The sequence below is a fragment of the Geothrix alkalitolerans genome, assembly GCF_022808885.1.
In the GTDB taxonomy this organism is placed as follows: domain Bacteria; phylum Acidobacteriota; class Holophagae; order Holophagales; family Holophagaceae; genus Geothrix; species Geothrix alkalitolerans.
In genome coordinates, this window is the sequence record NZ_JAKZLE010000005.1 from 166499 (window position 1) to 223421 (window position 56923).

The 56923-nt window shown below is 68.4% G+C and carries 47 protein-coding genes and 1 pseudogene (2 of these 48 cut by a window edge); 24 read left to right on the forward strand and 24 right to left on the reverse strand.

Features of this window, described 5'->3' with window-relative positions:
- The 4 genes from MLJ35_RS11345 to MLJ35_RS11360 all read right to left on the reverse strand — a co-directional run.
- On the reverse strand, positions 1-1248 hold the start of the coding sequence (locus tag MLJ35_RS11345) for a hybrid sensor histidine kinase/response regulator (protein WP_243384436.1). Its footprint begins 1854 nt before the window's first position; the window shows 1248 of its 3102 coding nt (coding positions 1-1248); its start codon is at positions 1246-1248; the stop codon falls past the left edge of the window.
- A gap of 65 nt (positions 1249-1313) precedes the next feature.
- On the reverse strand, positions 1314-2174 hold the full coding sequence (locus tag MLJ35_RS11350) for a flavin reductase family protein (RefSeq protein ID WP_243384437.1): 861 nt from the start codon (positions 2172-2174) through the stop codon (positions 1314-1316).
- Positions 2171-3205 (reverse strand): proline iminopeptidase-family hydrolase, encoded by a 1035-nt coding sequence (locus MLJ35_RS11355; RefSeq protein ID WP_243384438.1) that lies wholly within the window; start codon positions 3203-3205, stop codon positions 2171-2173. The genes MLJ35_RS11350 and MLJ35_RS11355 overlap by 4 nt, the downstream gene beginning before the upstream one ends.
- Positions 3206-3231: 26 nt before the next feature.
- Positions 3232-4251 carry a fumarylacetoacetate hydrolase family protein gene (locus tag MLJ35_RS11360; RefSeq protein WP_243384439.1) on the reverse strand — a complete coding sequence of 340 codons (1020 nt, stop codon included), beginning with the start codon at positions 4249-4251 and terminating at the stop codon, positions 3232-3234.
- Between the two features lie 94 nt (positions 4252-4345).
- On the opposite strand from MLJ35_RS11360, the gene MLJ35_RS11365 reads away from it, so the two are divergent.
- The gene (locus tag MLJ35_RS11365) at positions 4346-5242 is read left to right on the forward strand and encodes an MBL fold metallo-hydrolase (protein WP_243384440.1); all 897 of its coding nucleotides are present in this window, start codon (positions 4346-4348) and stop codon (positions 5240-5242) included.
- 213 nt (positions 5243-5455) lie between these two features.
- On the opposite strand, the gene bioA is transcribed toward MLJ35_RS11365, so the two are convergent.
- The 4 genes from bioA to MLJ35_RS11385 form a co-directional block, all read right to left on the reverse strand.
- The gene (gene bioA / locus MLJ35_RS11370) at positions 5456-6814 is read right to left on the reverse strand and encodes an adenosylmethionine--8-amino-7-oxononanoate transaminase (protein WP_243384441.1); all 1359 of its coding nucleotides are present in this window, start codon (positions 6812-6814) and stop codon (positions 5456-5458) included.
- Between the two features lie 24 nt (positions 6815-6838).
- A complete protein-coding gene (locus MLJ35_RS11375) occupies positions 6839-8704 on the reverse strand; it encodes a cache domain-containing protein (protein WP_243384442.1) in 1866 nt (621 codons plus the stop codon).
- Positions 8705-8848: 144 nt separating this feature from the next.
- Positions 8849-9478, reverse strand: a complete 630-nt coding sequence (gene bioD / locus MLJ35_RS11380; protein WP_338028456.1) for a dethiobiotin synthase — start codon at positions 9476-9478, stop codon at positions 8849-8851.
- On the reverse strand, positions 9475-10107 hold the full coding sequence (locus MLJ35_RS11385; RefSeq protein WP_243384444.1) for a tetratricopeptide repeat protein: 633 nt from the start codon (positions 10105-10107) through the stop codon (positions 9475-9477). Before MLJ35_RS11385 ends, bioD begins: the two co-directional genes overlap by 4 nt.
- A 166-nt stretch (positions 10108-10273) precedes the next feature.
- Between MLJ35_RS11385 and MLJ35_RS11390 the strand changes: the two genes are divergently transcribed.
- Positions 10274-12874 carry a PAS domain S-box protein gene (locus MLJ35_RS11390; protein WP_243384445.1) on the forward strand — a complete coding sequence of 867 codons (2601 nt, stop codon included), beginning with the start codon at positions 10274-10276 and terminating at the stop codon, positions 12872-12874.
- Positions 12875-12897: 23 nt separating this feature from the next.
- On the opposite strand, the gene MLJ35_RS11395 is transcribed toward MLJ35_RS11390, so the two are convergent.
- The gene (locus MLJ35_RS11395; RefSeq protein ID WP_243384446.1) at positions 12898-14040 is read right to left on the reverse strand and encodes an aminotransferase class I/II-fold pyridoxal phosphate-dependent enzyme; all 1143 of its coding nucleotides are present in this window, start codon (positions 14038-14040) and stop codon (positions 12898-12900) included.
- Positions 14041-14129: 89 nt separating this feature from the next.
- Here MLJ35_RS11395 and MLJ35_RS11400 point away from each other — a divergent pair, with 89 nt between their 5' ends.
- The 6 genes from MLJ35_RS11400 to MLJ35_RS11425 all read left to right on the forward strand — a co-directional run bounded on the left by MLJ35_RS11400 (position 14130) and on the right by MLJ35_RS11425 (position 18953).
- Complete coding sequence (locus MLJ35_RS11400; protein ID WP_243384447.1) at positions 14130-14810, forward strand: Bax inhibitor-1/YccA family protein; 681 nt, start codon at positions 14130-14132, stop codon at positions 14808-14810.
- Between the two features lie 26 nt (positions 14811-14836).
- Complete coding sequence (locus tag MLJ35_RS11405) at positions 14837-15931, forward strand: peptidylprolyl isomerase (protein WP_243384448.1); 1095 nt, start codon at positions 14837-14839, stop codon at positions 15929-15931.
- On the forward strand, positions 15928-16911 hold the full coding sequence (locus tag MLJ35_RS11410) for a peptidylprolyl isomerase (RefSeq protein WP_243384449.1): 984 nt from the start codon (positions 15928-15930) through the stop codon (positions 16909-16911). Before MLJ35_RS11405 ends, MLJ35_RS11410 begins: the two co-directional genes overlap by 4 nt.
- 4 nt (positions 16912-16915) lie before the next feature.
- Entirely contained in the window at positions 16916-17239 is a 324-nt protein-coding gene (locus MLJ35_RS11415) for an RNA-binding S4 domain-containing protein (protein WP_243294742.1), read from the forward strand.
- Between the two features lie 51 nt (positions 17240-17290).
- Positions 17291-18277, forward strand: a complete 987-nt coding sequence (locus MLJ35_RS11420; RefSeq protein WP_243384450.1) for a 3'-5' exoribonuclease YhaM family protein — start codon at positions 17291-17293, stop codon at positions 18275-18277.
- 190 nt (positions 18278-18467) lie between these two features.
- Entirely contained in the window at positions 18468-18953 is a 486-nt protein-coding gene (locus tag MLJ35_RS11425) for a hypothetical protein (RefSeq protein WP_243323240.1), read from the forward strand.
- Positions 18954-19116: 163 nt separating this feature from the next.
- Here the strand turns inward: MLJ35_RS11425 and MLJ35_RS11430 are convergent, their stop codons facing one another.
- Both MLJ35_RS11430 and MLJ35_RS11435 read right to left on the reverse strand, forming a co-directional pair.
- Complete coding sequence (locus MLJ35_RS11430; protein ID WP_243323242.1) at positions 19117-20481, reverse strand: tetratricopeptide repeat protein; 1365 nt, start codon at positions 20479-20481, stop codon at positions 19117-19119.
- A gap of 64 nt (positions 20482-20545) precedes the next feature.
- The gene (locus MLJ35_RS11435) at positions 20546-21130 is read right to left on the reverse strand and encodes a uracil-DNA glycosylase (RefSeq protein ID WP_243384525.1); all 585 of its coding nucleotides are present in this window, start codon (positions 21128-21130) and stop codon (positions 20546-20548) included.
- Between the two features lie 326 nt (positions 21131-21456).
- On the opposite strand from MLJ35_RS11435, the gene MLJ35_RS11445 reads away from it, so the two are divergent.
- Both MLJ35_RS11445 and MLJ35_RS11450 read left to right on the forward strand, forming a co-directional pair.
- A complete protein-coding gene (locus MLJ35_RS11445) occupies positions 21457-21972 on the forward strand; it encodes an RNA polymerase sigma factor (RefSeq protein WP_243287041.1) in 516 nt (171 codons plus the stop codon).
- The gene (locus MLJ35_RS11450; RefSeq protein WP_243384451.1) at positions 21959-22474 is read left to right on the forward strand and encodes a hypothetical protein; all 516 of its coding nucleotides are present in this window, start codon (positions 21959-21961) and stop codon (positions 22472-22474) included. The genes MLJ35_RS11445 and MLJ35_RS11450 overlap by 14 nt, the downstream gene beginning before the upstream one ends.
- Before the next feature lie 111 nt (positions 22475-22585).
- Here the strand turns inward: MLJ35_RS11450 and MLJ35_RS11455 are convergent, their stop codons facing one another.
- The 4 genes from MLJ35_RS11455 to MLJ35_RS15995 all read right to left on the reverse strand — a co-directional run bounded on the left by MLJ35_RS11455 (position 22586) and on the right by MLJ35_RS15995 (position 31756).
- On the reverse strand, positions 22586-24496 hold the full coding sequence (locus MLJ35_RS11455) for a helicase-associated domain-containing protein (RefSeq protein ID WP_243384526.1): 1911 nt from the start codon (positions 24494-24496) through the stop codon (positions 22586-22588).
- Positions 24497-24604: 108 nt separating this feature from the next.
- A complete protein-coding gene (locus MLJ35_RS11460; protein ID WP_243384452.1) occupies positions 24605-27805 on the reverse strand; it encodes an IPT/TIG domain-containing protein in 3201 nt (1066 codons plus the stop codon).
- Positions 27806-27941: 136 nt separating this feature from the next.
- Positions 27942-28526 carry a hypothetical protein gene (locus MLJ35_RS15990; protein ID WP_275976507.1) on the reverse strand — a complete coding sequence of 195 codons (585 nt, stop codon included), beginning with the start codon at positions 28524-28526 and terminating at the stop codon, positions 27942-27944.
- A gap of 11 nt (positions 28527-28537) precedes the next feature.
- Positions 28538-31756, reverse strand: coding sequence for a hypothetical protein (locus MLJ35_RS15995; protein ID WP_275976508.1), 3219 nt, complete (start codon positions 31754-31756; stop codon positions 28538-28540).
- A 190-nt stretch (positions 31757-31946) separates the two neighbouring features.
- Between MLJ35_RS15995 and MLJ35_RS11475 the strand changes: the two genes are divergently transcribed.
- Entirely contained in the window at positions 31947-33692 is a 1746-nt protein-coding gene (locus MLJ35_RS11475) for a DNA repair helicase XPB (RefSeq protein WP_243384453.1), read from the forward strand.
- A 119-nt stretch (positions 33693-33811) separates the two neighbouring features.
- Here MLJ35_RS11475 and MLJ35_RS11480 read toward each other — a convergent pair whose 3' ends face one another.
- From MLJ35_RS11480 to rimO, 6 genes are all read right to left on the reverse strand, one after another.
- Positions 33812-34366 (reverse strand): phosphatidylglycerophosphatase A family protein, encoded by a 555-nt coding sequence (locus MLJ35_RS11480; RefSeq protein ID WP_243384454.1) that lies wholly within the window; start codon positions 34364-34366, stop codon positions 33812-33814.
- Positions 34367-34545: 179 nt separating this feature from the next.
- The gene (locus MLJ35_RS11485; RefSeq protein WP_243384455.1) at positions 34546-35790 is read right to left on the reverse strand and encodes an ABC transporter permease; all 1245 of its coding nucleotides are present in this window, start codon (positions 35788-35790) and stop codon (positions 34546-34548) included.
- The gene (locus tag MLJ35_RS11490; protein WP_243384456.1) at positions 35787-36461 is read right to left on the reverse strand and encodes an ABC transporter ATP-binding protein; all 675 of its coding nucleotides are present in this window, start codon (positions 36459-36461) and stop codon (positions 35787-35789) included. The genes MLJ35_RS11485 and MLJ35_RS11490 overlap by 4 nt, the downstream gene beginning before the upstream one ends.
- Positions 36462-36626: 165 nt before the next feature.
- On the reverse strand, positions 36627-38816 hold the full coding sequence (locus tag MLJ35_RS11495) for a DUF5916 domain-containing protein (protein WP_243384457.1): 2190 nt from the start codon (positions 38814-38816) through the stop codon (positions 36627-36629).
- A gap of 81 nt (positions 38817-38897) precedes the next feature.
- Positions 38898-39182: a hypothetical protein gene (locus MLJ35_RS11500; protein WP_243384458.1), complete on the reverse strand. Its 285-nt coding sequence runs from the start codon at positions 39180-39182 to the stop codon at positions 38898-38900.
- A gap of 67 nt (positions 39183-39249) precedes the next feature.
- Positions 39250-40629, reverse strand: coding sequence for a 30S ribosomal protein S12 methylthiotransferase RimO (rimO, locus tag MLJ35_RS11505; RefSeq protein ID WP_243384459.1), 1380 nt, complete (start codon positions 40627-40629; stop codon positions 39250-39252).
- A gap of 99 nt (positions 40630-40728) precedes the next feature.
- On the opposite strand from rimO, the gene MLJ35_RS11510 reads away from it, so the two are divergent.
- The 3 genes from MLJ35_RS11510 to MLJ35_RS11520 all read left to right on the forward strand — a co-directional run bounded on the left by MLJ35_RS11510 (position 40729) and on the right by MLJ35_RS11520 (position 43180).
- The gene (locus MLJ35_RS11510) at positions 40729-42342 is read left to right on the forward strand and encodes an adenylate/guanylate cyclase domain-containing protein (RefSeq protein WP_243384460.1); all 1614 of its coding nucleotides are present in this window, start codon (positions 40729-40731) and stop codon (positions 42340-42342) included.
- A 123-nt stretch (positions 42343-42465) separates the two neighbouring features.
- Positions 42466-42756: a DUF4190 domain-containing protein gene (locus MLJ35_RS11515; RefSeq protein ID WP_243384461.1), complete on the forward strand. Its 291-nt coding sequence runs from the start codon at positions 42466-42468 to the stop codon at positions 42754-42756.
- Positions 42757-42769: 13 nt separating this feature from the next.
- Positions 42770-43180: a DUF2752 domain-containing protein gene (locus MLJ35_RS11520; RefSeq protein WP_243384462.1), complete on the forward strand. Its 411-nt coding sequence runs from the start codon at positions 42770-42772 to the stop codon at positions 43178-43180.
- Here MLJ35_RS11520 and dcd read toward each other — a convergent pair whose 3' ends face one another.
- Together dcd and MLJ35_RS11530 are read right to left on the reverse strand one after the other, a co-directional pair.
- Positions 43181-43708, reverse strand: a complete 528-nt coding sequence (gene dcd / locus MLJ35_RS11525) for a dCTP deaminase (protein WP_243287026.1) — start codon at positions 43706-43708, stop codon at positions 43181-43183.
- Between the two features lie 2 nt (positions 43709-43710).
- Positions 43711-44691 carry an FHA domain-containing protein gene (locus MLJ35_RS11530; protein ID WP_243384463.1) on the reverse strand — a complete coding sequence of 327 codons (981 nt, stop codon included), beginning with the start codon at positions 44689-44691 and terminating at the stop codon, positions 43711-43713.
- 164 nt (positions 44692-44855) lie between these two features.
- Here MLJ35_RS11530 and MLJ35_RS16245 point away from each other — a divergent pair.
- The 4 genes and pseudogenes from MLJ35_RS16245 to proC all read left to right on the forward strand — a co-directional run.
- A pseudogene (locus tag MLJ35_RS16245) lies at positions 44856-45428 on the forward strand (GTP-binding protein); the annotation flags it as partial.
- A 412-nt stretch (positions 45429-45840) separates the two neighbouring features.
- Complete coding sequence (gene gltX, locus MLJ35_RS11540) at positions 45841-47313, forward strand: glutamate--tRNA ligase (RefSeq protein ID WP_243384464.1); 1473 nt, start codon at positions 45841-45843, stop codon at positions 47311-47313.
- Positions 47313-47657, forward strand: a complete 345-nt coding sequence (locus MLJ35_RS11545; protein WP_243384465.1) for a hypothetical protein — start codon at positions 47313-47315, stop codon at positions 47655-47657. Before gltX ends, MLJ35_RS11545 begins: the two co-directional genes overlap by 1 nt.
- A 185-nt stretch (positions 47658-47842) precedes the next feature.
- Entirely contained in the window at positions 47843-48658 is an 816-nt protein-coding gene (proC, locus tag MLJ35_RS11550) for a pyrroline-5-carboxylate reductase (protein ID WP_243384466.1), read from the forward strand.
- Between the two features lie 12 nt (positions 48659-48670).
- On the opposite strand, the gene MLJ35_RS11555 is transcribed toward proC, so the two are convergent.
- Positions 48671-50956 carry a fibronectin type III domain-containing protein gene (locus MLJ35_RS11555; RefSeq protein WP_243384467.1) on the reverse strand — a complete coding sequence of 762 codons (2286 nt, stop codon included), beginning with the start codon at positions 50954-50956 and terminating at the stop codon, positions 48671-48673.
- A 231-nt stretch (positions 50957-51187) separates the two neighbouring features.
- Between MLJ35_RS11555 and MLJ35_RS11560 the strand changes: the two genes are divergently transcribed.
- From MLJ35_RS11560 to nuoL, 6 genes are all read left to right on the forward strand, one after another.
- Positions 51188-52897 carry a glutamine--tRNA ligase/YqeY domain fusion protein gene (locus tag MLJ35_RS11560; RefSeq protein ID WP_243384468.1) on the forward strand — a complete coding sequence of 570 codons (1710 nt, stop codon included), beginning with the start codon at positions 51188-51190 and terminating at the stop codon, positions 52895-52897.
- A gap of 204 nt (positions 52898-53101) precedes the next feature.
- The gene (gene nuoH, locus MLJ35_RS11565) at positions 53102-54163 is read left to right on the forward strand and encodes an NADH-quinone oxidoreductase subunit NuoH (protein WP_243384469.1); all 1062 of its coding nucleotides are present in this window, start codon (positions 53102-53104) and stop codon (positions 54161-54163) included.
- Between the two features lie 10 nt (positions 54164-54173).
- On the forward strand, positions 54174-54737 hold the full coding sequence (locus MLJ35_RS11570) for a NuoI/complex I 23 kDa subunit family protein (protein ID WP_243384470.1): 564 nt from the start codon (positions 54174-54176) through the stop codon (positions 54735-54737).
- Positions 54738-54747: 10 nt separating this feature from the next.
- Complete coding sequence (locus MLJ35_RS11575) at positions 54748-55242, forward strand: NADH-quinone oxidoreductase subunit J (protein ID WP_243384471.1); 495 nt, start codon at positions 54748-54750, stop codon at positions 55240-55242.
- Positions 55243-55261: 19 nt separating this feature from the next.
- The gene (gene nuoK / locus MLJ35_RS11580; protein ID WP_420843041.1) at positions 55262-55591 is read left to right on the forward strand and encodes an NADH-quinone oxidoreductase subunit NuoK; all 330 of its coding nucleotides are present in this window, start codon (positions 55262-55264) and stop codon (positions 55589-55591) included.
- 7 nt (positions 55592-55598) lie between these two features.
- Positions 55599-56923, forward strand: the 5' portion of a protein-coding gene (nuoL, locus tag MLJ35_RS11585; protein WP_243384473.1) for an NADH-quinone oxidoreductase subunit L. The gene runs 580 nt beyond the window's last position; 1325 of the gene's 1905 nt are visible here — the first part of the coding sequence; it begins with the start codon at positions 55599-55601; its stop codon lies off the right edge, out of view.

Consider the following 56923-nt stretch of genomic DNA (forward strand, 5'->3'; position numbering starts at 1 on the left):
CTCGAGGTCATGGACGAAGAGGGCGTCGTTCACGGCGTCGAACAGGTTGCGCAGGGTCTGCTCGCCCTGGCGGAGGACCTCTTCGGTCCGCTTCCGGTCGGTCACGTCCCGCCGGATGCCGAAGTGGCCGAGGATTCGATGGCTGGCGTCGAAGAAGCAGATGCAGTCCCACTCGATCCAACGCGACTCCCCGCCGGGCCGGGTCTCCAGGAGCTCCCGGCGCAGGTGTCCCTGGGCCAGCAGCTCCCACGTGTCCGATTCCGCCTGGTCGGGAGCGCCCCGGTAGAGATCCCGGAAGGTCCAGGCCGCCAGGTTCCCCTCGGGCACACCCAGCTGCTCCGCCAGGGCCGGGTTGGTGCGGGTGAGGCGCTGCCGGTCGAGGAACGCGGCCACGGCGGCCTCGCGGTCTGTCCCCTCCTCCCAGGCCAGGGGCTCGTCCAGCATCGCGATGTAGTAGGCGTCCCGAGAGCGGGCGAAGAAGAGGTCCAGGCGGCGCTCGCTCTCCCGGAGGGCGACCTCGGCCCGGTCGCGCTCGGTCATGTCCTCGGTGAGGCCGATGCCGCCCACCACCCGCCCCGAGGCGTCCCGGATGGGATAGGTGAGCAGACGGGACACGACCCGCCGCTTCCCCGTGACGGACAGGTACTCGCCCACGGTCTGGCCGATGCGGCCTTCCAGGGCGTCCCGGATGGCCTGGAGCACGCCCGGATGGACGATCCGCTCCGCCATGGAGAAGGAGGAAAGCATGTTGCGGTTGGCCCCGAGGAGATCGAGGAAGGCCTGATTGCACTCCTGGAGGACCGTGCGGGTGTCGAAGTGGAAGATGCCGATGGGAGCTTCATTGAAGATGATCCGGTAGTGCTCCTCGCTGGCCCGGAGCGCGTCTTCGGCGGCCTGGCGGGCCTGCTCCCGGGCCAGGAGGGTGGCCTCCATGGCCTCGAAGGCCTGGGCGAGGCGCCCGATCTCGTGGTCGGGATGGGCCAGCCCAGTGGACTGACCGAGCTCCCCGCGCGCCACCCGGTCGAGGTGGTCGGCCAGGGACCGGAGCGGAGCCACGAGGAGGCGCTGGCCCATCCCCCAGCCCACCAGGACCGCCGCCCCCGCAGCCACGGCCAGGACGGCCAGGCTCTGCCCCAGGGTGAGCTGGGCCGGGCCGGTGACCAGGATGAGGACCAGCGCCGGCCCCACGGCCAGGGCCACCAGCAGGAGGAGGTGGAACCGGAGGGAGCGGGTGGCGGGGGTCGGCATGGAGGTGAATCCGGGGGCTGTATCGGCCCTTGGGGGGGAAGACCCAAATCCCGTGGGGCAGGTACCTAGCCGCTCCGGAGCCGGAGGGCGGCCAGGCGCCAGGCCTCGTCCAGGTCGTTCCGGACCAGGGCAGCCTGCAGGGCGCGTTCGAGGGCGTCCGGGGCCTCGGGGTCGCCGGGGTGCCGGGCCATGGCGGCGAGGTCCGGCAGGCCGGGGCTGTTGGCGAGCTGGCCCAGGTCGTTGGCCGTGAGGATGCGGCTCCGCTTGAGGGCTTCGGGCAGGGCGTCGTAGCCCAGGGGCCTGCCGGCGGGCTTGGGCACCTGGAAGACGGCCGCACCGCTGGCCCGGGTGTAGAAGGCGCCGCCGTTGCGGCCGATGAGGTCCAGCGCGTCCGGGTGGAGGAGGCCGTCCACGAAGCAGTCCTCCCGCACGTGGAAGGCCAGCACCTCGCCGAGGAGCATGAGGCCGGAACCGGGGCCCGTGCCGAGCTCCACCACCTGCTGCAGGCGGCACTCCATCTGGAAGGGACTCTCGGCGACCAGGGCGGGCTGTACGAGCCGCGCGGGCAAGGGTGTGAGGCCGCTCTTGGGGAACTCGTCCACGCCATCGGGCCACTCGGCGCTGGCCACGTTCATGGGGTGCAGCATGGCGTGGCTCACGGCGGCGATGACAAACTCCCTCGTGGCCACGGCGTTCAGGTAGGTGTGCTTCACCGTGCCGTCCCTCCCACGCCGGTTGGGCGCGAAGGCCACCGTGGGCGGGTTGGAGCCGAAGGCGTTGAAGAAGCTGAAGGGCGACAGGTTCCGCACGCCCTCCTTCGAGACCGTGCTGGCCAGGGCGATGGGCCGCGGCGCCACGCCCCCGCAGAGGAGGGCGTTGGTCTCGATGGGCGTGAGGTCGCCCGGCAGGATGGTGCGCAGGCTCATGATTTCCCGAACCGTACGGTCTTCCGGCCCGCGTCCGTCTCCTTGAGGAAGCGGATGAGGCCCTCGCAGTAGGTGCGCTGGTCGTCCCACATGGACATGTGGCTGCTGTGGGGGCAGAGGAGGAAGCTGCCGTGCTGGACCTGGGTGGAGACCCACTTCATGTGGGTGGGGTCCATGGTGTCGTAGGTGCCGCCGATGACCAGGGTGGGCATGGCCAGCCTGGGCAGGTCGGCCTTGCGGTCCCACCGCTCCAGGCGGCCCGAGGCGCCGAACTCGCTGGGGCCCTGCATGAGCACGTAGATGTCGTTGTTGGAGCGGGCATTGGCCCGCTTGACGGCATCGGGCCACTCGGGGAGTCGGCACAGGTGCTTGGCGTAGAAGTTCGGGATCAGCAGCTCCATGTAGCGGGGGTTCTCGTACTGCCCCTTGGCCTCGAGCTCCTTCACTTCCTTCACCACCGCCGGATCCATCTGCTTGGCCAGCACCTCGCTGGCGTAGCGGTTGTAGTCGGGGATGCTCATCATCATGTTCGAGATGATCAGCCCCTTGAGGTTCGCGCCGTACTTCAGCGCGTATTCCGCGGCCAGGATGCCGCCCCAGGAGTGGCCCAGCAGGTAGAAGTTGTCCTTGGTCAGGCCCAGGGCCTTGCGCACCTGCTCGACCTCCTCCACGAAGCGCTCGGTGGTCCAGAGGTCGCGGTCCTTGGGCTGGTCCGAGTAGGCCGAGCCCAGCTGGTCGTAGTAGATGAACTCGATGCCCTCGGCGGGGAGGTAGCCCTCCAGCGACTCGAAGTACTCGTGGGTGGAGCCGGGCCCCCCGTGGAGCAGCAGCAGCTTGATGCGCGGGTTGTTCCCGAACCGCTTGGTCCAGACCTTGAAGGTGCCCTTGGGCGTCTGGATGGGGATGAGCTTCACCCCGCCCTCCCGGACCTTGGCGCTGTCCGAGAAGTAGGCCTTCAGGGTGGGCTTCTGCGCGAGGACGGGGCTCGCGACGGCCAGCAGGCCGAGGAAGAAGGCGAGGGCGCGGCGCATGGTGGCTCCCGGGAGGATGAACCAGTCTAGTCCCCGGCCGGGCCGGAGGGCGTGCCGGCATAGAGGTCGGGTAGGGTGCCGCCCACCAGGTGGGGGGGCATGCCCACCAGCCGCTCGGGCACGTGGGTAATGGTGTTCACCAGCCGGCCCAGGCCCTCGATCTCCAGCACCACCTCGTCGCCGGCCTTGAGCCAGAGGTTGTCGGTGACCTTCGAGCCGTTCAGCTCCAGCAGGCAGCCCGTCCCCACGGTGCCGCTGCCGATGACCTCGCCGGGGTGCATCTGGATTCCGTAGCTGGTGCGCTGGAGGATCTGGGCGAAGGTCCAGTTCATGCTGTCCGCATTCCCATCGGACAGCCGGTGTCCATTCACCTCGCAGGTCATGCGGGCGTGGAGCAGCTCCCCGGCGGGCGTCTTCTCCAGATCCAGCTCGTCCTTGGTCACCAGCCAGGGGCCCAGGCTGGTGGCGAAGTCCTTGCCCTTGCAGGGGCCGAGGGACAGCTTCATCTCCTCCATCTGGAGCATGCGGGCGCTCCAGTCGTTCATCACCAGGTATCCGAAGATGGCGTCGTCAGCCTCCTCCAGCGTGGCGTTCTTCAGGGGCCGGCCCGTGACGATGGCCACCTCCAGCTCGAAGTCCAGGCGCGTCAGGTGGTGGTCCTGCACCTGCACCTCGCCGGGGCCCGTGACGGCCAGGTGGTTGGTGAAGTAGGTGACGGGGAACAGGTCGAACTGGGGAATCATGTCCAGGCCCCGGTTGCGCCGCGCGGTGGCCACGTGCTGGCGGAAGGCGTAGCCGTCGCGCATGGAGACGGGCCGGGGGATGGGCGCCAGCAGGCGCGCGGTGCCGGGATCCAACAGGGTCTGGGCCGGCGGCGCCGCGGTCAGGGCCCGGGCCAGGGGCATCAGCTCGTCCTGGCGGCGGATGAGGGTCAGCATGTCCACGGCCAGGCGGGGCTCGGCGGCGGCGAAGTCGAGGATGCGGCCGTCCGCCATGACGGCGCCGATCTTCTCCGCGTCGGCCTTCAGGAAAGTCACCAGCTTCATCGGTCGCTCCAGGGCAGGAAACCCAGTCTACAGCTGGAAAAACACGACTCAGGCATCGTCATTCGGGAGGCGCGGGACCCGGTACACTCAGGCCATGCGCGCCCTCATCCTCGCCACGACCCTCCTGCTGCCGGGAACCGCCATGACGCCCTCCGCCCCCGCGACCGCCTCCCGCCTCGAGCCGCTTCGCCTGGGCCGATTGCAGGTGTGGAAGCTGCAGGATGGTCGGCTCTCCCTCGCCGTGTCGCTGCTCAAGGGCCTCGACCCCGCCGAGGCGCGGCGGATGCTGGGCGGCAGGGACGCCGCGGACACGCCGGTGAATGCCTTCCTCGTACGGATGCCAGGCCACACCGTCCTGGTGGATACGGGCATGGGCAAGGATCCCGAGGAGGACTCGGGCCACCTGGAAGCGCAGCTCGCCGCGGCGGGCGTGGCGCCCGCCGACATCGACCTGGTCCTCATCACCCACGAGCACTTCGACCACATCGGCGGGCTGGTGAAGGCCGATGGTTCGAGGACCTTCCCCAGGGCGGTCCTGCGGGTGGCCCGCCGCGAGCACGCCTTCTGGACGGAGGACCCCTCGCGCCTGCCCGAGCGCCTGCGGGACCGGGCGCCAAAGCTGAAGGCTCTCTTCGAGACCTACGGGAAGGCCGGAGCTTTCCGACCCTTCGAGGACGGCGAGGAACTCGCCCCGGGCCTCCGCGCCCTCCCGGCCCACGGCCATACCGGTGGCCACACCGTCTACGCCTTCACCTCCGAGGGCCGAGAGCTCTGGTGCATCGGCGACCTCATCCACTTCGGCGCGGTGCAGTTCCAGCATCCGGAAGCGGGCGTGGCCTTCGACCTGGACGGGGACCGCGCCGTCAAGGTCCGCCAGGAGCTGTTCCGCGAAGCCGCCCACCGGCAGGTGGCCCTGGCCGGAGCCCACCTGCCGCAGATCGTGCGGATCGCGCCGAAGGGCACGGGCTACGAAGCCGTGCCAGTGCCCTGATGCTTCCCGACGTCAAGGCAGCAAGAAGAACGCGAAGGGCGCGAAAAACAAGCTCTGGTGTTACAGCATAGGACCTCCGGGCTGCGCATCGCGCGACCTGGGGCCGGAGGCCCGGATGTCCGATGCCGACGCGCCAGCGCGTACTTTCGCGCCCTTCGCTTCCTTTATTCGCGGTCTTCGCGTTCCTCTTTTCAGGCTATGGGTGATGCCGCCTCAGAGCAGCGCCAGCAGGGTCTCGGCGGCCTCGCGGATCCGTGCGGGGGGCGTGCTGAGGGGCGGCAGCAGGTAGAGGCAGTCGCCCATGGGCCGCACCAGCAGCCCGTGCTCCAGGGCGCGGCGGTGGAGCCGCCAGCCGAAGCGGTCGTCGGCGGGGTGCGCTTCCCCGGTGGCGGGATCCACCAGCCGGCAGGCGCCGATGGCACCCAGCACCCGGGCCTGGCGCACGGCGGGATGCGCGGCCAGGGCCGCAAAGGCGGCCGTCATCGCGTCGTTCAGGGCGGCGGCGTTGGCCAGCACGGGCTCCTCGTCGAAGAGGGCGAGGCTGGCGCAGGCCACGGCGCAGGCGGCGGGGTTGCCCGTGTAGCTGTGGCCGTGGAGGAAGGCCCGGCCCGAGGCGGGCGTGCCCCAGAAGTGGCGGTAGAGCTCCTCCGTGGCCCAGGTCATGGACAGGGGCAGGGTGCCGCCCGTGAGGCCCTTGGAGAGGCAGAGCAGGTCCGGCGCGATGCCAGCTTGTTCACAGGCGAGGAAGGTTCCGGTGCGGCCGAAGCCCGTGGCCACCTCGTCGAGGATGAGGTAGACGCCGTGGGCGTCGCACTGGGCGCGCAGCTCCCGGAGCAGTTCCGGCGGCCACATGCGCATGCCTCCGGCGCACTGGATCAGGGGCTCCGCGATGAAGGCGGCCAGGCGCTCGCCGTGTGCGACGAAGAAGGCGACCAAGGCCTGGCGGGCGGCTTCCAGGCGTTCAGGCCAGCCCGTGAGGTCACCTGCCAACTCCCGGCGCGGGTCCTCGGGCACCTCCAGGCGCTCGCAGGCCAGCAGCAGGGGGCGGAAGAGGCCCGTCATGAAGTTGTCCAGCTCGCCCACGCCCACGGCGCCCAGCGTGTCGCCGTGGTAGCCGCCGCGCAGGGCGCCGAAGCGGTCACGGCCCTTCTGGCCCCGCTGGAGCTGGGCCTGGAAGGCCATCTTGAGGGCCACCTCCACGGCCGTGCTGCCGTCGTCGGAGAAGAAGGCGCGGGTGAGGTTCGGCGGCAGCTTCGGCCGCAGCCGCACCACCAGCTCCAGGGCGGGCTCGTGAGTGAAGCCGGCGAACATCACATGGTCGAGCTTCGCGGCCTGGCGCTCCAGGGCGCTCACCAGCCTCGGGTGGCCGTGGCCGTGGAGGCAGGTCCACCAGCTGGAGACGCCGTCCAGCACCCGCTCTCCGTTGGCCAGAAGCAGGTCGCAGCCCTCCCCGCCGATGACGGGCACCGGCGGGTCGGCCTCGTGCACCTGCATCTGCGTGAAGGGATGCCACACGTGGGCGCGGTCCAGGGCTAGGCGATCGGTCCAATCGGGGGGCAGGGGCGTCGGCATGGCTCCAGTCTAGGCCAGCCCCGCTCAGGTCTTGGGATCGGCGCGCGGGACTTCGGGGTAGAGCCGCCGGGCGCACTCGGGACAGATGCCGTGGGTGAAGTCGGCCTCGGTGTGCTCGGAGATGTAGGTCTCCAGCTGGTTCCAGGACCCCTTGTCGTCGCGGATCTTCTTGCACGAGGCGCAGATGGGGATGATGCCGTGAAGCGTCTTGATGGTGTCCAGGGCGGTCTGCAGCTCCTGGGTGCGCGTGGCCACCCGCTGCTCGAGGGTGGCCTTCATGTCGCTCAGCTCGCGGAAGGAGACCCGGAGCGCGTCAGTCATCTGCCGGAAGCGGTCGTTGAGGTGCTGGGTCTCCCTGATGCGGCTGGGGGGCAGGGTCAGGTCGGTGCCCGGACCCTCCCCGAGGCGCTCCGGAAAGGCGCGGGTGGCTTCCTCCAGGCGGGCGATGGCCGCGGTGAATCCCCGGCTGAGCAGGTGGGCCAGGGCGATGGTCAGGAGGATGAGGAGCAGCAGCGTGCCGAGGCCCCGGATGGTGATCCGGCTCAGGCTCGAGATCACGGGGACCTGGGGGGATTCCACCACCAGCTTCCAGGGGAGCTGCGGGCTCAGGAGGCCTTCCTGGACGATGAAGGACTCGCTCCACCGCTGCATGGTGCTGCGCCCCGGCCGGGCCGGGGGGATGACGTGCCAGACGCCCTCGCCGAGTGGGCGGCGCTCGCCGGGCGGCGGCGCGAAGGATGACATCATGGCCAGGTCCTTCCGGGTGCTGGCGACCACCCGCCCGGACCGGTCGAGCAGGGTCAGCCGGGCGTCGGCGGAGCCGGCGATGATGGCGAGAACCTCATGGATCTGCGTGGCATCCACGATGCCGATGCAGTAGCCGTCATACCGTCCATCCCTGATCACGGGGACCACGAGAGAGATGACCGGCTCCGGCCTGCCGACGCGGCCCATGACGATGTCGGCCACCCAGGGCCTGAGGGACTGCCGCAGGGTTGGGATGTAGGGCCGATCGGAGAAGTTCCGGCCGAGGGTGGAGCGGCCCAGGTCATCGACCAGGGGGCTGAAGGCGATGACGTCCGCATGGACATCCAGCACGCCGGCCCGCTTGAAGGCCGGCATGGCCGTCCGGATGGCTTCCACGGTTCGCTGCAGGTCCTCCCGCCGCTGGTTCGGCAGGGAGGCCAGGCTCGCCAGCGTGGCGATGCTCTGGTGCCGGTCCTCGATCCAGGTCTGGAGCATCTGGCGGCCCACCAGGTCCAGTGCGGCGCTCTGGCGGAGCATGTCCTGCTGGCCCCTGCGGGCCTCCTGGCGGACGATGACCGTCAGGAAGAGAAGGGCCGGGAAGGTCACGAGGGACACGGCCGTGACGAAGACCACGGAACGGAAGGCCGGGCGGACCTCTCCGACCCCGCGGGATCGCGCCCGCCAGGCCAGGTGGAGGATGCAGGCCAACAGGGCGTTGAGAATGCCGTTGATGGCCTGCTTCAGGAAGATCAACCCCGTCGTCTGGGCCGGGACCCGAAGCACGAGGTGGTAGAACACCCAGATCAGGGGGATCCCCAGGGCGCCCCAGAAGAGGAGGTCCGCCAGGAGGAGATCCCACGAGCGACGCCGCACGAGCCAGCCCACGAAGAGGGCCTCGCCCGCGAAGATCACCATGGCCCAGGGGTGGTTCCAGAGGATCCAGGTGGCGCTGCCCGCGATGAGGGCCGCCACCACGCCGGGCCCCTCGCCGGCGTGGAGGATCACGAGCATCACGAGGACCGATCCGAAGATGAGGTCCACATTGAAGAAGATCTCGTAGCGCAACAGGTTGACCAGCAGCCCGGTGACTCCGAACAGAAGCGGGAGCACCAACCGGCGTCGCAGAGGCGTGGGGGCTGACATCGAATCCTTCCCGAGGGGAAAGGGAAAGGCTGAAGGGGTGCTGAACGGCTTTCCAGCCGGGCGCGAAGCATCCGCAAGCGATGGCATCAGAGGGTGCGAGCCGCCTGAAGATAGCGTAGGGATCGGCTCGATGGGCTCTGGATGTTATTTCAGGACATGTACGGGAATGGGAAGGAATCCCTGCAGAACGGTCGCATTCTCGTCTGCTGCTTCCTGGGTCGCGTCATCGGCGCCAGGGTTGAGCAGCACGGCCTCGATCCGCCAGCCGCGGAGCATGAGGGCCTCGGCGCTGAGCAGGGTGTGGTTCAAGGTGCCGAGGCCGCCCAGGGCCACCAGCACGCAGGGGATCTTCAGGTCTGTGGCCCAGGCCAGGAAGTGCCGGTTCGGCGCCAGGGGCACCATGAGGCCGCCCACGCCTTCCAGCAGGATGCGGCCATCGGCGGGCCGGCGGCACCATGCGGCGGTGGCCTCGAGGTCGAGGGCGAGCCCTTCCCGCAGGGCCGCGGCCAGGGGAGACAGGGGCGCCCGGAGGAGGACGCAGCCTTCGGCGGTGATGCCGGGGCCGACCACGGCGCTGGCATCAGCCTCGGGGTGATCGGGCCGGTCCACGCCCGTTTGGAAGGGCTTGCGGTAGCTCACGGGACCCGAAGCGGCCCAGGTCCTCGCGATGCGCGAGGACACAAAGGTCTTCCCCACGCCCGTCCCGGTGCCGAGGACCCAAAGCGGGCTGGGGAGGGCGTCCAGGTCGAGCCTGGGAGCGGCCGGAGGCCTCAGCGGGGCGCCGCCCCGGTCTTGAGCTGAGCCAGCAGCTGCCGGGCCTGGACGGCCTGGGGGCTGTTCGGGGCCATGACCAGCACCTTGTTGAAGGCCTTGGCCGCTTCATCGGGCTTGTTGAGATCGCCGGCGTACACGATGCCGAGGTTGAAGACGCTGGGCACGTGGGAGGGATTGATCTTGCCGGCCTTCTGGAAGTTGGCGATGGCCTTGTCGAACTGGTTGAGCTGGCGGTACATCACGCCCTGGTCCGTGAGGATGTCGGCGTCATCGGGCTTCAGGGCCAGGGCCTTGGCATAGGCCTCCACCGCCTTCTGCGGCTGGTGGCTGTCGAAGTAGTCATTGCCAAGGCCCACCCAGGCGTCGTGGTTCTTGGGCTCGGCCTTCACGAGGGCTTCCAGCTTGATGATGCGGGCCTGCATCTCCGCGTTGGGGAGGCCCATGCCCGGCGGGATCTGGCCGGGGGCCGGGGCTCCCGCGGCCATGCCGCCGCCCAGGGAGGGCGCCTGCATCACCACGCCCCCTGCGGGGATGGCGGGGGTGGGGGAGGCGGCATCCTTGGCGCCGCTGCCGCCGACGAGGTAGCCCGCGAGGAATCCCACGGCAAGGCCTCCGACCAAGGCGAACATGGTGTTCCGATTCAAAAGCCACCTCCTGAAGACCTTCCGGTCGCCTGGAATTCTCCCACAGGTTGCATCCAGGGGGTTGGGCCGATGGGACGCCAGTTGAGCCTCCCGGATCGGGTGGGTTCGTGCCAGGATAATTCCGATCCCAAGCTTCCAGTACGAGGTACCCGTGGCCGACCCCATGCCCAGTCCAGCCGCCCCGGGCCGAGTCCGCGCTGCGCTGGTGCTGGTGGTCGGGGTGATGCTCAGCCTGGTGGGGTATTTCGTGTCCCGGGATGCCTACCACCGCCAGGTGGAGGCGCAGTTCCGCGAGGCGGCCCGGGACCGCGCCGAGAGCGTGGCCCAGGGGCTCCGCCATGGGTTCGAGGACGTCCTCGTGCTGCGGAGCTATTTCGAGTCCAGCGACGACGTGAGCCGGGCCGACTTCGATGCCTTCACCGCACCCACCCTCGCCATGCACCCCTACATCCAGGCCTTCCAGTGGCTGCCGGAGGTGGGCCCGGAGAACCGTCGCGCCCTGGAGGCCGAGGGCAGGCGCTTCCAGCCGCAGTTCCGCTTCTTCGGGAAGGACGGGAGCGGCCGGAACGTCCCCTTGCGCCAGGACCACCGCTTCTTCGCCATCCAGTTCGTGGCGCCCTACCCGGGGAACGAAGTGACCCTGGGCTATGCGGCAGAGCATCTGGCCACCCGCCAGGAGGCATTGCTCCGCGCGCTACGCACCGGGGACGTCTCCGCCAGCGGCGGGATCCGCCTCATCCAGGAGAAGGGCGAGCAGACCGGGATCCTGGCCATGGCCGCAGTGAGGGATCGGCGCGGCCACCCGCTGGGCGTGGTCCAGTGCGTCTTGAGGGCGGGGGACCTGGTCCAGAAGTCCATCGCCATCCTGAAGCCCCGGGGGATGGAGTTGCTCCTGCTGGACGACAGCGCGCCGCCGTCGGAAGGCCTGCTGCATCGGGAACCCTCGCCCCTGCCAGCGTTAGGCCAGGGGAGCCCCTCCCGGCTTCGGTACGCCCTCGGGTTCGACCTCGCCGGACGGCGGTGGCAGGTGGTGGTGACGCCGGCCCCGGGCTACTACGACCTGGCCGCCGGATGGCGGGCCTGGGGCATCCTGGCCGGGGGACTCGTCTTCAGCCTGGTCCTCTCGGGTTATGTCCGCGCCCTGCTGGCGGGCCAGGTGAAGGTCCGGACCCAGGTGGAGGCCCGGACGCGCGAGCTGGCGCTGGAGACCGAGAGCCACCGGCGGGACGCCCAGGCGCTGAGGGAGAGCGAAGCGCGATTCCGCCACCTGGTGGAGGTGATGGGGGAGGGCATGTGGGTGCTGGATCCGGAGGGGAGGACCACCTTCGTCAACCGGCGCATGGCCCAGATCCTGGGCTACGCCCCAGAGGAGATGATCGGCCGACCCCTGTCCGACTTCATGTTCGAAGAGGACCGCGAAATCTCGGATCGCAACATGGCGCAGCGGAGGAACGGGATCAGCGCCCAGCACGACTTCCGGTTCCGGAGGAAGGATGGCGAGGAGGTCTGGACCATCGTCACCGGCAATCCCGTGATGGACGAGGACAAGCGCGTGGTGAGCGTGCTGGGCATCATCACGGACATCACGGAGCGCCGCCGGGCCGAGCAGGCGCAGCTCCAGAGCCAGAAGCTGGAGAGCCTCGGCGTGCTCGCGGGGGGCATCGCCCACGACTTCAACAACCTGCTCACGGCCATCCTGGGAAACATCAGCCTCGCCCAGATGTGCACGCCGCCCCTGTCCCCCGCGCGACCCTACCTGGAGAACCTGGAGAAGTCGGTCCACCGCGCCACCGGCCTCACGAGGCAGATGCTGGCCTACTCCGGCAGGGGCCGATTCCTGGTCGAACCCCTGGACCTGAACCAGGCCGTGGAGGAGATGTCCCACCTGCTGGGAGTCTCCATCTCCAAGAAGGTGGCACTTCGGTTCCAGCTCCAACCGGACCTCCCGGCCCTCATGGCCGAGACCTCCCAGATCCAGCAGGTGGTCATGAACCTCGTCACCAACGCCTCAGAGGCCATCGGCGACGGGGAGGGCATCGTCTCGATCCGCACGGGGACGCAGGTCTACTCGGAGGAGGAGCTGGTCAGGGACTTCCCCGGTCAGGCCATCGCGCCCGGCACCTTCATCACCCTGGAAGTCTCGGACACGGGACAGGGGATGAGTCCGGACGTGCAGGCTCGCATCTTCGAACCCTTCTTCACCACCAAGTTCACGGGCCGGGGCCTGGGGCTGTCGGCCATGCAGGGCATCGTCCGCGGCCACAAGGGCGGCATCCGCGTCTACAGCGAGGTCGGCAAGGGGACCACGTTCAAGCTGATCTTCCCGGCGGGGCTGGAGATGGAGTCGAGCCCGGCCCGAGAGGACGTCACCGCGAACTGGAGCGGGTCCGGGACCATCCTGGTGGTCGATGACGAAGAGAGCGTGCGGAGCGTGGCGGATGCCCTCCTGAGATCCATGGGATTCGATGTCATCCAGGCCAGGGATGGCCAGGAGGGTCTGGACCGCTTCAGGGACGAAGGCCGCCGGATCAGGGCGGTGCTCCTGGACCTCACCATGCCGCACATGAACGGGGTCGAGACCTTCCGCAAGCTGAGGGCCCTCGACCCCGCCTGTCGGGTGGTGCTGATGAGCGGCTACAACGAGCAGGAGGCCGTCCAGGAGTTCCTGGGCAAGGGCCTCGTTGCCTTCGTGCAGAAGCCCTTCCAGCGCGCGGGCCTGATGCAGGCCATGCAGATGGCCCTGGGAGGCTGACCCCCGACGGGCTTCGCGGGCCGTCAGGTCCCCGAAGCCTCCAAGGCCAGGGCCTCCGCGAGGGCCAGGATCTGCGAGTCCCCCAGGTGGGCGCCGGTGGTGATCCGCAGGCGCGCCGAGCCCTCCGGCACCGTGGGAGGGCGCACGGCCCGCACATCGAAGCCCCGGGCCTGGAGGCGGCCGGCCAGGCGCACCGCTTCCGCATCAGGGCCCACGGGCACCGGGACGATGGCCGAAGGCGCCTGGGCCTGCCCCAGGGCCCGTCGGAGAAGGGCGGCGTGGGCCTGGGCCCGCTCGCGCCGCCAGGGCTCCGCCAGAGCGAGGCGCACGCCCGCCAGGGCCGCGCCGACGACGGGCGGCGGCAGGGCCGTGGAGAAGATGAAACCCCGGGCCGTGTTGACCAGATGCTCGCGCATCAGGCCGTCGCAGCAGATGAAAGCCCCGAAGGACCCCAGGGCCTTGCCGAGGGTGCCCATGACCAGCGGCACGCGGCCGTGGACGCCCTGGTGCTGGGCCAGGCCGGCGCCGTCCGCGCCGAGGAGGCCCGTGGCGTGGGCTTCGTCGACCAGGAGCAGGGCGCCGTGGCGGTCGCACAGGGCCAGCAGGGCCGGCAGATCCGCCGCGTCGCCGTCCATGCTGAACACGGCGTCCGTCGCCACCAGGGCCAGGGCGCCCTCCGGGGCCGAGGCCCGCCAGAGCTCGAGCTGCCGAGCGAGGTCCTCCAGGTCGAGGTGCCGAAAGATGCCCAGGTGGGCGCCCCCGGCGCGGGCCAGGCGGCAGCCGTCCACCAGCGAGGCGTGGTTGAGGGCGTCGGAGAAGACGGCGTCGCCGGCGCCGGCGAGGGCAGGGATGAGCGTGGCGTTGGCCTGGAAGCCGGTGTTGAAGAGGAGGCAAGCCTCCGCGCCCTTCCAGGCGGCGAGGGCCGCCTCCAGCTCGTCATGAAGGGGGGTGGTGCCCCGGAGGAGGCGCGCGCCTCCCGCGCCGGCCCCGTGCTCGCGGGCCGCCGACGCCGCGGCCTCGGCCAACCGCGGGTCCCGCCGCAGCCCCAGGTAGTCGTTGGAGCAGAAGTCCACGCCCGCGGGCGGGTGGATGGCCCGGTCCCGGCCCAGGGAACGGCGGCGATCCGACTGATGCCGGAGGCGTTGCAGCCAGGGTGGGGGGATCACGGAACCTCGGGGTCCTTGGAGGCAGGGTAAGGGTGGGGGGAATGTTAGGATCTGAGGGGGATCCACACGGATCCCCCTTGGAGCGTGGCATGGATTACCAGCAGTCGTGGCAGGGGGCTTCCACCGGAGCGCAGTCCCGCGTCGATTTTGTCCGAAGCGTCTATTTGTGGCTCATGGGCGGTTTCGCCGTGGCGGCCCTGGGCGCCTTCAGCGCCCCCCTGGTGGGGACTGCCCTGATCTCCGTGGCGGGCCGCTTCTGGTTCTGGGTGCTGTTCGGCATCCAGTTCGGATCGCTGATGTTCGCCTCCCGAGTGAGCCGCCGGAAGCCCCTCAATCGGGTGGCCTACGTCCTGTTCACCTTCATCTCGGGCGTCATCGCGGGCATCGTGGCCCTGGCGCTGGCCCAGGGTGCCGGGTTCATGCCCGTCTTCATGGCCTTCGGCCTCACGGGCGTGGTGTTCCTCACCCTGACGGTCACCGCCTTCGTGTCCAAGAAGGACTTCAGCTTCCTTCGGAACTTCGTCATCGTCGGCATCGCCGTGATGTTCTTCGGCAGCCTGGCGGCGGCCATCTTCCACCTGGAGACCTTCAGCCTGATCATCTCCGGCGTCGCGGTCATCGCCTGCTCGGCCAAGCTGCTCTGGGACACCTCCGCCATGCTCCGAACCAATGATTTTGGCGATCCCGCCGGCTTCGCCCTGGCCCTGTTCGTGAGCCTCTACAACATCCTGATCTCCCTGATGAACCTTCTCGGCGGACGTCGCCGCTAGCGCCTTTCCGGCACCCAAGGAATCCCATGCTCCGTGCTTCCCTGATCTCCATGATCGCCCTCGGTGTCGTCGCACAGGAGCCCGCCAAGGCTCCCGCGCCGGCTCCGGCTCAAGCCCAGGCTGCTCCAGCACCGGCCCAGGCCGCTGCCCCGAAACCCCAGGCCCCCGCGCCCAAACCCCAGACCCCCGCGCCCAAGCCCGAAGAGGTGGTGCTGGCCAAGGTGGGCGGCGAGCCCATCACCGAGGCCGATTTCCAGGCCGCCTTCCGCCTGCTGAACCAGCAGGAGCAGATGCAGATCCTCATGATCCAGGGCGGCAAGGAAGAGTTCATCAAGCGCATGGCCGAGAGCAAGCTCCTGGCCGTGAAGGCCAAGCGCATGGGGCTGGACCAGACCCCTGCCTTCCATCAGGCCGTGGAGCGCACCAAGGATGACCTGCTCGCCCGCGAGTACCTGGCCAAGGAGAGCGAAGCCCTCCAGAAGAAGCTCGCGGTCTCCGACGATGACGTGAAGGCGTTCTACGAGAAGCACAAGGACCGCTTCAAGCAGCCCGAGCTGGCCAGCGTGCGCCACATCCTGGTGTCCGTGAAGCACCAGGGCGAGGAGAAGGGCCTGAGCGAAGCCGAGGCCAAGGCCAAGATCGCGAAGATCCAGGCCGAGCTGAAGAAGGGCGCCAAGTTCGACGCCCTGGCGAAGAAGTACAGCGACGACCCGGGCAGCAAGGAGAACGGCGGCCTCTACGAAGATGCCGACCCTTCCACCTGGGTGCCCGAGTTCGGCGCCGCCGCCCGCACCCAGCCCATCGGCAAGGTGGGGGCCCCGGTGAAAACCCAGTTCGGCTACCACCTGGTGAAGGTGGAAAGCCGCAAGCCGGCCCGTGAAGTGCCCTTCGAGGAGGCCAAGCAGGTGGCCGAGCAGGGCGCCCAGCGGGAGCGGCAGGCCGCGATCTGGAATGAGCTGATGGACAGCCTCCGCAAGGAGATCCCCTTCGAGCTGACCAAGCCCTCGCCCTCGGAGGCCCCCGCGCCCAAGGCGCCGGCGGCGCCGAAGGCCGAGGATCCCAAGGTCGCCCCCCAGGCCGCTCCCAAGGAAGGTGAAGCGCCCAAGGGAGGTGCCCGTTGAAGGCGCTGAATCCCGTCCTCGCCCTGGCACTGCTGGCGCCCGCAGGGCTGCGCGCCGAGGTGCGCGAGGAAATTCTCGTCATCGTCAACAGCCACATCATCACCCGCCGCGATCTGACGCAGGCCGTGGAGCAGCAGAACGCGGCCCTCTACCGCCAGTTCTCCGGCAAGGAGCTGGATGAGAAGCTGCAGACCGCCCGGGAGAAGACCCTGCAGGGGATGATCGACGCCTACCTGCTGGAGGACAAGGGTGACGAGCTGGGCTCGCCCATCACGGACGACTACGTCCGCGCCAGCATCGACGGCATCAAGAAGGAGAACAACTTTGCCACGGACGCCGATCTGGAGCGGGCGCTGAAGACCAGCCTCGGCATCGGCCTCCCGGAGTTCATGAAGCGCCAGAAGCAGCAGGCCACCCAGCAGTACGTCCTGCAGCGGGAGGTGTTCTCGAAGGTGGCCGTGGAAGACAACGAGCTGCGGGCCTACTACGAGGACCACAAGGACGAGTACCGCCTCCCCAGCCGCTTCCGCATCCGGGAGCTGGTGCTGGCCAAGGGCGCCACGCCCGAGGAACTGGCGGCGACCCGCGCGAAGCTGGCGGAGATCCAGGCGGCGCTCAAGGCCGGAAAGTCCTTCGAGGAGCTGGCCCGCCAGAACTCCGTGAGCCCCAGCAAGGCCACCGGGGGCGACCTGGGCTGGATGAACAAGGGCTTCCTCCGCGCCAGCATCGAGGAGGCCGCGGTGAAGCTCAAACCCGAGCAGGTCTCGGCCCCCATCGAGACGGACAAGGACATCTACCTCATCCAGCTCATCGCCCTGGAGGACGCGCCGGTCAAGGACTTCGCGGAAGTGAAGGCCAAGATCCTGGAGAAGCTCCAGGAGCCCAAGGCCCAGAACGCCATCGAGCAGTACCTCGCCAACCTGCGGATGCGCGCGAACATCCGCTACCTGGTGCCCAAGGAACAGATCCTGAAAGGCTGATGCCGTGCGTCTCGACGCATTCCTCAAGAAGAGCCTGCTCATCAAGCGGCGCGAGCTGGCCAATCAGCTCTGCGACGAGGGGATGGTGCGCGTGAACAACGTGCCCCGGAAGGCCAGCCACGAGGTCAAGGTCCAGGACGAGCTGGAGTTCCCCTTGTACAACCGCGTGCTGAAGGTCCGGGTGCTCTCGCTGCCGGAAGGCAACGTGAAGAAAGCGGACCAGTGGTCGCTCTTCGAGGTGCTGGAGGACAAGCGGCTGCCCCTGGACCTGGGCTACGGCGACGAGGACCCCTTTTCCTCCCCGTCCAAGCCGCCGCGCAGTCATTGACAGCCGTTGTCGCATCGGCCGCCCGAGCCTGATGGGACAGAAGGAGAACCGATGTCCGACCAGCCGATCCTCCGGAGCCTGAAAGAAGGCGCGGCCTTCCAGGGCTTCCTCCTGGCCCAGGAGGCCGCCTACAAGGTGAGCGCCAAGGGCAGCGAGTACCTGGAACTCAAGCTTTCGGATGCCTCCGGCGACCTCAAGGCCTTCCTCTGGGATGTGCGGGCCATCGAAGGCGACATGGACGCGGTGCAGCCTGACGCCTTCCTCTGGGTGAAAGGCGCCGTGACCAGCTACAACGGACGCCTCCAGATGAAGCTGGACAAGGTGCGCTTCGCCGCGGACGCGGAGGTGGGCGACTTCTCCCGTTTCTTCCCTGTCAGCGCCCGCCCCGTGCCGGAGATGCTGGCCGAGCTGGACGCCCTCATCGCCTCCGTGGGGGATCCCTGGATCCGCCGCCTGCTGGAGGACCTCTTCGTGGCGGATGCGGACCTGCGGGCGGCCTTCGCCCAGGCCCCGGCGGCCAAGTCCATGCACCACGTCTTCCTGGGCGGCCTGCTGGAGCACACCCTGTCCGTGGCGGGCATGGCTGATCGCGCCTGCGCCCACTACCGGGCCTTGAACCGGGACCTGGTGCAGGCGGGCGTGCTGCTCCACGACGTGGGCAAGACGGCGGAATTGAGCTACCAGCGCAGCTTCGGCTACACGGATGCGGGCAACCTCCTGGGCCACATCGCCCTGGAAACCGACTGGATCAACCGGGCGGTGGGCAAGATCCCCGGATTTCCGGAGGACCTCCGCCTGCAGATCCTGCACATCGTCCTCTCCCACCATGGCCGGCTGGAATTCGGCTCCCCCGTGCTGCCCAAGACCCCGGAGGCCCTGCTGGTCCACTACCTGGACGACCTGGACGGCAAGCTGGAGGTGATGCTCCGGGCCACGCAGGATGAGTCGGACAGCGGGTCCTGGAGCCCCTACCACCGGGCCCTGGACCGCATGGTCTACCGGCGGCGGTGGCCGAAGGCGGACTCTGTCGAAAAGTGATCAACCTGATGAATTGGCTGGCCACTTCTGGACGCATTTGAACGGATTTGCCGCCCTGTGGGCAGGTCTGGCTCGGCAGAAGGTGAAAGGAAGTCCTGCCTATTCAGATGATGTGCTAAACCTGCCCTGATCGCGGCGCTCTGGCACGCCTCTGGCCCTATCGGAAGATCCCACCCTTCCGAGGTGCGCCATGAAGCTGTCCCGCAAGGCCAAACGCTACGACGAATCCGTGCTTCCCGGCGAATTCCAGGGCTTCGTGCCCTTCCGCCAGGCCGATGCGGAGCTGGACAGCACCCTGGAGGGGTTCCTCCGCCGGGACGACGGCGGTGTGCAGCTGGGCGAGATGGTCCTGGAGTGCCACGCGCCCAAGCGCCTCAGCTTCGCCAAGCTGAAGACGAAGGCCGAGATGCTCTCCGAGAAGGTGGACTACCTGAAGGAGCGTCTGGAGATCGTGGACCATGACCGCCGGGGGATGTACATCCAGCTCCGCAGCCTGCCGCCCTACAAGGACGACACCCAGATCCAGTTCAACGAGATCAGCCTCGGCAAGAACAAGGTGGTGGTGAAGCGCATCGCCTTCTTCCGCAAGGAGGAGGTGAAGCAGCAGGTGCCCCTCAACCTCTCCGAGCTGGAGCTCAAGCGGCTCCTGTTCGATATTCGACAGGCGATTGCATAGGGAGCTATCAGCTGTCGGCTCTCAGCTTCCAGTGAACGGGGCGCCGAAGGGCGCCCCGTTTGCTGATGGCTGATTGCCAGGCAGGGTGGCCAACCTGGATGTGATGCTCTACTCGACGGGTCCCGGCATGTGACGCTGCACTGCAGCGTCACATGCCCACCCGTCAGAGCATCGCCATCCAGCTGCCACTTTCCCCTCGGACCGGGTTCTCGGGCAGGTCGCTCTCCTTGAACAGGAAGTGGCTGCTGTTCCAGCTCCCGCAGCTGTCGCAGCGATCCACGTAGTCCTGGGTCTTGTGGCCGCAGACGGCGCACTCGAAGCGGAACTTGAGGACGCCCAGGTTCCGCAGCAGCTGGCGGTACTCGTTCAGGGCGGCATCCAGGCGTGCGCGCCGGCTGTGGATCTTGGCCATGAAGAAGAACAGGATCGGGCTGTAGACCACCTGGCTGCGCACCTCCTGGAACAGGTCCAGGGCCTCGTCCAGGATCTCCAGGCGGTAGAGCATCTTGCCCAGGAAGAACTTGGCCGTGGTGGCGTGCTTGGAGGTGGCGGCCACCTTGCGCATGACGGCCAGGCCGTCTTCGGGCCGGCCCAGCTGGATGAAGTAGTCCTCGATCTCCTGGAGGAAGGTGCCCTCGCCGGTCTTGCGGAAGCCCTCCAGCCAGATCTCGAGACCCTGGGCCTCCTGGTCCTGGAGGATCATGCAGCGGCCGAGGCTGAGGTAGGCGGGCACGAAGTCCGGCTCGTCCTTGATGACCTGCTGGAAGATCTGGGCGGCATCCTTGAACTGGTCCGCCTCGACCTTGGCCAGGCCGGCCTGGTAGGCCAGGGCCGAGCCCTGTGCCTTCTCGCCCTGGGTGAGCTCCGCGGGGAAGTTCGCCTGCAGCTTCTTGTGGGTCTCCACCGCCTCGTCCCAGCGCTGGGCGTCCATGTGGATGGCCCGCATGCGCCGCAGCGCGCGCAGGGCCTTCTTGGGGTCGTCGGAGGCCAGCTTCTTCAGGACGCCCAGGGCCGCCTCGGGATTCCGCACGGCCATCAGGGCCTCGGCCAGCTGGTAGCGGGCCTCCACCAGATCGTGATCCTCCTCGCAGAGAGCCCGGAAGAGCGTCACCGCCTCTTCGGGGTGGCCCGTCTTCAGGAGCACGTCGCCCATCAGCATGCGGGCCGGCACGTGTTCCTTGCGCTGCTCCAGGATGCCCTCGAGGATCGTCTTCGCCTCACGCGGCAGGCCGTGGGCCACGAGGTCGCGGGCGTCCTGCACGCGCTCCGAGATCCGCTTCACCAGGCGGGTGTCGGCCGATTCGCTCAGACCGCGGATCAGGCGCACCAGCTCCATGATGCCGGTGTAGAGCACGTTCAGCAGGAACCCCAGCAGGAAGGCCAGGAGGATCACGCTCTGGATCTTGATGTCCTCGCCGAAGATGACCACTTCGCGCACCAGCAGGTCGTGGTTCGTGAGGTACAGGTTGCCCAGCACGAAGAGCACGAAGGCCAGGAGCACGAAGAAGAACACGTTCACAAGACGCATGGGCCGACCTCGAAAGCTGGGCCTAGCATGACACAGGTGGGGATGGGCTCTCAGCTGAGAGCTATCAGCTGTCAGCCTTGTCCACCCACTCCTTCGCCGCCTTGAGGTCCTCCCACACGGCGCGGCGCACATCCTGGGTGTACTGGCGCAGCACGTAGGCGGGGTGGAAGGTGGGCATGACGGGGATCTCTCGGTCGCCCACCCGCACGCGCTTCCACTGGCCGCGCACGCGGGTGATGCCCTCGCTGACGCCCACCAGCTCACGCAGGGGCGTGGCGCCCAGGGTGACGATCACGGCGGGCCGGATCAGCTCGATCTGGCGGTGCAGGTAGCCCAGGCAGGCTCGGGCCTCGTCGGGGGCGGGCGTGCGGTTGTCCGGGGGGCGGCACTTCACCACGTTGGCGATGTAGGCGTCCTCGCGCTTCAACCCGATGGCGCCGATCATCTTGTCCAGCAGCTCGCCGGCCTTGCCCACGAAGGGGCGGCCCTGCAGGTCTTCGTCCCGGCCTGGGCCCTCGCCCACGAACATGAGCCGGGCCTTGGGGTCCCCCTCGCCGAACACGAACTTCAGGCGCCCCGGGCCCAGGGGGCAGGCGAGGCAGCCCTGGATGGCCCGCTCCAGGTCCGCCAGGGAGGCTGCGGTGGCCACGGCCTCCGGGGGCGGGCAGCCGATGGGGTCCGTGGGGCGGACATAAGGTGCCGAGGAGGTCGCCGACGGGGCCCCGGGCCGGGGAGAGGCCGCAGCCGGCGGCGGGGTCGGGCGGGAGACAGGGCGAGGCCCCGGGTGGGGGGCCGGGCGCGACACTTGGGTGGCGGGGATCGGCTCCGGGGCGGCCATCGGCTCTCGGACGAGGCCCATCACACCCAGGTCCTCCAGGGTGTCGCGCCAGGCTTGAAGCGGGTGGTCCGTCACCCTTTCAGCCTAGCCCGGAACCTCGCCTGCGGTTCGGGCATCCTAGGGTGTCGGAGCCCCGCATGGAGCAGTCCCCCCAGGAAACCCCGTTCGGCAGCGAGGAGGCCTTTCATGGCGCCTTCGCGGAGCTCTATCCCCGGCTGGTGAGCTATGCCCGTCGCTACGGGGCGGTCTTTCCCGAGGACATCGCCCAGGAGGCCTTCGTCATCCTCATGCAGCGGGAGGAGCGCGTGGAGCATCCCACCGCCTTCCTGTATGGCACCGTCCGCACCCTGTCTCTCACCGAGCGCCGCCCCATGAAGAACCAGAATCTCAGTCTGGAGGCTGTATCCGAGCCCGGCCTGGCCGGCGGCGCGGACGACCTGGTGCTGAACCAGGAAGTCCGGGAGCGGATGCGCCTGCTTTCTCCCACCTTCCGCGAGGCCCTCTGGCTCTTCGTGGTGGAGGGCCTGTCCATCCGGGAGATCGCGGACATCCTCGGCATTCCCGAGGCCACCGTGAAGACCCGCATCCACCGGGCCAAGGCCCAACTCAAAGATCAGCTCAACCCCTCTGGAGGCGTGCATGTCCTGGTCTGATCCCGCCCGGCGTTTCGAACCTGCCGAGGATGTCCAGTTGCGGGCGGAACTCCGCGACCTTTTGGGCCTTGGGCCCGTCGTCGCCAGCGCCCCCGCGGCCCCCACCGCCGAGCTGACCGCCCTGGCCAGCGACCTGCGCCGGGAGGCCCAGCGCCGCCGCCGCACCGAGCGCAAGCGACCCACCTGGGGCCTGCTGGCCGCCGCGGCCCTGCCCCTGCTGGCGGTCCTGACCGGCCTGGGCGCCTGGGGTTTCCAGCAGAAGCAGCGGGCCGACGGGCTCGCGCTCCAGGCCCAGCGCCAGGAGCAGGAGATGGCCCGCATGGCCGCCACCCACGCCGTCGAGGTGGCCCGGGAGCGGCAGGCCAAGGAGGAAGTCCAGCAGCAGCTTCAGTTGGCCTCGAAGCAGGGGGGCCGGAAGACCGAGCCCTACCTGGTTATCCCTGTGGAGAAGCCCCTGAGGTTCCAGGCCGACGACTACCAGCGGGTGAAGGGCAAGCCCTAGCCGGAGCCGCAGTACCGAGTCGGTGGACATGGGAAAAGAGAAGAGCCGGCTTTGCCGGCTCTTCTCTTGGGGGGCCGGGGGTGTTCGCGACGCGAGGGACCCCGGAGAGCATTATCCTGCCTGGCTGTGGTTCGCCGGGGTCCAGCCGCGCTCGTTGAGGAGCTTCACGCCCTGGATGCGGGTGAGGCGGAAGGCCATCTCTTCCTGGTGGAGGTGGCAGAAGGCCAGCAGGTGGTCCTCCTGGATGGTGCGGGGCGAGACCCGCCGCAGCTGCGTGCGGTGGGCCGCCGGGGGCAGGTAGGTCAGCTCCACCATGAGCGTGTGGCCAGCCGCGTACTCGAGGATGCGCTGCACCTCCTCGGCCAGCTGGTCCTCGCCGCCCAGGTGCAGCATGGGGATGCGCCGCTGCACTTCCTGGTAGAGGGCCGGGTCCTCGTCGTGGAGCTTCTGCAGGGCCGAGCGCACCATCTGCTGCACGGGCTCCAGGTGGTGGTTCATGCCCTTCTCGTCCACGAAGGCCAGGGCGGCCAGGGCCCAGAGGTAGAACTTCTCGTCCCCGTCCACGCTCAAGGCCAGGAAGCGGCCGGGCTTGGGCATGAAGCCCGCCTGCTTAAGCAGGGCATGGGCGTTGCCGTCGCCGCGCACCTCGAGCACCGTCTCGGACAGCGAGGCCAGCTTGAGCGGGGCCAGCTCGGGGCGCAGCTTCAGCTCGTCCGCCAGGTGCGATGTGCGGGCCCGCACGAGGCGCACGCCCTGGTGCACTTCCACCTCGCCCACGCGGCGGGAGAGATCCTCCAGCAGCTGGAGCAGGGGCTGGGGCAGGGTCTGGGTGGAGGCGCCCAGGCGGCGGCCCAGCTCCTCCAGCGGCACGCCGGCATCCAGGGCGCGCACCAGGGTGGCGTGGGCCACGCGGAAGGTGCCCATGGCGTCCAGGGCCTCCACGTCGGCCAGCTGGGCCAGGTGGAGCAGGCGGTGGGGATTCTGGAGCAGGGGCGTCAGCAGCTCGAGGGTGGGCTGGAGGATCATGGGCTGATCGATCTCCAGCGGCTGCCAGTGGGCGGCGGTGCCCTTGAGGTCGCGCAGCAGGTACTCGTGGGCCAGGGCTTCGCCATGCTCTGTGAGGCGCAGGTGCGCGAAGCCTTCGTCGCCCTGGATGATGCCCATGCGCCCCAGGAAGGGCAGGAACACCGCGCGGGTGCGCTCCTCGTCCAGGGGATGGAGGGTCTTGAGGAAGGCGAGGAAGGGCTGGACGGCCAGGGCCTGGCCCCGGCGTTCCAGCAGGTGCTGCATGAGGAAGTGGCGGTCCTCCGCCGGGGGCATGCCCCAGGCCTTGAGGTCGTGCTCCAGGAGGCTGGCGAAGGCGCGCTCGGCCACCCAGCGGGGCGGATGGCTGGTCACCGCGGGCAGCAGGGTCTCCACGCGGCCCTCGCGGCTCCACAGCAGGCCCAGGCGATGCAGCAGGGTGAAGAGCAGCGTGGCGTCCTGCTCCTCGTGCAGCATGGCGTTGCGCTGCATGAGCTGGCTCAGCTCCTTCTTGGCGGGGAGCCCGCCCTTCAGCACGCGCAGGCCCGCCACGCAGCGCAGGAGCACGCTGGTGAGGGCCAGGGAGAACCGGAACGGCTCCGCGGGCCGCAGCTTCACGGCATCCGGGGCCTGGAAGTTCAGGGCGCCATCGTCGAAGTCGTCGAGGGCATCGGCCACGCGCTCGGCCACGGCCCAGTCCTCCCCATCGGGAAGGATCAGCCCGAGGGCGTGAAGGGACTCGACAACCGGCGGGGCAGGCATGACCCCCTCGCCGGCCAGATGTTTGAGGGCCACCAGGGACCCGCTGTCCAGGTCCGCGAGGGTGTCCGCCAGGCGCTTGTGATCCTCCAGGTGGAACACCATGGTCTTGAGCAACCGCACGCGGCCCTCGGCCTCATCCTCCCAGCGGAGGGGGATGGGCAGGCGGCGTCGCTCACAGATGGTCCTGAGCTGCTCGTCCGAGCAGTTCGAGAGGAGCTGGTAGTGGGTAAGCGCCATGGACACCTGAATACAGATGATCCTCCAGTGTCCCACGGAACCCTTGCACGCTCACGCGGAAAAAATGTCCGCCACGCTGGATGGTTTTCCCGCGTGAGCGCAGACGCCCTATTCGGGAGCCTTGAGGTGGAGCGTCCGCCCCGCCACGCCATCGCTGAGGACCAGGTCGAACCGCTTCGACCGGGTCGCGAAGGTCTGGCGGCCTCCCGAGAGGATGGCGACGACTTCGCCGGAATCCGCGTCCCGGACCAGGATGGCCGGATGGACCGACACATCCCAGGTGACCTGCACCTTCCCGTTCTGCAAGCGCTGGAATTCGGGCGCCGGAGCCTCGGCGGAGGTGGCGCGGAGGTTGGCGAGGATCCTGCCCTCCTTCACCATCCGCAACCCGGTGATGGCGTCCAGGGTGGCCGCTTCGAGCGGCAGCGCCATGACGAAGTGCCGCTCCCGGCCCTTGGGCCAGCAGCCGAGATCCGTCAACTCCACGGGCGTGGTGAAGACCGTCTGGTTCTTCCGGTCCACGCATTCCAGCGCGTAGTCCCCCGAGCGGGGCGCGGCAGTGGGAAGCGACCGGGTGCGGAAGGCCGGGAGGAGATCGACCTGCCCGTCCGCGTGGACGATTCCCCGGACGATCAGGCACTCGCGGGCCGTGGACTGGGCCTGGGGAAGCGGGGCATCCTCGTCGGTGCTCCTGATGAGGCCCCCAGGGCCGCTCCTGAAGTCGAGGATCTTCTTGTAGACGTAGTCGCTGACCCAGTTCGGCGAGCAGTAGCCCATGATGTCCTTGTAGGTCGTCGGGGACTTCAGCAGGCCCGCCGTGGTGTCGTAGCCCCAGACGCCAATGGCCCCGCCCGCATAGGGGTAGTCCGGATCGGCGTCGGCGGCGCTGCCGCAGGGGCTGTGGTGGCGGCCCATGTTATGGCCGGTCTCGTGGGCGAACACCTCGGGGAAGTTGCCCCCGTCCTGGTAGCCGGTCTTGTCCCACCCGATGGCGGTGCGGTACTGGAAGGGGCTGCCGGCGTAAGGCACCCACCCGACGCCGGCCGTGCCGGATCCGTAGGTGACATCCAAGGCGCCGAAGTAGTAGCGGTCGCTGACGCCGTCAGCCAGGTGCTTGGCCGTGAGCTCGCTGAGCAGCGTGTCCCAGCCGGTGCCATCCTCCTTGAGGGTCACCGAGGACGTGAAGGTGGGGCCCACGGCGACGTCCACGCCGGCCACGGGATACATCTTGGCCAGCCGGGCGACCCACGTGGCCTTGTTGGCCTCGGTGATGTTCCCGGTGCCGGTGGAAAGCGCGACCGGAAAGATGGTGGTCCGGAAAATGGGGACGGCGATCCCGCTGAAGCTGCGCACCTGCGTGTTGTTGGATTCGTCGGCCTCGGGGATGGCTCCGGCGGGATCCACCTCGGCGCTGATCAGGTAGACACCGTTGGGTCCCGTGGTGGTGAGGTCCGTCCCGGGAACGACCAGGTTCCAGCTGGAGGTGAGGCTGGATTCATCCAGCGTGGTGGGGACGCTGGTTCGGGCGGGCGCGACGACTTTCGGATAGCCCGGGACGGCCACCGCGTTGCTGTCCATGATCGAGATCTTCACGGAGGGGGCCGCGGTGTTGGCCTGGTTGGCCAGCACGAAGACTCGGATGAGGGCATCCTTGCCGGCCACGATGGGGACGGATCCGTTCAGGTCCTGAGTGCTCTGGGTGAGCTGCACGGCCTCCACGTGGAGGTCGAGGGTGGTGCTGGCGGTGTTGACCGCGAAGGGCCGCGTGACTGTCCCGCCCGGGGTGCTGATGACGAGGTTGCCGCTCGCGGCGCCGGCAGGCACCGTGAACGTGATCTGGGCGGGACTGAGGCTGGTGGGCTGGATGGTCTGGCCGCTCAAGGTCAGCGTGGTGCCCGGATAGCCCAGGTAGCTGCCCGTGATGACCACCGGCGTCCCGACCGGGCCTTGGGTCGGGTTCATGCCGGTGACGGTCGGCGCGCCATAGACCACCGAGAACGGCTGGGCGGAGGCGCCCGTGCCCTGGGCATTGGTGATGAGGATGGGCGCGCTTCCGACGGCGGCATTGGTCGGCACCCCGGCGGTCAGGCTCGTCCCGTCCGTGAGCGTCGGGACCACGCTGGCGCCCCCGATGGACACGCCCGTCACGCTGAAGAAGTTCATGCCCGAGATCTGGACCGTCGCTTCTCCGGGGACCCCGGAGGTGGGCGTGAAGCTGGAGATGATGGGGGCGAGATCCGCGCCCGGCGCCTCGATATCGGCCACCACGTCGTCCAGGAGGAAGCTGGTGGCCCGCTGGGAATCCTCCTGGCTCTTGAAGGACAGGCGGAGGATCCGGCCCCTGTAGGGGAGCAGGTCCACGGTATAGGCCTTGTAGTCCGACGCGTCCAGGTTCGACTTGGTGAGCAGGGTTCCCAGGAAGCTGCCCGAGGCATCCATCGCCTCCACGAAGACATAGTCCTTGGCTCCGCCCGCGCTCGGCTCGGCTGTGACGATCTTCATGTAGAAGGTGGCGGTGGCGCCCAGAGCCGACTGCGGGACATAGAGATCCTGGGTGATCCGATCCGATTGCACAGCCCCGTATCCGCCCAGCCAGGAGAACTGGGTGCCGCCGTGGGGCACCACCTCGGGCTGGCTGCTCGACGCGCCCTGAATCGTGCCAGTGTCCCCCTTCCAGATGACGGGGGAGGCCTGCTCGAAGCCTGTATTCATGAGCACCTGGACCTTGCTGCTCAAGGCGTACGGGGTGGCGGAAGTGGCGGTGCCGCCCGGGGTCGTGACCGTCAGAAAGCCCGCGGTCAGCCCGGAGGGTGCGGTGGCCCAGATGCGGCTATCGCTGCTGACGGTGAAGGCGGCGGCGTCCAGGCCGTTGAACTGGACTCGGGAAGCGCCCACGAAGTGCGCGCCCGTCAGCGTCACCACGGTGCCCGCCTGGAGGCCGGAGGGTGTGAACGAGGTGATGGTGGGGGTCTGGAACGCGTCGACCGTGAAGGCTGGCGAGGTGGCCGAGCCGTTGGCCGTGGTGATCCTGATGGTTCCGGTCGTCGCATCGCCGGGCACCACCGCATCGATCTCGGCGGCGCTCACCACCTGGTAGGAGAACGCCGGGCGGCCGTTGAAGGAAACGGCCGTGGCCCCCAGGAGGTTGGCTCCGGAGAGAGCCACCGTGGTTCCGGGGCTGCCATGGCTGGGATTGACGCCGCTGATGGAGGGTCCCGCGGGCGGCGGGGTGGAGGAGCCGCCCCCGCCTCCGCAGGCCAGGACGACGGCCAGGGCCAGGAAGCAGGTGCATCGGGCGAGCAGATCCATGGCGGCTCCAGTGCCAAGGCCTCGCGGATTCGGGTTGGCTGGGTCCGGGAGAACCGTGGGGTGATTCGGTTACTGCGTAAGTTGATGCATGAGGCACCTATGATACACGCAGTCGGATCGAGGGCCTCACATCCCTCTACTGGGCAGCGAGGGTCCCCACGGTCACGGTGATGGGGACTACGATGGCTCCGGTCCCGTCGATCATCTGGCACTTGGCGCTGTCGGCGCCGAGGGAGACGGCTCCCGGGGGCTGGGAGGCCCGGAGGTCCAGGGCCACCCGCAGCAGGGGAGCGTTCAGGGAGGCGGGGTTGGCGATGCCCTTCTGCGCCGCGGTGACCTGGAGGGCCCCGCCAGAGACTTTGCCCTTGAGAATCTGGGGGGAGGCCCCGAGGCTGAAGGCCGTTCCGTTCTGGACGAAGGTGTTGGCGGGGTCGCCGGCGGCCACATTGGCCCAGGCCGCCCGGGTGGCATCGGCACTGAACGTGGCGGTGACGCCGGTGCCCGTGGTGGAGGCGGGCCCCACCAGGTCGAGCACGAGGTGGGTGGCCGAGGAGAGAGCCACGTTCTTCTTGAGCAGGTAGGTGCCGGTGGTCGGATCCGTGTAGGCCAGGCTGGTGGCGGTGGTCGGGGCGGAGGAGCCGCCGCCCCCACCGCCGCAGGCAAGCAGGGCCATCAGCGCCAAGGCAGCGGAACCGGAGAGGAGCTTGGTCATCGGGATCATGGGCTTCTCCATCACAGACCGCCGAGGAGGATCGCGAGGTCCTTGTCATCCACCGTCCCATCGCCATTCAGGTCGCAGGTGGGGTTGGTGGTGCCGTAGAACTTGGCGAAGAAGAGCAGGTCCCGCAGATCCGCCACACCGTCGCCGTTCAGGTCCAGCGACTTCACCGTGACCGATGCGGTCCCTGAAGCGGTGCCCGGCCAGATGCTGGTGGCGGTGATGGTGTAGGTCCCGGCAGCGGCTGGGGCCGTGTAGACGCCGCCGGCCGTGATGGTCCCTCCGTTGGCGGACCAGCTGACTCCCTGGCTCGGGGCGTTCGTCACCGTCGCGGTGAAGGTGGCCGTCCCGCCGGTCAGGAGGGATGCCGTGGCAGGGGAGACGGATACGGTCACCGACGCGGGGTTGTACACCGACACGGTGGCGGAGGCAGAGGCGGAGGGGACTTCGCTGCTCGCGGCGGTGACCGTGTAGACCCCGAGCGCGGCCGGGGCCGTGTAGGTGGTGGCGCTTCCGCTGGCGGTCTGGGCGGGGCTGAGGCTGCCGCCCCCGGCGGACACGGTCCAGTTCACCTTGTTGTCGGTGGCGTAGTTGGTTACGGTGGCGGTGAAGGTCGTGCTGGCGGAGGGGTTCACCTGGGCCGTGCTCCTGTCCAGCGACACGCTGACCTGGGCGGCCTGCAGCTCCCACACCCCGCGACCGAAGGTGGCGGCGCGGAGGAAGCTGCCATCCGGAGCGATGTAGAGGTCCTGGGTGGCGACGAGGGGCAGGTTGCTGCCGAACCGGCTCCAGGTGGCGCCCCCATCGCTGGTCATGTAGACACCGAAATCTGTGCCCACGTAAACCTTGTTGGCCACCAGGGGATCGGCCTTCACCACGTGGACCGGGATGCCGAAGGGGAAGCCGTTGCTGGCGGTCGGGCTGCCGTCGATGGCCGTCCAGCTGCCTCCGCCGTTGGTGCTCTTCCACAGGTGGTTGGCGGTGCTGCTGGGGGCCACCGATCCCACGTACACCGTCGTGGGCGCGGTGCGGTCGAACTCGATGCAGCTGAGGTAGGACGCGCTCCCCGGAAGGGCCCCGCCCTTGGTCCAGGAGCTGCCGCCGCTGGACGTCAGGTAGACCCGCGACTGGTTGGCCGCGATGCCCAGCGTGTTCGGATCGCTGGCGGAGGCCGCCAGGTTGCGGATGAACAGCTCCGTCGTCGAGGTGGTGGAGGACATGTCCAGCGGCGCCGGAAGGCCGCCGGTGCCTATGGCGACCCAGCTGGCTCCGAAGCTGGTGCTCAGGTAGACCTTCCCGTTGGTGGAGGTGTAGACCGCCGCCGGCCGGGCCGCGTCGCCGGGCGCCAGCTTGGGGGCGAAGGGCGCGAGGTCCTTGTTGTTCGCCTCAGTGATGCCCGAGATGGACTCGCTGAAGGATCCGCCACCGTTGGTGCTCCGGTAGATGTCGGTGTAGTAGATGCTGCCGAGCACCTGGGTGCCGTCCGTCGGATGGAAGAGGGTGGCGAACCCGTCGCCGCCGATCTCATCCTCGAAGGTCCCTTCCGTCCCGGTGAGGGTGCCGCCGGAGGCCGCCGGCTGGCGCAGGCGGGTTCCGTTGTCCTGCATGCCCAGGGAGATCCGCCACTTCGAATCCGAGGGGCTGAGGGCGGCGGTGGAACCCACGTTGTAGACCAGGTGCGAAGCCAGGCCCTTGTTGCGCCGGTTGTCGAGGAAGGAGGTGTCGAAGGAGGCGGTGGGGATGGTCACCCGGAAGGGGTCCCGCACCACGGCCAGGCCCCCGTCGTTGCCCACGTAGAGCGTGGCCCCGTTGGGCGACCAGGCGGTGGCGTGGAAGTCCGCGTGGGCGTAGACGTGGCCGCTGCCGAACCAGTGGGTCAGCTGGACCCAGCTCAGGCCGCCGTCCACCGAGCGGTAGAGGGCGAGGTTGGCCCCCACGAAGAGCCGCGAGGGGTTGTTGGGATCCACCGCCAGCCCGTGGTTGTACCAGCCCTGGCCGCCGTCACTGCCCATCTGGGGGCCCGAGCCCTGGAAGAGGCCGCCGCTCGCGGTGGGAGCCGCCAGCCAGGTCCAGGTCACGCCCTTGTCGATGCTCTTGAGGACGCCCCGGGCCACGGTCGTACTGCTGCTGTTGGTGGTGGTGTCTTCCAGGATGGCGTAGGCCGTCGTGCCGTCCCCCGCGGCCCGGATGGTGATGCGGCCGGGCGTGAAGGTGAGGCTGGGCAGGGTGGCCGCGGTCCAGGAGGCGCCGGCATTGGTGGAGTAGTGGATGCTGGCGGTGCTGGTGGAGCCGCTGGTGACCTCCAGGGAGCAGAGGAGGTCGGTGGCCGTCACCTTCTGGAGGGACCAGACCTGCCCGGTGGCCGGGCCACCCGTGGCCGCGACGAAGGTGGCTCCCCCGTCGGTGGAGATCCGGAGGCCGGCGTTCGTCGCCCAGAGGATCCGGCTGGCGTCCAGGGGGAGGATGGCGTAGGAGCGGGTGGCAGTGCCGAGGCTGCTCAGGGGGGCGGCGGTCCAGGTAGCGCCGCCGTCCGTGGTCTTGAAGAAGCCGCGGCCTTCGGCATCGAAGAAGTCGCCGGCCCCCATGTAGAGGGTATTCGGGTCCACGGGGCTCATGGCCAGGGCGCCCACGGAGACGTTGCCCCCGCTGCTGCTGGTGGGGAGGGCGTCCGTGACCGAGTACCAGGTCCAGTCCGTGGTGGAGGCCGGATCCGCGTTGTCGCAGCGGAACACGCCGCCGCCGCTGGTGGCCAGGTAGAGGGTGGGGGCCGTCGGATGGGCCACGATGGCCACGGGGCGCCCGCTGTCGATGTCGGGCGTGGTGCTGGTGAGCTGCGAGAAGGGACCCAGGTTCGTCCAGACGCCTCCGATGCCCGCCGGCCCGGTCGCCAGGGCTGCGGGGGGGGTGCCGGCGAGCGACTGGGCGAGAGGCTGGGCGAGAGGCTGGGCGAGCGGCCCCGCGCCCTGGAAGCGCCGTGGCGCCCAGAGGCGGGTCTGCTGCTCGGCGACCTGATTCTTGTAGTCCAGGTAGGCCGGGCTGGCCTTTCCTCCGAACCAGAAAAGGTTCCATTCCCGTCGCAGGTCGGCCCGGTCGTGCCCGCCGAGGGCGTGGGGGCTCCGGCGATAGGGCAGGTCCAGGCGACGCTGTCCGGGGTTCCCCTCCTGGGCGGCGAGTCCCGACAAGGAAGCCGATAACAAGAGGAGAGCGAGAAACTTGGTCGCCCGGTGGTTCATGACGTCTCCAGGAAGGACCCCCGGGGCCGCATTGGAAACGAGATCGGGGGCCTGGGGGATCCCAAACTATACGACAGTCAAAGGCCCGAGCCAGTTGGCTTTTGGCAACCCCGCCAAGGTCTTCTCCGCTGCCTCACGTTGACCCTGTCGCCCGGGGCCCCTAGGCTGGAGGTTTGGGTCTGCCGCCACCGTGATCGCCCTCCGTCCCGACAATCCCCTGATCGTCCAGAGCGATCGCACCCTGCTGCTCGAGGTGGCCCACCCGGCCTTCGAGCAGGTGCGAGACGAACTGGCACGGTTCGCGGAACTGGTGAAGAGCCCCGAGCACATCCACACCTATCGCATCACCCCGCTGAGCCTGTGGAACGCCTCCGCCTCCGGCGTGGCCTGCCAGGACATGATCGAGACGCTGAACACCTGGTCCAAGTACCCGGTGCCCCAGAACCTGCTGCAGGAGATCGAGGACCACGGCACGCGCTACGGCAAGCTGCGGCTGGTGGCCAAGGGCGACCGCCTAGCTCTGGAGATGGACGACCGGGGTCTCTTCTGGGAGCTGGAGAACCAGAAGTCGCTGCAGGGGATGCTGGCGGAGCCCTACCCGGACGAGAAGGGCATCTTCCTCCAGACGGGGATGCGCGGCGAGGCCAAGCTCCAGCTCATCCGCCTGGGCCATCCCGTGCAGGACATGGCCGGCTACAAGCCCGGCGACCCGCTGCCCTTCGAGCTGTCGCCCACCACCAAGCAGAACGGCAAGCCCTTCGGCCTGCGCCACTACCAGCAGGCCGCCGTGGACGTCTTCCACGCCGGCGGCGGGCCCGACGGCGGCGCGGGCGTGCTGGTGCTCCCCTGCGGAGCCGGCAAGACCGTCATCGGCATCGGCTGCATGGGCAGCCTCCAGACCCACACCCTGGTGCTCACCACCAACGGCACCGCCGTGAAGCAGTGGAAGCAGGAGCTGCTGGACAAGACCAGCCTCACGGAAGACCAGGTGGGCCTCTACACGGGCGACACCAAGGAGATCAAGCCCGTCACCATCGCCACCTACCAGATCCTCACCTACCGCAAGAGCAAGACCGGCCCCTTCGAGCACTTCAAGCTCTTCGAGGCCGCCAACTGGGGTCTGGTGATCTACGACGAGGTGCACATGCTGCCCGCGCCGGTGTTCCGGGCGGTGGCCGAACTCCAGGCCAAGCGGCGCCTGGGCCTCACGGCCACCCTGGTGCGCGAGGACGGCAAGGAGGAGGACGTCTTCAGCCTCATCGGCCCCAAGCGCGTGGACGTGCCCTGGAAGATGCTGGAGAAGGACGGCTTCATCGCCACGGCGCACTGCCTGGAGATCCGCGTTCCCCTGCCCACGGACGAGCGCATGGAGTACGCCGTGGCGGACCAGCGCCAGCGCTTCCGCATCGCCTCGGAGAACAGCCTGAAGCTGGCGGTCATGGACGAGTTGCTGGCGGGTCACCCCAACGACAGCATCCTCGTCATCGGCCAATACCTGGAGCAGCTCCGCATCATCGGAGAGCGCCTGAATGCGCCGGTACTCACGGGGCAGACGCCGGAGAAGGAGCGGGAGGTGCTCTTCCGCCGCTTCCGCGAGGGCGACCTCCGGGTGCTCATCGTGAGCAAGGTGGCCAACTTCGCCATCGACCTGCCGGACGCCAGCGTGGCCATCCAGGTGAGCGGCACCTTCGGCTCGCGGCAGGAGGAGGCCCAGCGCCTGGGCCGCATCCTGCGCCCCAAGGGTGACCGCAACGTAAGCTACTTCTACTCGCTCATCAGCCGCGACACCACGGAGCAGGAATTTGCGCGGAACCGCCAGCTCTTCCTCACGGAGCAGGGCTACCGCTACCTCATCGAGAGCCGGCACTTCGACGAAACAGGGCGGCTGAGCGAACCCGCCGTGTGGAAGCGGCTGCTGGAAGAAACCGCAGGCTAAGTGAAAGAAGGGCAATAAGCGGAGGACTGTGGAGGAGCGGAGGAGAGCGGAGAAAAGATTGGCTTTTCCTCTGCTCTCCCCCGCTCCTCCGCCAACCTCCGCTGCTGGAAATCTTTTCTTTAGATCTTCAGGTGAGCCACCAGCCACCGGTCCAGGGGCCAGGCGATGAGCGCCGCGAGGAGGCCCGCCAGCACGTCGTCCGCCACCACGCCCCAGCCGCCGGGCAGGTGCTGGGCGCGGTCCACCGCACCTGGTTTCCAGATGTCGAAGAGCCGGAAGAGCAGGAAGGGCGCCACCAGCCGCGCCGCCCAGAGGCTCCAGGGCTGCGGCTGGACCGTCCCCGTGAACAGCAGGGGCGTGAGGGCGATCCAGATGCCGGCCCATTCATCGGCCACGACGAACGAGGGATCCTTCTGACCGGTCTCCCGCACCACGCCATCCGCCGCCCAGACGGCCATCAGGGTGAGGGCCAGGGGCGCCGCGGGGAGCATCCAGGACGGGAGGGCCCAGCCGCGGACGACCCACACCAGCAGGAGCCAGGCGGCCAGCCCGGCCAGGCTGCCCCAGGTGCCCGGGGCGGGTTTCAGGTAGCCGCTGCCGAAGCCCGTGGCCAGCCACCAGGCGGGGCGAGGCGCCTTTCGTTGAGTGGGCCGGTGCGGTGGGTTCGGTTCCATGAATCCATGGTAGGGCACCGTCCCACTTCGACCCATGCATGCATGACTCTGAGCCGCCTCGGGTCCCGACTTCGCAGGCTGCCCCGCAGCCTGCTCCGACCCACCCGGGCGTGACTCTGAGCCGCCTCGGGTCCCGACTTCGCAGGCTGCCTCGCAGCCTGCTCCGTCACCCGAGGGGCTCAGACATGTCTCAGCGCCTCCACGATGCGGAGCTTCGCGGCCTTGAGGCCGGGGAACAGGGCACTCACCTGGAGCGTGGCCTGGAGACCCAGGGCCACCACGAGATAGACGCCGGGCACGAGATGGATGTCCAGCTCGTAGCCGTGGCTGGTGCCGGGCGGGGCGGGCATCTGGAGGTGCAGGGCATTGAGGCCCGCCCGCAGCAGCAGGGTGGCGACCAGGCCCATGGCACTGCCGAAGAGGCCGAGGAAGGCGCCCTCCCACTGGAGCAGGGCCAACAATTGGCCGGGCTGGAGGCCCATGGCCCGCAGCACACCGAACTCGCGGACGCGCTCCATGACGGACATGAGCAGGGTGTTGGCCGTGGCCAGCAGGACCACCAGGAAGAGCACAAGACCCATGAAGCCGAAAATCGCGTAGTAGAGCAGCTTCACCTGCCGGTAGAAGGAGGCCAGCTCGAACCAGGGCCTTACGGTGGTTTCAGGCAGCAGGGCCTGGAGCCGCGCCTGCTCGGCACCCGTGTCGCCGGGGCGCTTGAGAACGATCGAGAGCCGCGAGCGCGCCGGACCGGCGTCCAGCAGCTGGCCTGCGGTGGCGAGGCTCACGGTGAGAACCCGGTCGTTCAGCTCCTTCAGCCCCTGGTCCTGGAGGCCGACGACCTCCACGTCCACGGCGTTCAGGGCGCCGTCCCTGGTGGTGGACATGAGGGTGAGCAGGCTGCCCACGGAGGCCCCGAGGCTCCGGGCCAGGCCCGTGCCGAGGATCACTTCACGGGCCGCCGGATCGGCGGACAGCCAGCGGGAGCCCCCGCCGCCACGAACCTTGGCCCCGTCCTTGAGGGAATCGAGGCAGGCCATGTGCTTCGGCTCCAGAGCCGGATCCACGGCGGTGCCCAGGAAGGCCACGCTCTTGGGGCCGCTGCTGAGCAGGCCCATGAACTGAATGCGGGGAAGCACCTCCGCCACGGCGGGGTCCTGCCGCAGCCGTGTCGCCAGCGCTTCGCCGTCCGGCAGGGCCTTCTCCAGGCTCTGGGCTTCGTCACCCTCCAGAGCGCCAGGGGCCATCACCTGGAGATGTCCCAGGCCACCGCGAATGGCGCCATCGGCGAGGCCCTGGAAGGTCTGAGCCATGAAGCCCCCGGCCAGGCTCAGGGCCAAGAAGCCTGCCACCACCACCATGAGCGTCAGCGCCGTGCGCCGCCGCTGGCGCAGCAGGTTCCGCAGGGCCAGCCGGGCGAGGATCACCGGTGCTCCTCTTCGATGAGCCGCCCGTCGGCAAGGCGGAAGACGTGCTCGGCCCGGGCGATGACGGCGGGGTCGTGGCTGGCCACCAGGAAGGTGGTACCCCGCTCGGCGGCCAGCTCGGCCATGAGGTCCATGAGGGGGCCTCCGTGGGCGTGGTCGAGGCTGGCGGTGGGTTCGTCCGCCAGCACCAGGAGGGGATCGGGAGCCAGGGCGCGGGCGATGGCGGCGCGCTGCTGCTGACCGCCGCTCAGCTGGCCGGGGCGATGGTGCAGCCGGTCGGCGAGGCCCACGCGGTCCAGGGCGGCAGCCGCCCGGCGCCGAGCCTCATCCTCGGCCAGGCCCTGGAGCTGCAGGGGCAGCATGGCATTCTCCAGAGCCGTGAGCACGGGCACCAGGTTGAAGGCCTGGAACACAAAGCCCAGCCGGGTCAGACGGAGGCGGCAGCGTTCGCGCTCGGGGAGGCTGGACACCTCCTGTCCATCCAGGAAGACGGCACCCTCGTCGGGCAGGTCCAGCAAGCCCGCCAGCTGAAGCAGGGTGGTCTTGCCGCTGCCGCTGGGGCCCGCCAGCACCGCCAGACAGCCTTTCGGAACCGCCAGCGACACGCCGAACACGCCAGCGCGCTCACCGCCGAGTTCGTAGGCGCGGATGACCTCCCTCAGTTCCAGCATCCGCCCAGTGTACCTGTCCCTGGCACCGGCTCATGGATCGAAAAGGAATTCGGAAAGCTGAGGAAAGCGGAGGGGCTGGGGAGAGCGGAGAAAGGTTCTCTCCTCCGCTGTCCTCCGTGTCTCCGCTTTCCTCCGCGTTTAATATTCCTTTCCCCCGAGAGGCCTCTAAAACTGCATGGCGTAGGCCAGCTTGGCGAACACGCCGCGCTCCACCATGCGCTCGGTGGGCAGGATGGCGAGGGGATCGCGCCGCCGCTGGCCGGACCAGCCCAGGTAGGCGTTGGTGAAGGCATTGGGCTGCCAGCCCAGGAAGGCCTTGAGGAACTTGTCCACGCCGTCGATTTCGGAGCCGTCGTAGCGCACCACGAACGCCTGGGTTTTCAGGTAGAAGAACCGCGGCATCTGGTAGGTGGCCGTGGCCGCCAGCTTCCGCGCCCGCACGAGCCGGAGGTCGTCGGACTCGCGATCCAGCACGGTTCTCTGGGCCGAGAGGTCGTAGCTCAGATCCCCGACCGCGCCGTGGGAGCTGAAGCTGACCGTGTGGATGCGCGCCGGGGCGCCAGAAGCCAGGTCGATGGTGCGTCCGCGGACGACCCGCGCCAGCATCTGTGCCCAGCTGAGCTTCTTCCAGCTCAAGGCCATGTTGAGGTTGCGGGTGGCGTTGGAGGTTACCTCGTCATCCGCCCAGGTGCGCCCCGCGATGTCCCAGTCCAGGCTCCAGGCCCACCGGTCGGCGGTTTCCACATAGGTGCTCAGGCCCACGGCGCGATCGAAGGGATTCCCGTCCCACCACACGAGGCGCCGGGCGCGCAGGTAGAGGTTCGCCTGGGAGAACTTCCCGCCGTTCCAGTTGCCCTGCCAGCCGAAGGTCCCGTTCTGCTGGCGGTAGCCCCGGAGATCCGTGAAGCCCGAGACCAGCACCAGGCCGGGGCTGGTGGTCTGGCTGACGGCGCTGGCGAACCAGTGGCGGGTGTTCCAGTCCAGCTCGGCGGAGGTGGAGGTCCCCCGCTGGGAGAGGAGGCTGCCATCGGCCTGGGGCAGGCGCGAAGTGGCGGCCATGGCGCTGCCGATGACGTGGAACTCGGAGCCCAGGTACTGATCCAGGTAGATGCCGCCGCTCTGGCCGCCGCTCAGTCCGCCGGCGGCGTCCGGCCCGCCCTGCAGGCGCTTGTCCGTTCCGAGGACGGAAAGGCCCGAGCCGCGACCGTCCAGCTGGAAGCGCAGCGCGGCCGCCGTGTCGCGGGTGGGCAGGCCCTCGACGCCCTGGGCGCCGTTGGCGCTCAGCATGAGGCCGCCGTCCTCGTCCTTGGCGTGGAGCACGGTCCAGCTGGCCAGAGAGCCCTGGCCCGAGGCCTTGAGGCCGTACAGGGGGCTCTGGATGGAGCGGCTGAAGAACTGCCGCTGGGCCGCGGGCGGGGAGAGCAGGTCCATGCCCTCCAGGAAGAAGGGCCGGCGCTCGGGATAGAACACCTTGAAGCGGCTGTTGATCTGAAGCGGGTCCACGTCCGCGTCCGCCGTGGCGAAGTCGGGACGGTAGGTGCCTTCGAAGGTGAGGGCGGTGGTGGCGTAGCGGACATCCATGCCCAGGCGGGCCTTGGATTCCACGGGCGCCGCCGGGTTGGTCTCCAGCGACTGGGTGCGGGTGTAGGTGGCGAAGGGGATCACGAGGAAGGGCGAGCCGGGCTTGTCCACCGGGGCGCCGGAGACCCGCGCCATCTGGCAGATATCGCACTGCACGTCCTTGCTCATGCGCGGCCAGGAGATGCCGTAGCGCCGCTCCCGGGGGATGATGCGCAAGATGCGGAGGGCCCAATCGCCGGGCCGCCGGCGCAAGCTGCTGTAGGGAATGCGCATCTTCACGACGTAACCGTCCGGCGTCAGCACGCCGGTGGAATCCCAGAGGCAGTCGTAGGAGGCGTTCTCGCCGGTGCTGTCCGTCATGATCTCGTCGATCTGACCGCCGAGCGGCGTGACGAAGAAGCGGGCGATGCTCTGGCCCTTGCCGGAGGGATCCAGGTCCACGCCCACGAAGTCGAAGTCGCCGTTGTTGGTGTCGCGCATGTGGTGGGCGGCGTGAATCTTCGAGGGCTCGGGATCCTTCGCTTCCACGGCCACGTAGAGGGCATCGGGACCCCAGCCCACATGGACGATGGTGGGCCAGCGGTTCTCGCCCTGGTCGTCCGGCATGATCATGCCGAACTCCGTGATCACCAGGGCCTCCTTCCAGGTGGAGAGGTCCGCGTCCCGGGTCATGGACGGCGCCTGGGCCAGCCGGGGGATGGCCAGGTGGGGCGGGTTGGGTGCCTGGGAGGCCAGGATGGGCAGACAGGCAAAGGCCGAGACCGGATGGCGCATGAAAGATCCCTGAAACGGTTCCTATGGCCTACGAGGGACTTCGGAGATCCGTTTAGAACCCTCGGCCTGACTCCTTGGGGTTCAGCGCTTGGCGGGAGCCGGCGAGGCCGCGGGTTTGGCGGCCTTGCCCCGGGGGTCGTCCGGCTTGGGGCCGATGGCCTTGGGATCCTTGGCCCGGGGATCGTCGGGTTTGGGACCGATGGCTTTGATGTTCTTGCCCTTGGGATCGTCCGGCTTGGGGCCGATGGCCTTGGCCTTGGCTTTGGCCGGGGCCGGGGCCTGGGCGGGCAGGTGGGCGGCCTGGAGGGCGGCGGCCACGATCAGGCCGATGGGGAGGGCGGAAGCCAGAAGGGCGGGAGGACGCATGAAAGCTCCTGGGCGGCTGGGTTGGGAGGTCGAGCCCCAGGTTAACCGCGTCCAGCGCGGAACCTCGTCAGGTCCGGTTCCGGGCGAGGAACGATTGCTCGTAGGCCGCCGTGCTCGCCTCGAGGCCGCCCTCTTCGACCTCGCCGATGAGGTCGTAGGCGTGCGCTTTCACGATGCGAACCTTCTGGATGGTGTTCACCTGGGGCGTCCCGTCCACCAGCAGTACGTTGCCGTCGATGTCCGGGGCCTGGCCCTGGTGGCGGCCCTTCACGATGAGGTCGGTCTCCTCGTGGGCGCCCTCCACCAGCACGTCGATGACCTGGCCCACCTTCTCCTGGTTCTTCTCGCGGGCGATCTTCTGCTGCAGTTCGAGGATGCGGCGCTTGCGGGCCTCCTTCGTGCGCTTCGGCACGGGGTCGCCCAGGCCGTAGGCAGTGGTGCCCTCCTCGGGGCTGTAGGTGAAGACGCCCACATGGTCGAAGCGGGCCACCTTCACGAAGGCTTTCAACTCCTCGAAGGCGGCCTCGTCTTCGCCGGGGAAGCCCACGATGAAGTTGGAGCGGATGGCGATGCCCGGCACGATGCGGCGGACTTTTTCAATCAACTTCAGGAACTGGGTCCGGCTGCCGCCCCGGGCCATGGCCTTGAGGATGGCGGCGTCCGCGTGCTGAAGCGGCATGTCCAGGTAACGGGCGCAGTTGGGTGTCTCGGCCATGGCGTGCAGCAGGCCGTCCGTCAGGCGGTTCGGGTAGGCGTAGTGGATGCGGAACCAGCGCAGGCCCTCCACCTTCCCCAGGGCGCGCACCAGCTTTTCGAGCGCGTCCGGATCACCGAAGTCGCGGCCGTAGTCCGTGGTGTCCTGGCCCACGAGGCTGATCTCCAGCACGCCCTGGGCCACGAGGTTGCGGGCCTCGGCCACCACGCTCTCGATGCTGCGGCTGCGCTGGCCGCCCCTGAGCTGGGGGATGACGCAGAAGGCGCAGGCATGGTCGCAGCCCTCGCTGATCTTGAGGTAGGCGCTGGCCTTGGGGGTGGTGAGCATCCGGGGGCTGGCCTCGGTGTAGAGGTAGTCGGGATTGGGATCAAGCTCGTAGGCCGCGCTGGCGCCGATGACCTCGGCGATCTGCTCGATGTCCCGCGTGCCCAGGCAGGCGTCGATCTCGGGCATCTCGGTCATGAGCTCGTCGCGGTAGCGCTCCACCAGGCAGCCGGCGACGATGAGCTTCTCGCAGGCGCCCTCTTTCTTCATGGACGCGGCCTGGAGGATGGCCTCGACGCTTTCCCGCTTGGCGGCGTCGATGAACCCGCAGGTGTTCACCACCAGCACCTGGGCCTCCTCCAGCACGGGCGTGATCTGGTAACCCTTCAGACGCAGGTGGCCCAGCATGACTTCCGAATCCACCAGGTTCTTGGGGCAGCCCAGGGACATGAAACCGACTTTGGCCAATGGACCTCCATCCACCATGCGGTGGAACCTCATAGAATACCGCGCCCGGCCGATGAGGTCAGCAGCCCCATGCTAGACTCACCTCTCCCCGGTCCCCACATGAAGCTCACCCTCCAGGTTGACGGCGCCTTGCATCCCGTGACGCTCACGGAAGAAGGTGTGACCCTGGGTCGGGGCGACCAGGCCACCATCCGCATCCAGGCCAATGCGGTCAGCCGGGTCCATGCCCGGATTTTCCTCAAGGATGGCCAGCCCCACGTCATGGACATGAAGTCCCTGAACGGCACCACGCTCAACGGGGCGGCCCTGGCCGAGCCGGCGCCTCTCCATCCCGGGGACACGGTGCTCCTGGGCGAGGCCGTGGTGCGCTGGATGCCCGAGCCGGTGCCCGGATCTCCGACGCAGGGCCTGAACCTGCTGGCTCGCGGCGCCGCCCCGAGGATCTCCCTCGAGGACCGCGCCTTCGATGCCTCCGGCTCGATCCTGGTGCCTCACGCCAGCCTGGAGGCCATGCTGGCGCAGGCCGGCGGCCAGCACCCCGCGGGCGATGCCGTGACCTTGTTCCAGCGACTGGCCGGCATGGCCGGCACCCTGCTGCGGGCGGCGGGCCTGGCGGAGCTGCTCGAGTCCGTGATGGGCCTGGTGACGGCCCAGATCCCCTGCCAGCGCGGCTTCATCCTGCTGGCGGATGCCAGTGGCGAGCTGGTGCCCGAGCTGGTCTGGGAGGAGCAGGCGGGCCAGAACGCCAATCCCATCAGCCGCACCATCGCCCGTACGGCCATGAAGGACCGGGTGGCCATCCTCACCACGGACGCCCGCATGGACCCCCGCTTCAGCGCCGGCGAGAGCATCAAGATCCACGGCATCACCTCGGCCCTCTGCGCGCCCCTCATCGTGGAGAACCAGGCCCTGGGCGTCATCTACCTGGAGACGAGCCTCAGCAAGGGCGGCTTCAAGCGGGAGGACGAGCACCTGCTGAGTGCCATGGCCAACTTCGCCGCCGTGGGCATCCAGCGCGAGCGGGAGGCCAAGTTCCGCCAGCGCCTGGAGCGGTACCACAGCCCCGCCGTGGTGGACCAGATCCTCAAGTCCAGCCAGAGCAAGGAGGCCCCGGCCCTCCAGGCCCAGCGCTGCCAGATCAGCGTGCTCTTCGCCGACATCTCGGGCTTCACCCGCATGAGCGAGGGCATGGAGCCGCTCGTGCTGGCGGGCATCCTCAACCGCACCTTCGAGGCCATGACGGACCAGATCTTCAGTCGGGGCGGCACCCTCGACAAGTACATCGGCGACGCCATCATGGCCTTCTTCGGCGCGCCCAATCCCGATCCCGACCATGCCCGCCACGCCGTGGAGGCCGCCGCGGCCATGCAAGAAACACTGCGGGCCCTGAACGAAGCGCGGCCCGAGGGCTACCCCGAGCTGAAGATGCGCATCGGCATCAACAGCGGCGAGGCCTTCGCGGGCGACATCGGCTGCGAGAAGCGCATGGACTACACCGTCATGGGCAGCACCGTGAACCTGGCCTCCCGCCTGGAGAGCGGCGTGGCCAAGCCCGGCCAGATCGTCGTCGGGCCCCGGACGGCGGAGCTGGTGGGGCCGGCCCGCCTGCGGCAACTGGAGGGCTCCCTGCTCAAGGGCATCGAGCATGAGGTGCGCCCCTTCGAGGTGCTGTGGGAAGAGGACCGGCCGACGGTGGGAACGGGAAGAGCTTGAGGCGATTCGGCGGCCGGGCCTGTCCAAGCCCCCTGGCCAAGTCCCCTGGAATCCCCTTAGACTGGGCGCATCCCCAACCCCTTTCCGGGTCAGCCCCGGTCTCATCTGCTCCCAGGAGCCCCCATGAACGACTACACGTCTGCCGCGCCGGTGAAGGCCCACCGGGGCACCATGCTGCTGGTGTTCGGCATCCTCGGCCTCCTTTGCTGCATCATCTTCGCCATCCTCGCGTGGGTCATGGGCAGCAATGATCTCAAGGCCATGGCCGAAGGCAGGATGGACCCCAGCGGCGAAGGCCTCACCAAGGCCGGAAAGATCCTCGGGATCATCGGCTGTGTGCTGGGCATCCTCGGCCTCGTCTGGGCGGTGTTCTTCGGCGGCATGGCCGCTCTGGGAGCGATGAGCCACCACTGATCCGGAACCCCCGGTGCGGTTCCACTGGGAGCGCTCTTCTCGGCTGCCGCGGCCCCCATGGTGGGCCGCTGCGCTGGTGGGGTGCTGGCTCCTGCTGGTGCTGGGGGGCGTACTGGTGGAACGGCGGGGCGCCCCCTCCGTCGAAACCTGCCTGTTCCACCGGTTGTCCGGCCACCCTTGTCCTACCTGCGGCAGCACCCGGGTGGTGCTGGCCTTCACGCGCGGGGACTGGACCGGGGCCCTGCGCCTGAACCCCCTGGTGGCCCTCGGCCTGGGGCTGGTGTTCCTGTGGCTGCTGACCCGGCTGGCCACGGGGCGGACGCTGCACATGACCGCGTCCCTGCGGGAACGGGGGGCCCTCCTGGCCGTGGGGGTCACCCTGCTGCTGGCCAACTGGATCTGGGTGCTTCAGACCCAGCCCTGATCATTCCTTCACGAAATCCTTCCACAGCATCGACGGCTGGATGCCGGAGTTGCGCTGGTACTTGCCGGACTCGTAGCTCTCGTACTCGCCGCTGACCGTGTGGTAGAAGATCTGGCAGATGCCCACGCCCGCGTAGATGCGGACGGGCTGGATGCAGCTGATCTCCAGGGTCCAGAAGCCGCAGAAGCCGATGTCGCCGAACCCGGCGGTGACGTGCACGAAGAGGCCCAGGCGCCCCACGCTGCTGCGGCCCTCCAGCATGGGCACCATGCCGTGGGTCTCCGTGTATTCCAGCGTGCGCCCCAGGTAGAGCGTGCCGGGCTGGAGCAGCAGGCCCTCGGCGGGGATCTTCAGGAACTCGATGCCGTTGGGCTTGGCCATGTCGAGCTCGCGCTCGGTGTAGACGGCCAGGTCATCTCCCAGGCGCAGGTTGTAGCTGTTGGGATTCAGCTGGCGGTCGGACCAGGGATCGATGCGGATCTTCCCCTGGTTCCGGGCCTCGAGGATCTGCTTCCCGGTGAGGATCACCGTCAGCGATCCACTTTCAGCACTTCGGTCTTGGCCAGCATGTCGCTGAGGCTGATGCGCTCGTCGCCCTTCACGGCCAGGACGATGAGGTTGAGCGCGAGGATGTTGCCGATCTGGCGGAGGATGGCGGGGCCGAACTCGATGCGGCCCTGGGGCTGGCCCTCCGGCACCACCCGGAGCTTCATCATTTTCTTGCCGATGCTGGCGCCGTATTTCGAGACGCACCAGGGGATGAAGAGCCAGTAGTAGGCGAGCTGCGCGAGGACGCTGACGGGCACCAGGGCGCACCCGATCACGGGCACGTGGGACAGGACCATGAAGGCCATGGAGATGAGCACCGCGGGCACGGCGTCGATGAGGACGGCCAGGAGGCGGTTCACCAGGTCGCCGCGCTCGCCCACGGTCACGGCGTCATCGGGGATGGAGGGCAGGAGGGAACCAAGGAAGGACTGCTCGGGAGGCCGGTTGGGCGCTGTGGGCCGGGGCGCCGGCGGCGGGGCCACGGGCGGAACGGGCGGCATCACCTTGGCGGGCGTGGGCACGGGCCCGGTGGAGGGCTGGATGGGCACGGCGGGTTCGGCAGACGGGGCCTTCCCGGCATGGATGGCGGCCAGCTCATCCGCGGACATCCGCACGGTGCCGAGTGGGGGCTTGACCGCGCCTTCGCGGTTCACCGCCACCGTGGCGCCGACCTCGGACTGGGGATCCTGGAAGGTGAGCTGCACCTGGCCCAGGGTGATGCGATCCCCGTTCCGAAGGGGGGATGACTGCACCCGGTTGCCGTTCACGAGCACGCCGTTGCTGCTCTGGAGGTCCTGGATCTCATAGCCCCCGCTCACCTTGCGCAGGACGCAGTGATGGCGGCTGATGCTGGGGTCAGGGAGCCGCAGGGTGTTGTCCAGCTCGCGTCCCATGTGGACTTCTTCATCCACGATCTCGAATTCGCGGGTACCCGCGCTTTCGTGCACCAGCAGCTTGGCCATGGAAACCCTCGGGGAAGGTGGGATGGCGGGAAGTTTAGCGCATCCCTCCGCCATCGTGGCGGCTCATTGGGGGTGGAAGCCTCATATCGGTTCTTTCTTGACGGGTTTCGGTGGACCGGCCAATCTTCCCAGAAGATCACGCGAATGAATCGCGAGGGTGCAGCATGGTGCTTTTCAACGCGGCCACGAAGGAGTTGACGGCGAAGATCGTCTACTACGGGCCTGGCCTCTGCGGGAAGACGACCAACCTCCAGCACATCTACGACACGCTGCCCGGCGAGGGGCGCGGCAAGATGTTGTCGCTGGCCACCCAGACGGACCGCACCCTCTTCTTCGACTTCCTTCCCATCGACCTTGGGACCATCCGGGGCATGAAGACCCGCGTCCAGCTCTACACCGTGCCCGGCCAGGTGTTCTACGACGCCACCCGCAAGCTGGTGCTCCGCGGCGCCGATGCGGTGGTGTTCGTGGCGGATTCCCAGGCCCCGGCCCTGGAAAGCAACAAGGAGAGCTTCCAGAACCTCATCGCCAACCTCAAGGAACAGGGCACCGACCTGTCGAAGATTCCCCACGTCATCCAGTGGAACAAGCGGGACACACCGAACGCGCTGCCCATTGGCACCCTGGATAAGGAGATCAACCTCTTCGGCGTGCCCACCTTCGAGGCCTGCGCCATGCGGGGCGAGGGGGTCAAGGAGACCCTCTCGGGGGTGGCCCGCCTCGTGCTGAAGAGCCTCGCCGAGAAATATGGCGGCGGCGTGGTCGAGGAGCCCCAGACCGTCCTGACGGGCGGGACGCCGCCACCGCCACCGCCGCCGCCGACACCTGCCATGGATTCCAAGCCCCTGGAAGTGGAGGAGCTGTCCGCGGGCGAGCTGCTGGAGGAGATCGACGAATTCCCCGTGGACTCCACCTTCTCTCCGGCCCATGCCCCCGCCCCCACGCACATGCCCCACCGCAGCGTCGTGGAGGTGCCCATCGTGCTGGACCGCAGCCTCTTCAGCGGCGATTCCCCGGTGGAGATCAAGCTGAAGCTGTATATTAAATAAGCTGTCGGCCATCAGCTCTCAGCTTTCAGTCGGGCGCCGATGGCGCCCGCTGTTTTGTCTGATAGCTGACAGCTGACAGCTGATAGCCCGGAGCCCTTCCATGTCCCGCCAGGTCGTCACCCGCTTCGCTCCGTCACCCACCGGCATGCTTCACATCGGGGGGGTGCGCACGGCGCTGTTCTGCTGGCTCTATGCCCGCCGGCACGGCGGTAGGTTCATCCTGCGCATCGAGGACACGGACCTCTCCCGCAGCACCGACGACAACATCCGCATCATCGAGGAAGGCATGGCCTGGTGTGGCCTCGACTGGGACGAAGGGCCGGTCGCGGGCGATCCCGGCCAGTGGAAGGGCCCCCACGGACCCTACCGCCAGATGCAGCGCATGGAGCTGTACAAGACCAAGATCCAGGAACTGCTGGACAAGGGCCTGGCCTACCGCTGCCGCTGCTCCAAGGAGGCCCTGGACGAGCGCCGGAAGGCCGTGGAGGCCGCCGGCAAGGTCTTCCAGTACAACCGCGGGCTGGACGCGGGCAAGGGCTGCGCCGACGCGAACCATGACGCCAGCGAGGTCGCGGCCATCCGCTTCCGCATGCCTGTAGACGGCGACATCCTCGTGCCCGATCTCATCAAGGGCGACACCCGCTTCCCCGCGGAGAGCCTCGACGACTGGATCATCGCCCGCACCGGCGAGACCCCCGGCGAGATCGGCGTGCCCACCTACAACTTCTGCGTGGTGGTGGACGACACCCACATGGAGGTCACTCACGTCATCCGGGGCGACGACCACCTGAACAACACGCCCAAGCAGATCCCCCTGTTCGCCGCCTTCGGCTACGACCTCCCGGCCTTCGCCCACGTGCCCATGATCCTGGGTGCCGACGGCGCCAAGCTCAGCAAGCGGCACGGTGCCACCAGCATCACCGAGTACCAGGCCATGGGCCTGCTGCCTTCCGCCGTTCGGCTGGCCTTGGCCCGCCTCTCCTGGACCCCCAAGATCGACGGCAAGGCCGTGGAGAGCGCCGAGGAGGAGCTGCTCACGGACGAGCAGATGATCCAGCTCTTCGATCTGGCGGACTGCCAGAAGAGCGCGGCCCGCTTCGACATGGACAAGCTCCAGTGGCTGAACCAGAAGCTCATCCAGAGGGCGTCCTGGCAGGAGCTGGAGCCGCATCTCAGGCCCTTCGTGCCGGAGGCGTGGAGCGGGAAGCCCGAGACTTGGCGGGCCCAGGCCATCCAGGCCACGCAGAAGGGCAAGTCGCTGACGGACATGGCCGAGGCGCTGCGCTTCGCCTTCGAGCGGCCCACCGCCTTTGACGAAAAGGCCGTGGAGAAGTTCATGACGCCCGCCGTGAAGCCCGCCCTGCGGGAGGTCGCGGCCCTGGCCGACTACACCCACGAGGGCCTGGAGGCCGGCTTCAACGGCATCCTCGAGCGCCACGGCCTCAAGACCAAGGACCTGGCCCAGGCCCTGCGCGTGGCCCTCTGCGGGAAGCCCGTGAGCCCGGGCATCTTCGACACCCTCTTCCTGGTGGGCCGGGAGGAAGTGGGCGCGCGGCTGGAGCGGTGGCTCTGATGGATCTCCAGGAGTTCACCCACATCACCCTGGCCGTGCTGGAGGACCAGGGCGCCGAGGCCTATGCGCCCACCATCATCGCGGGCGATGCGGTCCAGGTGATTCAGGGCATTCCCGAGGGCATGGACCACCGGGAGGCCCTCCAGGAGACGGTCCTCCGCCTGGGTCTGGAGCAGGCCGACTTCTACTTCGGCGTGCGCTCGGGACCCGGCGAGATCACCACGGGCTTCCACACGCCGGTCGGCACGCAGTTCCAGCTCATCTCCGAGATGCGGCAGGGCTTCGTGGTCTCGGACCTGGGCGCCTGCCCCTGGTGGACCCTGGATCAGGGGCGGGACCAGTAGCGGTTTCCACCCGCCGGAAGGTCCGGAGGGGTTATAGTGATCCGCATGATCCACATCCCGGCCATCCACCCGCGCCCTAGCACCTTGCGTGCGGGGGGGAGTCGCATGATCGGCTGACCTGGATCCAGGTCCCGCCATCCACCCCCGCCCCTCAAGGCGGGGGTTTTCCGTTTCAGGGAGTCTCCATGAGCCGCCATCCCAAGCTCGCCATCCTCGGCTTCGGCACCATGGGCCAGGCCATCAGCGCCGGCCTGGTGGAGGCCTCGGGCTACCCGGCGGGCCGAATCCACGCGGCCACCCGGCATCCGGGCGCCGCGCGGGCCCGGGCCGAGGCTCTGGGCATCGCGCTCTCGAGCGACGCGGATGAGGCTGTCCGCCACGCCGAACTGGTGCTGCTCTGCGTGAAGCCGAAGGAGCTGAAGGGCCTGCTGGCGGGCCTCTCCGCCTCGGGGGCGCTGGACCACCACCCCCTGGTGGTCTCCATCGCCGCGGGCACGACCCTGGACTTTCTCGCGGCCCACACGCCTGTGGGCACCCCCCTGGTGCGGGCCATGCCCAACACGCCCTGCTCCATCCGCCGGGGGATGACGGTGCTGGCACCGGGGCAGGGGGTCACCGAGGCCCAGCTGGCCCAGGCCCGGGCTCTCTTCGAGCCCCTGGGCCGGGTCATGGACCTGGACGAGCGGCACATGGATGCCGTCACGGGCCTCAGCGCCAGCGGGCCGGCCTTCATGTTCGTCATTCTCGAGGCCCTGGCCGAAGGCGGCGTCCAGTGCGGCCTCCCCCGGGCTGTGGCCGTGGAACTGGCGGCCCAGATGACCCTGGGGGCCGCGTCCATGGTGCTGGAGACCGGCCGCCACCCCGCGGCCCTCAAGGACGATGTCACCACCCCCGCCGGCTGTACCATCGCCGGCCTCCTGGCGCTGGAGGACGGCCGCATCCGCTCCGTCGTGGCCCGCGGCATCGAGCGGGCGACGCAGGTGGCGGCGGGGCTGGGATAGGTCGCTCCGGGGCTACTCGTGGTAGTCGGTGAGCCCCGCGTTGGTCAGATTGAGGACGTGAAGTTTCTGGGTTTCATCGAAGCCGATCCTCAGCAGGGGGGGGTAACTGGAGGTATAGGGTGCCACGAGGGTCTCGTGCCAACCGTCCAGCGCCTGGTGGTAAGTCTTCACACCCGCGCTGGTGTTGAACACGATCGCCACCCGGCTTTGATCAGGCGAAATGGCGGCCGAAGCTGTGGTGCTCGCGCCATCGTGCACCCGAGACCCCAGGAGCACCGGAGACTGCCATACACCGGCCTTCAACTGGATCACCCATAGGCCGTGTTCAAGAATGTTGCCCCCGACATACTGCTCGAAGAAGATCCATCCGTTGCTGCCGTCGACCCAGGCAGAATCCAGGAAATCGTACCACCCTGCTTGGATGGTCCCTGTGGGTGGGGTCGAGGCAGTCCAGGTACCTGCTCCGGTCAGGACATAGTCGATGACCGAACCCCAGTTGCCGAGGAGGATGTGGGGTGTGTCAGAACTGTCCAAGGTAATGTGGAATGATCCGATGTTGGACACGGAGGGGGAGAGGCTGGCAAGGGATTCTTCCACCCATGATCCATTCACCTTATGCAGGTAGGATAGACTGGCGGTGGAGCCACCGTAGGGCTGGCTGGCGGTCACGTGATCCAGCAGCACGTGGGGCACGCCGGTGGAGTCCAGGTGGTAGGTCCAACCCGAGTTGGCGGAGGACCAGGGAATCGAGGCGGTGGCCATTGTTTCCGAGGCCCAGGCGGTCCCGTTGTACCAAAGGTGGATCAGGTTCAAGGCTGATCCGCCCGAGGCTGGAGTGGCATAGACCGCATGCGGCCATCCTTGACGGTCCACTTGGATGAGGGGCGAGGACTCTCGGCTGGCGTCGCCCGGGAAGGTGGCCGGCCAGGGGTCGTTGTTGGAGAGAACCCCGAGGGGTGAGAGGGTGGCGAATGCCCAGCCGCCCGAGGGGCGCAGGGCCGCGTCCGAGGCGGTAGGCAGGTTCAGCCCTGTCGGAATCAGAACCAGGGCACCCGGCGGGTTCAGGGTCGCGGCGGTTGCGTAACCGCTTGGGGCCTCCTGGGTGCTGTTCTTGGCCACCACCGTGTAGGTGTAGTAGCCGAGGCTGGTCACCGGATCCAGGTAGGAACTGGTGCTGGGGGAGAGGATGGCGACGTCGCTGGTAAATCCAGCATTGGGGGTTCTACGGACGACAATCTGGTTGGCCGCGGTGCTTCGATTCTGCCAAGTGAGTTGGAGACCGCTTGCGGTGGCAGACACCTGCAGGGTGACCGGCGGGAGCAGGGGGACTGAGGCGCCGTAGTACATCGTGGAGGGCGTGGTGGTCGTGGCGCCGTAGAGGTAGGTCACTCGATAGAGGTAGTAGCCTCCTTCCTGGACGCTCTGGTCCAGGAAGGAGGTGTGGAAGCCGGAGGGCATGGAGACCTCCGTCCAGTTTCCCAAGGAGTTGCCGTAGGCATCACTGTCGGAGCGCTCCAGGCGCACTCCATCCGGCTGGGTCGATGTGCTGGAGCCCCAGCTGACGAGCATGCCACCCTGGGTCGCGTCGTAGGATGCATTGACCCAGGTGACAGAGACCAGCCCCGTGAACACAGGTTGGGAATTGATGCTGGGCTGGCTGGCCTGGACTCCCTTGAGATTGGTGATTCGATAAGTGTAATAGAGATCAGGAGATACTCCCCCATCCCGGTAGGTGGAGGCCTGCGGGTCGCTCAAAGGAAGGCTGGTCCAGGTCCCGGTGACTGAACCGTAGGCGGAGCACTCTGCGCGCTCGATTCGGAGACCGTCCGCGCTGGCCGTGTTCCGGTTCCAGTTGAGGACCACGACCGAATTGGCCCAGTCGTAGGTGGCGTTGGCCTGGCTAGGAGCGTTGGGTCTCCGGGAGTAGGTGACTGAATTCGAATAGGGGCTGAACTCTGTACCCCTGGCCGTGCGCAGGCGGAAGGCGTAGTCGGTGGCGTCCGGGGCTGTGGGCGAGAAGGTCAGGTAGAGGTTCGTGTAGGTGGATGGAATGAGGCCGGTGTGGATCTTCGTGAAAGCTCCGTCCCCGATCTTGGATTCCAGTTCGTAGCCGTCGAAACCCGCGGTCGGCGCGGTCCATGTCAGTAGAATCTGGTCCAATCCTGTGGCGGTGACGGTGAGGCCCGTGGGCGTGGGGGCAGTGGCCGGGCTCGTGGCAGCATTGCCGCCCCCACCCCCACCCCCGCAGGTGATGACGGCCAGGCTGAGTACGATGGAAAGAATGAATCGGATGCGCACGGAGAACCTCGAATGAGGTGAGCTGGCCCTTGGGTGAAGATGGGATCGCCCGGGATTCCTTCAGCAGGGAAGGGCCCACATCTACCATGGTTATTGCGAAGTTGTCCCGGACCCCGGCCGAACGGTAGGGTTTCGGGGGCCGAATGGTAGGCCATGGCCCCGCCTGGAGGTCTGAAGCCTCCCCGGGGAGTGCCCCGGGTTATCCTGATCATTTGATTCCTGCGAGCCCCGATGTCCCCTGACCTGCCTCTTCCGGAACCCAAGAGCCTCCACTTCATCGAGGAGATCGTGGAGGCGGACCGCGCCTCGGGAAAGCATGGCGGGCGGGTGCTCACGCGGTTCCCGCCGGAGCCCAACGGCTACCTGCACATCGGCCACGCCAAGAGCATCTGCCTGAACTTCGGCCTGGCGAAGGCCTACGGGGGCGCCACGAACCTGCGCTTCGACGACACCAACCCGGTGAAGGAGGACGTGGAGTACGTGGATTCCATCCGGGACGACGTGCGCTGGCTGGGCTTCGACTGGAAGGGCGAGCACTACGCCTCGGACTACTTCCCCTTCCTCTACGAGTACGCGGAATACCTCATCGGGCAAGGCAAGGCCTACGTCTGCGACCTCTCGGAAGCGGAGATCCGCGAGTTTCGCGGGAACTTCCACACGCCCGGGCGGCCCAGCCCGTACCGTGACCGCAGCCCCGAGGAGAACCTGGACCTCTTCCGCCGCATGAGGGCCGGGGAGTTCCCCGACGGCTCGAAGGTGCTCCGCGCCAAAATCGACATGGCCAGCGGGAACATGAACCTGCGCGATCCGCTCATGTACCGCATCCGCCGGGCCCACCACCACCGCACGGGCGACGCCTGGTGCATCTACCCCATGTACGACTACGCCCACGGCGTGTCGGACGCCATCGAGACCATCACCCACTCCATCTGCACCCTGGAGTTCGAGGATCACCGGCCCCTGTACGAGTGGTTCCTCGAGCAGGATGTGGAGGGGAAGTTCTTCCAGCGCCCCCTGCCGCGCCAGATCGAGTTCGCCCGCCTGAACCTCACCCACACGGTGATGAGCAAGCGGCGGCTGCTCCAGCTGGTGCAGGACGGCATCGTGCGGGGCTGGGACGATCCCCGCATGCCCACCATCTGCGGCCTCCGCCGCCGGGGCTACACCCCCGAGGCCGTGCGGGCTTTCGCGGAGAAGGTGGGCGTGGCCAAGCGCGACATGGTGGCCGACGTGGGCCTGCTGGAGTTCTGCATCCGCGAGGACCTGGAGAAGCGCGCCCCGCGCCGCATGGCCGTGCTTCGGCCCCTCAAGGTGGTCCTCACCAACATGGCGGGGTCGGACGCCTTCGAGGTGGAGGTGGCCAACCACCCTGACGATCCGGCCATGGGCGTCCGGAAGCTGCCCTTCACCCGGGAGCTCTACATCGACCAGGACGACTTCCGCGAGGAGGCCCCCAAGAAGTGGTTCCGACTGGCGCCGGGCGCCGAGGTGCGGCTGCGCGGAGCCTGCCTGGTGACCTGCCGCGAGGTGATCAGGGACGCTGCCGGGAACGTGGTGGAGCTGCGCTGCGAGTGGGATCCCGCCAGCAAGGGCGGGAACGCGCCGGACGGCCGGAAGGTGAAGGGCACCCTCCATTGGGTAAGCGCGACCCATGCCGTGAAAGCGGAGGTGCGGCTCTACGAGGCCCTCTTCACGCAGGAGGACCCCATGGACGTGCCCGAGGGCCGGGACTGGAAAACCCTCCTCAATCCTGGAAGCCTCGAGGTGCTCGCGGAAGCCCGCCTGGAGCCGAGCCTCCGCGAGGCGCTGCCCGGGGAGCGTTTCCAGTTCGAGCGCACGGGCTACTTCGCCGTGGATCCCGATTCCAGGCCCGGCAGTCCGGTTTTCAATCGGACGGTGGGGCTGAAGGACAGCTGGGCGAAGATCGAGTCCAAGGGGTAACGGGATAAGGTGATTCCCTCCTCGCCGGGGGCCCGACTGCACAGAGCCCCCCAGGCTCTGCGCAGTCACCCGGCGGTCGGGAGGCTGTGATCCAGGTCGCATCGGCACCCGGGGATTTCTTTCCCTTCGTGTCGTGAGGGCCGGGGCTCTGATAGGCTCGATGGGTTGGGCCTCCCCGAGGGTGGCCCTGCCGGGAAGCCGCCCATGGACAAGCTCGCAAGCCTGCTGCACACCTCGCCTGCCACCGCTTGGATGGTGGCGAAACTCGTCATCGTCTTCGGCGGCGTCTTTTCGCTGGCGGCCCTCTGGACCTGGGTGGAGCGCCGCGGCGCGGCCATGATTCAGGACCGCATCGGGCCCAACCGCGCGGCCCTCTTCGGCAAGATCAAGATCATCGGCCTGGCCCAGCCCCTGGCGGACGGCATCAAGTTCTTCTTCAAGGAGGACCTGGTCCCCCACGACGCGAACAAAGCCCTCTTCTGGCTGGCGCCCTTCCTGGCCCTGGTGCCGGCCCTCATGGGCTTCGCCGTCATTCCCTTTGGGCGCAGCTTCGTGAGCGGCGGCCACGAGTACCACCTGGCGCTGCTGGACCCCGGCAACGGCATGGGGCTGCTCTACCCCCTGGCCATCGGCGGCATGGCGGTCTACGGCGTGCTGGTGGCGGCCTGGTCCAGCAACAACAAGTGGTCGATCCTCGGCGGCATGCGCTCGTCGGCCACCATGGTCAGCTACGAGATCGGCATGAGCCTGGCGGTGGTCACCATCTTCATGACCGCCGGGGGCTACGACCCCTCCGAGGTGATCAAGGCACAGGGCCACCTCCCCTGGGCCTGGAACATCGTCCGCCAGCCCCTCGGCTTCATCGTGTTCTTCACGTGCATGTTCGCCGAGACGAACCGCCTGCCCTTCGACTTCGCCGAGGGCGAGAGCGAGATCGTGGCAGGCTTCAACGTCGAATACGGCAGCATGAAGTTCAGCCTGCTGGCCCTCTCCGAGTACTGCCACCTGATGACGGCATCGGCGCTCATCGCCACGCTCTACTTCGGCGGCTGGCAGGTGCCCTTCGTGCAGAACCCCTCGGTGCTGCTCTCCGTGGCCAGCTTCCTGGTGAAGATGCTCTTCTTCGCCTGGGTCTTCGTCTGGATCCGCTGGACGCTGCCGCGGTTCCGTTATGACCAGCTCATGCATCTCGGATGGAAGGCGATGCTGCCGATGTCCATGGTCAACCTGGTCTTCCACGCCTGGCGCATGAGCCAGGGCCACTGAGGAGTAGGCGATGGGTGTCGTCGTCAAGAAGGTCGAGCTGAGCTGGCTGGACCGCACCTATGTCTGGCCGGTGATGAAGGGCATGGGCATCACGCTCAGGCACTTCTTCAGGCAGCTCTTCACGCCCACCGCCAAGCGCTACACGATCCAGTACCCGGACATGAAGAAAGAGATGCCCGAGGGCTACCGCGGCCTCCACGAGCTGAAGCGCTTCGAGGACGGGGCCATCAAGTGCGTGGCCTGCTTCATGTGCCAGGAGGCCTGCCCGGCCCGCTGCATCAGCATCGAGGCCGAGGAGTTCAGCGAGCTCAACATCACCCAGGGCTTCGAGGAGAAGCGCCCGGCCAAGTTCAGCATCGACATGCTGCGGTGCATCTACTGCGGCATGTGCGAAGAGGCCTGCCCCAAGGACGCCATCTGGCTCCGCAAGGACTACGAAGTGGCCGCCTACGACCGGCTCGCCATGCAGTACGGCAAGTGGGACCTGATGAACACCTACGCCAAGGCCGACGGCAAGGAGAGCATCTCCGGGGATCCCACCCCATCCGTGCCGCGCCGCACGATCGCGATGTAAGGGAGCGGCCATGTTCATCACCTTTGCCCTCATCACCCTCCTGGGCGCCCTGGGGATGCTGCTGCAGAAGAACGTCGTCGTGGCGGGCCTCTGCATGGTGGCCGCCTTCTTCGGCGTGGCCGGGCTCTTCGTGCTGCTGGCCAACCCGGTCGCCGCCGCGCTCCAGATCATCGTCTACACCGGCGCGATCATGGTGCTGGTGCTCTTCGTGATCATGATGCTGAGCAGCCACCAGGAGGAGGAGGCCGCCGTCTCCCACCCCGTCCAGCGCTGGCTGTCCGTGGCCCTGCTCGCGGTCCTGGCCTTCGGCGCCGTGAAGCTGGTGCTAGCCTCCCCCGGGGTGAAGGCCTTGGCGGTGAAGGGGGCGGAGATGCCCCAGGCCATGACCCTGCAGACGGTGGGAACCAATCTCTTCGCCGACCACCTGCTGGGCTTCGAGGTGGCCGGCCTCGTGCTGTTGGCCGCGATGATCGGCGCCGTGGCGCTGACCAAACGGAACCTGTGAGGAGCCAGCGATGACCGGCATGGATACGATCCATCAGATCCTCAACGGCGGCCTTCAGGGGTACCTGGTGGTGGCGCTGCTGCTCTTCTTCCTGGGGCTGGCGACGGTGCTGCTGCGCCGGACGCTCCTCCTCCAGTTCATGGGCGTGGAGCTGATGCTCAACGCCGCCAACGTGGTCCTGCTGGCCTTCGCCCGCTTCCGCGGGGGGGACGCCCAGGCCATGGTCTTCTACCTCTTCATCATCGCCGTCGCCGCCTGCGAGGCGGCCATCGGCCTGGCGCTGATCATCGGCCTCTACCGCCACCGGGACACCACAGACTCGGACCGGGCCGCCAGCCTGAAGCAGTGAGGATGCGATGAACAAGTACTACTGGCTCATTCCGATCCTTCCCCTGCTGGGGGCGGCCTTCAACGGCCTGCTGGGCAAGCGCGCGGGTAAGGGCGCCGTCACCGTCGTGGGCGTGGGCGTGGTCCTGGCCTCGCTGCTGGTCGCCACCTCCGCCTTCTTCGCCATGAAGGGGATGCCCGACCACCGCCTGGTGCTGAACTACGGCGAGTGGATGCTGACCGGCTCCCTGTCCGTCCCCTTCGGCCTGGTGATCGATCCCCTCAGCGGCACCATGATGCTGGTCGTCGCGGGCGTCGGGTTCCTCATCCACCTCTACTCCGTGGGCTACATGCACGCGGAGGAGGGTTACGCGCGGTTCTTCAGCTACTTGAACCTGTTTGTGTTCTTCATGCTGACCCTGATCCTGGGCTCGAGCCTGCCCCTGATGTTCGTGGGCTGGGAGGGCGTGGGCCTCTGCTCCTACCTGCTCATCGGCTACTACTTCGAAACGGACTTCGCGCCCCAGGCGGGCCTGAAGGCCTTCCTCTTCAACCGCGTGGGCGACCTGGGCGTGTCGATCGGCATGCTGGTGCTCTTCGCCGCTTTCGGCACCCTGACCATCGCGGACATCCTCACCCAGGCCGGGCACCTGGCACCTGAGGCCGGGTTCGGCATCCTCACCTTCGCCACGCTGATGCTCTTCGTGGGCGCCACGGGCAAGAGCGCCCAGCTGCCCCTCTACCTCTGGCTGCCGGACGCCATGGCAGGCCCGACGCCCGTCAGCGCCCTCATCCACGCGGCCACCATGGTGACCAGCGGCATCTACATGATCTGCCGCCTGGCCCCCCTCTACACGCTGACGCCCATCAGCCTCGACGTGGTGGCCTGGGTGGGCGCGGCCACGGCCCTCTTCGCCGCCACCATCGGCCTCTTCCAGCGCGACATCAAGAAGGTGCTGGCCTATTCCACCGTCTCGCAGCTGGGCTACATGTTCCTGGGCCTGGGCGCGGCGGGCTTCGCGGCGGGCTTCTTCCACGTCTTCACCCACGCCTGGTTCAAGGCCCTCCTCTTCCTCGGCGCCGGCAGCGCGATCCACGCCATGCACCACGAGCAGGACCTCTTCAAGATGGGCGGCCTGAAGAACAAGACGAAGATCACCTTCATCACCATGGTGGCCGGCACCGTCGCCATCATGGGCTTCCCCGGCACCTCCGGCTTCTTCAGCAAGGATGAGATCCTCTACCTGGCCTACCTGAAGTCCCCGGCCCTGTGGGCGGTGGGCGTCGTCGCGGCCTGCTGCACCAGCTTCTACATGTGGCGCCTGATGGCCCTGGCCTTCTGGGGCGAGCCCCG

Bases quoted from the DNA above. Each gene is read 5' to 3' on its own strand.
- MLJ35_RS11375 (WP_243384442.1), bottom strand. From the start codon at position 8,704: ATGTCAGCCCCCACGCCTCTGCGACGCCGGTTGGTGCTCCCGCTTCTG.
- MLJ35_RS11400 (WP_243384447.1), top strand. From the start codon at position 14,130: ATGGATTACCAGCAGTCGTGGCAGGGGGCTTCCACCGGAGCGCAGTCC.
- MLJ35_RS11355 (WP_243384438.1), bottom strand. From the start codon at position 3,205: ATGCGCCGCGCCCTCGCCTTCTTCCTCGGCCTGCTGGCCGTCGCGAGC.
- MLJ35_RS11545 (WP_243384465.1), top strand. From the start codon at position 47,313: ATGGATCTCCAGGAGTTCACCCACATCACCCTGGCCGTGCTGGAGGAC.
- MLJ35_RS11495 (WP_243384457.1), bottom strand. From the start codon at position 38,816: ATGCGCCATCCGGTCTCGGCCTTTGCCTGTCTGCCCATCCTGGCCTCC.
- MLJ35_RS11570 (WP_243384470.1), top strand. From the start codon at position 54,174: ATGGGTGTCGTCGTCAAGAAGGTCGAGCTGAGCTGGCTGGACCGCACC.
- MLJ35_RS11360 (WP_243384439.1), bottom strand. From the start codon at position 4,251: ATGAAGCTGGTGACTTTCCTGAAGGCCGACGCGGAGAAGATCGGCGCC.
- nuoH (WP_243384469.1), top strand. From the start codon at position 53,102: ATGGACAAGCTCGCAAGCCTGCTGCACACCTCGCCTGCCACCGCTTGG.
- MLJ35_RS11450 (WP_243384451.1), top strand. From the start codon at position 21,959: ATGTCCTGGTCTGATCCCGCCCGGCGTTTCGAACCTGCCGAGGATGTC.
- MLJ35_RS15990 (WP_275976507.1), bottom strand. From the start codon at position 28,526: ATGATCCCGATGACCAAGCTCCTCTCCGGTTCCGCTGCCTTGGCGCTG.
- gltX (WP_243384464.1), top strand. From the start codon at position 45,841: ATGTCCCGCCAGGTCGTCACCCGCTTCGCTCCGTCACCCACCGGCATG.
- proC (WP_243384466.1), top strand. From the start codon at position 47,843: ATGAGCCGCCATCCCAAGCTCGCCATCCTCGGCTTCGGCACCATGGGC.
- MLJ35_RS11575 (WP_243384471.1), top strand. From the start codon at position 54,748: ATGTTCATCACCTTTGCCCTCATCACCCTCCTGGGCGCCCTGGGGATG.
- MLJ35_RS11500 (WP_243384458.1), bottom strand. From the start codon at position 39,182: ATGCGTCCTCCCGCCCTTCTGGCTTCCGCCCTCCCCATCGGCCTGATC.
- MLJ35_RS11350 (WP_243384437.1), bottom strand. From the start codon at position 2,174: ATGAGCCTGCGCACCATCCTGCCGGGCGACCTCACGCCCATCGAGACC.
- MLJ35_RS11510 (WP_243384460.1), top strand. From the start codon at position 40,729: ATGAAGCTCACCCTCCAGGTTGACGGCGCCTTGCATCCCGTGACGCTC.
- MLJ35_RS11425 (WP_243323240.1), top strand. From the start codon at position 18,468: ATGAAGCTGTCCCGCAAGGCCAAACGCTACGACGAATCCGTGCTTCCC.
- MLJ35_RS11480 (WP_243384454.1), bottom strand. From the start codon at position 34,366: ATGGAACCGAACCCACCGCACCGGCCCACTCAACGAAAGGCGCCTCGC.
- MLJ35_RS11460 (WP_243384452.1), bottom strand. From the start codon at position 27,805: ATGGATCTGCTCGCCCGATGCACCTGCTTCCTGGCCCTGGCCGTCGTC.
- MLJ35_RS11530 (WP_243384463.1), bottom strand. From the start codon at position 44,691: ATGGCCAAGCTGCTGGTGCACGAAAGCGCGGGTACCCGCGAATTCGAG.
- nuoK (WP_420843041.1), top strand. From the start codon at position 55,262: ATGGATACGATCCATCAGATCCTCAACGGCGGCCTTCAGGGGTACCTG.
- MLJ35_RS11490 (WP_243384456.1), bottom strand. From the start codon at position 36,461: ATGCTGGAACTGAGGGAGGTCATCCGCGCCTACGAACTCGGCGGTGAG.
- MLJ35_RS11365 (WP_243384440.1), top strand. From the start codon at position 4,346: ATGCGCGCCCTCATCCTCGCCACGACCCTCCTGCTGCCGGGAACCGCC.
- MLJ35_RS11455 (WP_243384526.1), bottom strand. From the start codon at position 24,496: ATGGCGCTTACCCACTACCAGCTCCTCTCGAACTGCTCGGACGAGCAG.
- MLJ35_RS11405 (WP_243384448.1), top strand. From the start codon at position 14,837: ATGCTCCGTGCTTCCCTGATCTCCATGATCGCCCTCGGTGTCGTCGCA.
- MLJ35_RS11445 (WP_243287041.1), top strand. From the start codon at position 21,457: ATGGAGCAGTCCCCCCAGGAAACCCCGTTCGGCAGCGAGGAGGCCTTT.
- MLJ35_RS11420 (WP_243384450.1), top strand. From the start codon at position 17,291: ATGTCCGACCAGCCGATCCTCCGGAGCCTGAAAGAAGGCGCGGCCTTC.
- MLJ35_RS11560 (WP_243384468.1), top strand. From the start codon at position 51,188: ATGTCCCCTGACCTGCCTCTTCCGGAACCCAAGAGCCTCCACTTCATC.
- MLJ35_RS11385 (WP_243384444.1), bottom strand. From the start codon at position 10,107: ATGTTCGCCTTGGTCGGAGGCCTTGCCGTGGGATTCCTCGCGGGCTAC.
- MLJ35_RS11515 (WP_243384461.1), top strand. From the start codon at position 42,466: ATGAACGACTACACGTCTGCCGCGCCGGTGAAGGCCCACCGGGGCACC.
- MLJ35_RS15995 (WP_275976508.1), bottom strand. From the start codon at position 31,756: ATGAACCACCGGGCGACCAAGTTTCTCGCTCTCCTCTTGTTATCGGCT.
- MLJ35_RS11430 (WP_243323242.1), bottom strand. From the start codon at position 20,481: ATGCGTCTTGTGAACGTGTTCTTCTTCGTGCTCCTGGCCTTCGTGCTC.
- bioA (WP_243384441.1), bottom strand. From the start codon at position 6,814: ATGCCGACGCCCCTGCCCCCCGATTGGACCGATCGCCTAGCCCTGGAC.